Below are 56,451 nucleotides of genomic sequence, written 5' to 3' on the forward strand. Positions count from 1 at the left end.
GTTTCGTCGGGGATAACTGCGCGTTTCGGCGCTCCGGCACGCAACTGTCGCAAGGGTGCGACACTTATGTCCCCACGCTGCACGCCGCATTCCCGGATCGTTCAGGAGCGCGCGGGCAGTTTCCAATCAGAAGGCCGGATACGGCTCTTGAGAAGAAGGAGAATACTGGTGCGCAAGTTCTTCATGATTGCCCTGGCTGCCGGTGTAGCCCTGCCGACCGTCGCGGTCCCGACCATGGCCTCGGCCCAGAGCGCCCGCGAAGTCCGTGACAGCGCCCGCGAGGTCCGCCGCGACGAGCGCGACTTGCGCCAGGCCCAGCGCTACGGTGACCGCCGCGACGTCCGCGATGCCCGCCGCGATGTGCGCGACTCCCGCCAGGAACTGCGCGAGGACTGGCGCGACTATCGCCAGTCGCATCGCAACGACTTCCGCCGTCCGGCTTACGTCGGCCCGCGCGGCTATCGCTATCGCCCGGTGGCGGTCGGCTACCGCTTCCAGCCCGCCTACTACGGCGACCGCTACTGGGTGCGTGACTATGCCCGCTACCGCCTGCCCGCCCCGCGCGCCGGCCATCGCTGGGTCCGCTACAACAACGACGTGGTCATGGTGAACACCCGCACCGGCCGCGTGGTCACCGCGCACAACGGCTTCTTCTGGTAAGAAGCACACCCCCTTGCAGGAAGAGCCCCGGAGCGCGAGTTCCGGGGCTTTTTCGTGGATGCCCGCCTTTCGTCATTGCGAGCGCAGCGAAGCAATCCAAGGCGGTTTGCGCTGCCCTGGATTGCTTCGCTGCGCTCGCAATGACGAACCTGTGTGATCTTGACTCGCCGTTGGCGGACAGGCTCGACTACGCCGAAAGCCACTCACGCAGTGCCGCGTTCACCGCTTCCGGCCGCTCCATCGGCGCCATGTGGCCGCATTCGGGGATCGTCACCAAGGTCGCACCCGGCACGGCCTGCGCGATCGTGCGCGAATAGTGCGGCGGCGTGGTGCGGTCATCCTCGCCGACCAGCACCAGCGTCGGCACCGCGATCGCACCGAGGCCCGGCAGCGGATCGGCGCGGGCGATGATCGCGCCTTGCTGCCGTTCGAACGCCTCGATCCCGACGCGCATGGCCATCGCCACCACCGCATCGCCGATCGCCGGATCGGCCTGCGGATGGACCAGCAGGCCAAGGCTGCCGCGCAGAACTTTCTCGAAGCCGCGTTCCCGCGCGGTCCTGACGGCAGCGCGGCGGACGGCGGCATAGTCGGGCGCATCGGCCGTGGCGCTGGTGTCGAGCAGGGCGAGCCGCGTGACTCGCTCCGGCGCGCGGGCGATCACTTCCATCGCGACGTAGCCACCCATCGAGAACCCCGCGAGCGCGAAGGTATCGGGCGCATCGTCGAGCAGCCGCTCAGCCATGGCGGCGATCGAGCCGTCGCTGAGCGTATCGGCGACGGTCATGTCCGCCACGTCCGCCAGCGCGGCAGTCTGGGCGCGGAAGACCTCCGCGTCGCAAGTCAGGCCGGGGATGAGGACGAGTGGCTGGCGGCCCGAATTTACAGCGTTCACGCCACCTCTGCGGTCAGCGGCACCGCACCGAGGCTGTTCGGCCCGGCGCTGGTGATTGCGACGCGCACGATCTGGCCGACCTCTGCCTCTCCGGTGAAGTGGACCGACTGCAGCCACGGCGACTTGCCGAGCCACTGGCCGGCATGCTTGCCCTTGCGCTCCACCAGCACGTCGCAGGTCTTGCCGACCGTCGCGGCGTTGAACGCCAGCTGGTCACGGTTGAGTGCCGACTGCAGGCGCTGCAGCCGCTCGTCCATCACGGCGGCGGAGACCTGGTCGCCCATCGTCGCGGCAGGCGTACCGGGGCGGGGCGAATACTTGAAGCTGAAGCACTGCGCATAGCCGACCGCGTCGACCAGCCCCAGCGTATCCTCGAATTCGGCATCGGTCTCGCCGGGGAAGCCGACGATGAAGTCGCCCGACAGCGCGATGTCCGGCCGCACCGCGCGCACCCGGTCGAGAATCTTGAGGTAGCTCTCGACCGTGTGGCTGCGATTCATCGCCTTGAGCACGCGGTCGTTACCCGCCTGCACCGGCAGGTGGAGGAACGGCATCAGCTTGGCGTTCTCGCCGTGGGCGTCGATCAGGCCCTGCGTCATGTCGTTTGGGTGGCTGGTGGTGTAGCGGATGCGCGCCAGTTCCGGGATCGCCGCCAGTTCGCGCGCCAGCCCGTCGAGGCCGACTGTCTGCCCCTTGGCGTTCTCGCCGGTCCAGGCATTGACGTTCTGGCCGAGCAGCGTGATCTCGCGCGCGCCGGCCTCGACCAGCAGCTTCGCCTCGTCGATCAGCGCGGCATAAGGGCGCGAGACTTCGGCGCCGCGGGTATAGGGCACCACGCAATAGGTGCAGAACTTGTCGCAGCCTTCCTGCACGGTCAGGAACGCCGTGGGGCCGGACCGCTTGCGCCGGGGCAGGGCGTCGAACTTGGTCTCGGCGGGCATGTCGGTGTCGGTGACGCGCTCGCCCGCGCTGGCGGCGCGGACCATCTCGGGCAGGCGGTGATAGGCCTGCGGGCCGACAACCATCGTCACGGCGGGCGCGCGGGCCATGATCTCCTCGCCCTCGGCCTGCGCGACGCAGCCGGCGACGGCGATCATGGGTGACGATCCGTCCTCGCGGTCCCAGTTCTTCACGAGGCGGCCGATGTCGGAATAGACCTTCTCCGCCGCCTTCTCGCGGATGTGGCAGGTGTTGAGCACGACAAGGTCCGCCTCCTCGCCTTCCGGCGCGGCGGTGATGCCCTGTTCGGCGAGCAGTTCGGCCATGCGGTCGCCGTCATAGACGTTCATCTGGCAGCCGAAGCTCTTGACGCGGTAGGTCCGGGGAGTCGCAGTCGTTTGCATCGCGCGCCGTTAGCGCAAAAGGGTGGGTTTGGACAGGGGGACTGCCTTTTATCCTCCCTGTCGCGCAGCGATGGGGAGGTGGCAGCCCGCAGGGCTGACGGAGGGGTTCCTCCCCTCCACCACTCGCTACGCGAGCGGTCCCCCTCCCCATTGCTTCGCAACAGGGAGGATACACAAGATGTGCAACGGCGCGCTTACGGCTCGCCCGCTTTCCTACAGACCGCCCGCTCCGATAGATTACTCCCATGCCCCGCCCGAACCTCCACGGCCGCACAAGGTTACACCGCAAGGTGACACATCCCCCTCACAAGGTGACACATTCCCCGCAAAATGTGTCACCTTACCCCCGCAAGGTGACACTTTCCGGCCCAAGGTGACACCTTTCCCCTCTGGACCGTGTCAACGGTGTAAACCTGTCACCTTGCAGCGCCCTGTTTCCCTTCTTCCATACTTGGGCTATCCGCGCGCGTCATGAGCACTACGCAGACCCTTTACGCCGCCTTCGCAGGCCACCTTTCCGCCGCGCTCGATGCGCTGGAAGCAGCGGGCACGCTGCCGGGCGGCCTCAAGCGAGGCGCGATCACGGTCGAGCCGCCGCGCGATCCTCGCACGGCGACCTCTCGACCAACGCCGCGATGGTGCTGGCCAAGCCCGCCGGCCTGAAGCCGCGCGATCTGGCCGAGGCGCTGGTGGCGGAGCTGTCGAAGCTCGATTCGGTGACGTCTGCCGAGATCGCAGGGCCGGGCTTCATCAACCTGCGCCTCTCTTCCGCCACGTGGCTGGCCGAACTGCGCGCGATCGCCGATCTCGGCGTGGATTACGGTCGCTCGACGATGGGCGGCGGGACCACGGTGAACGTCGAATACGTCTCGGCCAACCCGACCGGGCCGATGCACATGGGCCACTGCCGCGGCGCGGTCGTCGGCGATGCGCTGGCGACGCTGCTGGAGTTCGCGGGCCACAAGGTCACCAAGGAATACTACGTCAACGATGCCGGCGGACAGGTGCAGGTGCTCGCCCGCTCGGCGCACGTGCGCTACCGCGAGGCGCTCGGGCACGACGTCGGCGCGATCCCCGAGGGGCTCTATCCGGGCGAATACCTGGTGCCGGTAGGCCAGCAGCTCGCCGCCGAGTTCGGCGAGACGTACGCTGCCGCACCCGAGTCGGAATGGCTGGCGCTGTTCCAGAAGAAGGCCGTCGCCGCGATGCTGGTGATGATCAAGGACGACCTCGCGCTCCTCGGCATCCACCACGACCTGTTCTCTTCGGAGGCCGAACTGCAGGCATCGGGCAAGCCCGACGAGGCCGAAGCCTGGCTGCGCGCCAAGGGCCTCGTCTACGACGGCGTGCTCGAAGCGCCCAAGGGCAAGACGCTGGAGGACTGGGAAGCGGTCGAACTGCCGCTGTTCAAGTCCACCGCGTTCGGCGACGATCAGGACCGCCCTATCAAGAAGTCGGACGGCACCTGGACGTACTTCGGTGCCGACCTCGCCTATCACTTCCAGAAGGCCCAGAGCGCTGACGCCCTCGTCGATATCTGGGGTGCGGACCACGCGGGCACCGTCAAGCGCATCAAGGCCGCGGTGGCCGCCATGACCGGCGCCGATGGCGAGCCGACCCCGTTCGAGATCAAGCTGGTCCAGATGGTCCAGCTGCTTCGCGACGGCGAGCCGGTGAAGATGTCCAAGCGTTCGGGCAACTTCGTCACGCTGGCCGAAGTCGTCACCGAAGTGGGCAAGGACGTGGTGCGCTTCACCATGCTGACCCGCAAGCCCGAGGCGCAGATGGACTTCGACTTCGCCAAGGTCGTCGAGGCCAGCAAGGACAACCCCGTCTTCTACGTCCAGTACGCCAATGCCCGCGTCCACTCGACGCTGCGCAAGGGACTGGCCGAGGGTGGCTTCACTCCTCGGGCGAGCACGTCGAACTGCTGGGCGACGAGGAACTGGAACTGGTCAAGCTGGCCGCGCAGTTCCCCCGCATCGTCGAGGCGGCCGCTGCCGCCCGCGAGCCGCACCGCATCGCCTTCTACCTCGGCGACGTCGCAGCAGCGTTCCATGGCTACTGGAACCTCGGCAACGACAGGGTGGAAAAGCGGTTTGTTAACGCGCAGGATGCAAAGCTGACGGGTGCGCGGCTTTTCCTGGCGGCGCAGATCGGGCAACTTGTCCGCAACGGCCTGGCTCTGCTCGGGGTCGAGGCGGTGGAGGAAATGTGATCCATGGCAGGCGCTGACGACGGCTATTTCCCGAAACCGGAGAAGAAGAACCCGGTGTTCGGTTCGGGCAAACAGGGCAGCCCCTACTTCGAGGAGGACGGCGATGCCTCCGCCTCGGCCGCGTTCGGCGCCACCGCGCAGCAGTTGCAGCTGGAGGAGGACGTGCGCCTCCCCTGGCTGGAAGGCGACGACGAGGGTTATGAGGAAGAGCGCTCCGGCATCGGGCAGGGCGTGCTGCTGGGCGCGCTCGGCCTCGTCGCGCTGGTGGTCATCGGCGGCGGCGTGGTCTGGGCGATCAAGAGCCGTCCCGAGCAACCGCTGGTCGCAGACGGCGGCGTGATCGCCGCGCCCAAGGCCCCCTACAAGGTCAAGCCCGACAATCCCGGCGGCGAAGTCGTCGAGGGCACCGGCGACACCAGCTTCGCGGTGGCCGAGGGTCAGTCACGCCCGGTCCAGATCGACAAGAGCGACGATACGCCCGCGCCGGGCTTCCGCACGACTGCCGAGCCTGCCGAAGCCAAGCCGACCGACAAAGCTTCCGCGGCCGCTCCGGTGGTCAGCGGTGTCGGTGTGCAGGTCGGCGCCTATGCCTCTAAGGAGGCGGCGGAGGCCGGGTGGAACACGCTCAAGACGCAGTACGAACCGCTCGGCAGCATGAGTCACCGCGTGGTTCAGGGCAAGGCGGACATCGGCACCGTCTATCGCCTACAGGCCGTCTCCGGCGACGGCGCGGCGGCACGGGCCTTGTGCTCGGGCATGAAGGCCGCAGGGATGAGCTGCCAGGTCAAGAACTGATTGCTCGTCGTCCCGGCGCAGGCCGGGACCGCTGGCCGGGACCAACCCACCTTGCGGCGCGCGCAGCGAGTTCGCGCCTAAAGACCGCCACCGGTCCCGGATCAGGTCCGGGACGACGGATGGTTTTTACGCCCCCTCCGAAGCCTCCGGCGCCGGTTCCTCAGCCGGCGCGGTCGGCGCGAGCGGGCTCGGCTGATCGACCGAGTGGCCGGTCGAGATCCTGCAGCCGGTTCGGCTCCAGCATCGCCGTCGTCTCGAGCAGGTCGAGCGCCTTCTGCGCGGCTTCGTAGCGGCGCGCATCGGCGATCCAGTTATCGGCCGCTTCGGCGCCGGGAAGCCGCTCGACCTCGCCGATGGCCGAATCGATGCGCTTGGCGGTTAGCATCAGGCGGGCGCGTTCGATGCGGGCGGTTGGATTGGCGAGCGCGGCCGAATCGCGGCGTACCACGAAGAGCGAGGTGATCTCCTGCCGCGTCCGCTCCCACAGGCTGCGGTTGGCGGTGCTGACCGTCAGTTCCGGCGACAGCGCTTCCAGCCGGGCGCTCAGCGCGTCGATGGTGACCGGGTTGGCGGCGAAGTCCACCAGCGTCTGCACCGCGCGCGGCTGGGCGTTCATGAAGCGCAGGCGCAGCTGGTCCGCAAGATAGCCGAGCGGCTCGCCGCGATCGACCATGCGGCGGGCGGCGAAGGCGATCAGCAGGCCCTCGGCGCGCCCGGCGTTGCCGGCGGCGGCGCTGGTCTGAAGGTCGATGCGCGACATGCGATCCTCGATCATCGCAAGGCGCCCCTCGACGGTGGCGATCTGCGACATCTGGGCGGCGGGCGGCGCAGGCCTGGGGCCGGGTTCGGGTGCCGCCGTCAGCGTCGCGGTGTTCGCGGCGTCGAGCAGGGTCGGCAGGTAGCCGCGCGTCGCCAGCCAGGCGACGAGCCCGGCGCCGATCACGAAGGCGATGAGCGCGACGAACAGCGTCATGCCCGCCGAGCGGCGCTGCGGAGGAACGCCGGGAGGGGCGGAAGGGATGTCCTGCATCAAGTCCTTGTCGTCGCGGTTGCTGTCCGTGGGCCGGTGTCTTGGCACATCTGCTGCGCCAAGGCCAGCAATGCGGCGTCGTCAGGCCGGGCGGCGCTGCGCACTTGCGCCCAGCCTTCCCCGGCGCGCGCGGCGACCCTCGGGCCGATCGCGGCGAGGCGGATGCGCGAGCGCGGGATAGCGGCCTCGTCGCAGACCTGTGCGAAGCGCGCGGCCGCCTCGCCCGAGTGGAACAGGGCGAGCACGGGGTCGGCCAATGCCTCGATCAGCGCGGGCGGGGTGGGCAGGGCCTCGCTGGCGTAGACCTCGCGCGTGAAGATCGTGACGTCCTCGGGCACGTCGAGCGTGGTGCGCTCCCGCCCGGCGAGGCGCAGCAGGCGGTGGTGTCCGGGCTGGAGCACGCCGAGCAGGTTCTGCAGTCCGCCATGGCCGGTGGCGGCGACCTCCATTCCGGCTTCACGCGCGGCCTGTGCGGTGGTTTCGCCGACGCAGTAGGCGGGCAGGCCGCGATAGGCCGCAATCTGAGGTCCACCATGGCGCAGGGCATTGGCGCTGCCGAGCAGGAGCGCGTCGACGGCGTCACGTGGGGCGGGCTCCCATACGAGGGGCGCACTGCGAACAGCGGGAAGGCCAGTGCCTCCAGCCCGCGTTCACGCGCTGCTGCCAGCGTGGCCAAGGCACCGGGCTCGGGGCGGAGGATCAGGATCATCGCCTTCGTCGTCCCGGACTTGATCCGGGACCGCTGGCAGTCTTTAGCCGCGAACTCGCCGCGCGCGCTGCAAGGTGGGCGGGTCCCGGCCACCGGTCCCGGATCAAGTCCGGGACGACGAAAGGCTCACGCTCCGGCAAAATGCACCGTGATGGCGGGAACCGCGCGGGCGAGCAGGTCGGCGGCGAGGCGCCCCGGACCTTCCGCGTCGTCGGCGGGAAAGCGGGCCTCACCCGTAACGTGCTCGGCGCCATCGGGGCTGTAGAGCGCAGCGCGCATGACGAGGTGCGCGTCCTCATTGCGGGTCAGCACCGCGATCGGGCTGTGGCAGTTGCCGCCGAGGCCCGCCAGCAGCGCCCGTTCGGCGAGCACTTGCGCGCGGCTGGGCGCGTCGTCCACGGCAGCGAGGAAGGCGCGGGTGCGTTCGTCGTCGGCGCGGCACTCGATCATGATCGCGGCCTGCGCCGGGGCGGGCAGCCAGTCCTCGGCGTCGAGGGGTGGCCGGTGCCGGTCTCGCCCAGCCGCACGAGGCCCGCCCGCGCCAGGAACGTCGCGTCGGCCTCCCCCGCCGCCAGCTTGGCGAGGCGGGTGGCGACGTTGCCGCGGAAGGTCACCACCTTGCAGTCCGGCCGGGCGTGGAGCAGCTGCGCGGCGCGGCGCGGCGCGCTGGTGCCGACGACGGCCCCCGGTGGCAGCGCGGCGATGCTCTCCGCGCCGACCAGCACATCGCGCACGTCCTCACGCGGGAGGATGGCGCCGATCGTGAAGGCCCCGGGGCGGATCGTCTCGACGTCCTTGGCCGAGTGGACCGCGAAGTCGATCTCGCCGCTCGCCAGCCAGGCGTCGAGTTCCTTGGTCCACAGCGCCTTGCCGCCGATTTCGGCGAGCGCGCGGTCCTGGATGCGATCGCCGCTGGCGGTAACGGCCACGATCTCTATATGCGCCGGATCGATTCCGTGCGCCTGGGCGAGCCGGTCTCGCGCCTCATGGGCCTGCGCCATCGCCAGCGGCGAACGGCGTGTGCCCAATTTGTAACGCTCAGGGCGGAAGGTCTGGTCTTGTTTATCGTTGGTCATCGGCGGCTTGTGCTACCGGGCATTGTCGTTCAGGGGAAGGCCGGATGAGCATAGTTCTCGGCATTGAATCCTCGTGCGACGAGACGGCGGCGGCGCTGGTCACCGACGACAGGGTGATCCTCGCCCAGCGCATCGCCTCGCAGGACGAAGAGCACCGCCCTTTCGGCGGCGTCGTGCCCGAGATCGCCGCGCGCGCCCATGCCGAGCGGCTTGCCCCGCTGATCGAGGCGACGCTGGCCGATGCCGGGATGACGCTCGATCAGGTGGACGCGATCGCCGCGACCGCCGGGCCGGGGCTGATCGGCGGGGTCATGGTCGGTCTCGTCACCGCCAAGGCGCTGGCGATGGCCACCGACAAGCCGCTGATCGCGGTCAACCATCTCGAAGGGCATGCCCTGTCGCCGCGCCTCGCCGATGCCAGCCTCGCCTATCCCTACCTGCTGCTGCTCGTCTCGGGCGGGCACTGCCAGATTCTGCTGGTCGAGGACGTGGGCCAGTTCCGCCGCCTCGGCACAACCATCGACGACGCGCTGGGCGAGGCTTTCGACAAGTCCGCCAAGGTCCTCGGCCTCGGCTATCCCGGCGGCCCGGCGCTGGAGCGGCTTGCGCTTCAGGGCGATGCGAAGAAAGTGCCGCTGCCGCGCCCGCTCAAGGGTTCGGCCGAGCCGCACTTCTCCTTCGCCGGGCTCAAGAGCGCGGTGCTGCGGGCGAAGCAGTCGGGCGAGTACACCGATGCCGACATCGCCGCCTCGTTCCAGCAGGCCGCGATCGACTGCCTGATCGACCGCACCCGCCGGGCGCTCGCCAAGTGCGGGCCGGTGAACGCGCTCGTCGTCGCGGGCGGCGTCGCGGCGAACAAGGCGATCCGCAGTGCGCTGGAAGCGCTGGCGGCAAGCCATTTGCTGCCTTTCATCGCACCGCCGCTTAGCCTGTGTACGGACAATGCGGCGATGATCGCCTGGGCCGGTGTGGAGCGGTTCGAACGCGGGCAGTCCGACCCGCTCGACGTGGCGGCGCGCCCGCGCTGGCCGCTCGATCCGGAGGCCGAGGCGGTACGCGGTGCGGGAGTGAAGGCATGAGCGCGAAGATCGGCGTCATTGGTGCAGGCGCATGGGGCACGGCGCTGGCGCAGGCATTCGCCAGCGATGGCAGCGACGTGCTGCTCTGGGCGCGCGAGACCGAACTGGTCGAGGAGATCAACCGCGACCGCCGCAACGGCCTCTACCTGCCGAGCGCCGCGCTGGCGTCCACCATCCGCGCCACCAGCGACCTGGGCGAATTCGCCGCACTTCCGGCGCTGCTGGTGGTCGTGCCCGCTCAGTTCGTCGCCTCGGTGATTGCGGGCCTACCTGCAGGCGACCGGGATCTCGTGCTCTGCGCCAAGGGTATCGAGGCCGGAACCGGCCGCCTGATGGCCGACGTCGCCGCGAGCGCCTGCGCGCCCGAGCGACTGGCGGTGCTCTCCGGGCCCACGTTTGCGCACGAAGTCGCCGCCGGGCTGCCGACCGCCGTGACGCTCGCCTGCGGTGGCGGGCGTGCGCAGTGGGACCGGCTGGCGCCGCTGCTCGCCCGCCCGGCGCTGCGGCCTTATTATTCCGATGACGTCGTCGGCGCCGAGATCGGCGGTGCGGTCAAGAACGTGCTCGCCATTGCCTGCGGTGTGGTCGAGGGTTTGAACCTCGGCCAGAACGCCCGCGCGGCGCTGATCGCGCGCGGCTATGCCGAAATGCTGCGCTTCGGGCTGGCGAGAGGCGCCCGCGCGGAGACGCTGTCGGGCCTGTGCGGTCTTGGCGATCTGGTGCTGACCTGCTCCTCCACCTCCAGCCGCAACTTCTCGCTCGGTCTCGCGCTGGGCAAGGGGCTGACCGCCGCCGAGGCGCTGTCAGGCAAGAACAGCGTGGCCGAAGGCGCGGCGACCGCGCCGGTGCTCGCCGACCTCGCCCGCCGTGACGGCATCCAGATGCCCATCGTCGAAGCGGTCGAGCGGCTGCTGAAGGGCGAGGCTCCGGCGAGCGCGGTCGTGAGCGATCTCCTGTCGCGCCCGCTGCGCGACGAGCAGGAGCCTGCTTCTTGAGTACGCCCTACGGCGATCCCGCCCACGCACCGCAAGGCGACAAGGAGCGCGACGACATCGCCGCTCTCGCCAAGGGCGGGCGCACCAACCTGTTCGGATTCTTCCTGCGGCTCGCCGCGCGCATCCCGTTCCTGTTCATCGCCGGGCGCGCCGCGTCCTACGGACCGGCCGCGCTGGGCCGCTTCGCCTCGGCGCTGGTGCTGATCGAGCTGACCTCGATGCTCTGCACGATGGGCGAGAAGCGCGGGCTGGCGCAGCGGCTGTCAGAGACGGAGGGGCAGGTGCGGCCTGCCAACGTGATCGCCGACGGTTCGATCCTCGCGATCATCGCCAGTTGCACAGCCGCCCTGCTTTTCTGGTTCGTGCCGGGCGTGCTGTTCCCGGGTGGCCATTACACGCAGATCGACCGCTTGATGGTGATCGCGCTGCCGCCCTTCACGATGACCGAGATCTGGCTGGCCGCGCTCGCCTATCGTCTGCGGGTGACGCCGACGGTGTGGTCGCGCGCGATCGTGGAGCCGTGGACGATCTCGATCATGGCGGGCGCGATGATCTGGCTGGCGCCCGAGAGCGGGCTGTCCATCGCCTATATCGCCTCGATCTATGCCGCCGCGCTGACGGCGGCGATCCCGTTCTTCCGCGAATACGGCCTGCCGCGCGGGTGGAAGCCCCGGCCCGGTGCAATGCGCAAGCTGGCCTTGCGCTCGCTGCCGATCGCATTGGCCGACGCGATCGAGTGGGGCACCCGGCGCGTCGACATCTTCCTGCTTGGCTTTCTTGCCCCGGCTTCGGCGGTCGGCGTCTATTACGCGGCGCAGCAGGTCGCGAGCCTGCCGCAGAAGCTCAAGACCAGCTTCGAGCCGGTGCTCGGCCCGGTGATCACGCGCAACCTGAAGGAAAAGGACTATGCCGCGATCGCCCGGCAGGTCTGTCAGGTGGGCTTCTGGATCACCGCCTCGCAAGCCGGGATCGCACTGGCGCTGGGCATTCCCGGCAACGGCGTGATGGGCCTCGTCGGACGCGAGTTCGTCGGCGGCACCGGGGCGCTGGCCTTTCTGCTCGCAGCCGAGGTCGTCGCCGCCACCGCCGTGGTGAGCGAGGCGGCGCTGATCTACGTCGCGCGGCTGCGCAACTTGTGGGTCTCGATCGGGACCATCGCGCTGCAGGCGGCGCTGACGCTCTTCGGCATCCTGCTGATGCAGCGGCTCGGCTTCAATCCGCTGTTCCAGGCCGCCGCTGCCGCCTGCGCGCTGATGCTGGCGCTGGGGCTGTCCTCGATCGTCAAGTCGGTGATGCTGGCGCGCATCCTGAAGGAACCGATCAACAACTGGCGCTGGGCGCTGGTCTGGGCGGCTTTGCCGGCCGTCGTCATCGGTTTCCTCGCGGTGCGCTTCCTGCCCGAGTGGGCGGCGCTGGCCTTCAGGATCCCGGCGATCCTGGGTTCCTACTTCCTCGTTATCTGGAAGAAGGCGTTCGGGCCTGAGGACCGGCGGCTGTTCCAGAAGGCGAAGAAGGTCGAAACTCCGCTTGGCGAGCAACTGCCCGGCTGACAGCCCGGCTTCGGTTCTCTAGGTTGCCCCTCCATGACGCCGAACCACTTTCGTCATTGCGAGCGTAGCGAAGCAATCCAGAGCGGCTCAGAACGGCCTTGGATTGCTTCGCTACGCTCGCAATGACGATTCAATTTCAAGCCATCTTGCTCTAGGCTGCCCTCATGAATCCCCGCCGCGCATCGCTGATCGTCGCCGGAGCCGCGCTGTGCCTGGTCATGTCCTTCGCCGTCACCCGGGCGCGGGGGCTTGCGTTCATCGGCGACCTCGACCGGCAGGCTTCGGCCGCGCGCGATGCTGTGGGCGGGAAGGGCGTGACGCTGAATTTCCGCGACCGCTACGGCTGGCTGACCCGCCACCCGGTGCTCTCCGGCGGCAGGGACCTTTCGCCCGAGACGCGCAAGGCTGTCGCCGCCGCCATCGCTGCGGTGCCGGGGATCGCGGGGGTGAGTTGGGCGCGGGACGGCGACGATCGCAGCGTCTTGGCCCACTGCCAGGACGACGTCGAGCGCATCCTCGAAACCCGTACCATCCGTTTCGGCGAGGCCAGCACGCGCCTCGAACCGTCGAGCGAGCGGCTGCTGGGCGAAGTGGCGCGCTCGCTGCGGCCTTGCGTGGGCAGCATCATCGCGGTGACCGGGCATACCGACGCCTCGGGCAACCAGAAGGTCAATGTCGCGCTCTCGCAGGCGCGGGCGGAGGCGGTGCGCTCGGCCCTCATCGCGCGGGGGATTCCGGCGACAGATCTGCGCGCGGCAGGCCTCGGCTCGGCGCGGCCGGTGGAAGGGCTGGACCCGCTCGACCCGGCCAATCGGCGCATCGAGTTCTCGGTGCTCTATACCGCGCCGGTCAAGCCGACGCCGATCGATACGCCGGGGCCTGAATGATGGACTTGAGGGACTAGGAAAGGACGCTGCCTTGCCGCTATGGCTGGAAATGGCCGTCTCGGTGCTGCTGTCCTACGGGATCGGTTTCGGCATCGGCGCCGCAATATGGAATCGCAGGAAGGTGAACTGACGTGCTGGAAATGGTTCAGGCGAACTGGCTGGTCTTCATCGTCGCGCTGCTCGTGGGCATCGTGGTGGCCTACTGGGTCTTCATCCACGGCTCGAAGCCGGCGCGGCGCGAGCATCGCCCCGACGTGCTCGACGAGGGCGCGGCGCCCGCGCAGCGCAACCAGGCGCTGATAGACGACGCGCCGCCCGCCTCGCAGTACCACATCGACCCGCCGGCGATGGCCGGGACGATGGCGGGCATCGGCGAGGTCATCGCCGTCGCCGCGCAGGAAGAGGCCGACGAGGCGCGCCACAACGATGCGGCGCACGAGCCCCCGCAGACCATCGCCGCCGAGCCCGATCCGACGCCCGCTCCTCCGGCCCCGCCGGTCGTGGAGACGGCTGAGGGTGAAGTCGCGGCGGACGACCTGCGCAAGATCAAGGGCCTCGGCCCCAAGATGCTGACATTGCTCCATGCGCTGGGCGTAACGAGCTATGCGCAGATCGCGGCATGGAGCGATGCGGACCTCGACGAACTCGACACCAAACTGGGCGCCTTCGCGGGCCGCCCGCGCCGCGACAGCTGGGTAGAGCAGGCACGGCTGCTGTCGAGCGGCGATACCGGCGCTTACGAGGCGCAGTTCGGGAAGCTCTGAGTATTTTCTGCAAATCCGCCACAGGCGGATTTGGCGGCACCGGCCCACGCCCCCACCCGACCTCCCACGAGTGTACCATAGATGGGAGGTCGGGTGGGGCGTGGGCCGGTGCCGCAGCGAAAATGCCCGTCAGGGCATTTTCCAGACAGAGTCTCTAACGGCTCCCCATCTCGATCACGGCGCGGGCGATCGAGACGAGTTCGGCCTCACGGTTGACGCCGGCCTTCTGGAAGATCGTGCGCAACTGGCTCGACACCGTCTGTACGCTGACGCTGCGCATCCGGGCGATCTCCTGCCGCGAATGGCCCTGCGCCAGCAGGGCGACGATCTCGCCTTCTGCCCGCGTCAGGTCGAGCGCGGCGGAGAGGCGGGCGCCCTGATCGCTGGCGAGGCCCAGCGGGGCCTTGAGCGTGACGATCACGCTGGGCGCGAAGCCGAAGTTCCAGTCCTGCCGGGGCAGGGGGCAGACCTCGACCAGCAGCGGCCCGCGCACCGACTGCATCCACAGCTCCGAAGGCATCGCCTGCCGGTTGGCGAGGGCCACGCCGATCCGCATCTGCAGCACGCGGTCGAGGTCCGGCCGCACCGCCCGCAATGCCCCGCCGCGCACCTGCAGCGTGTCGGGCGCGAGCAGCCTCTCCGCCGCTCCCGTCACCGAGCGCACCCGGCCGACAACGTCGAGCAGGATTGCGGCCGTACGCAGCGCGTCGAGCGAACCCAGCAGCAGTTCGGCGCCCTGATGCTCGATGGCGCTTTGCAGGCGGATTGCGGCCATCACGTGCGGTGCGGCGCCGCTCAGCGCCGCGCGTTGCGCCTCGGTTGTACGTCCGTCACTGGCACCGTGAAGGGCGGCAAGGCCGAAGAACGCGGACGGTCCGCTGTCGAGCACGATCTGGGCGCCGTGTTCGGCATCGAGACGCCGCACGTGCTCCATGTAGGCTTCGTTGGTGGAGACGGCCCGCACCTCGTCGTAATGCTTTTCCCAGACGATTTCATAAGGCGCGCGCGAGGCCGCGATGCGGTAGTTCACCTCCGGCCTATGGCCCTCGATGGCCTCGAATTCTGCGGTGTAACCTTCCCAGGTATCGGTGACGCGGTTGAAGAACGTGTGGTGTTCGCCGATCGCGACCAGTTGCGCGCGCATCGATCCGGTCGCACTGGCCAGAGCCTTCAGCGCGCCTTCCCAGCCAGATTCTTCAAACGGGGCGCGCGCGAAGAGCGCCCCCAGTTCCTCGATTCGTATGGTCCTGCCCCCGACTGCGACCGGAGGGCAATGTGAACCCGGCGTCAACTTTACGCAAGCCTATGTAAAACGGGGCGGATCGAGGGGGCATACCACGATCATGGTATGCGCCGAATCACCATTTCGGGCATCTGCGTAGATGCGACCCGAAGGATCGGTAATTCCAATGCGATCCTTTACCAAACTACCGGGGCCTGCTTGCAGGCCCGGGCTTTCTTTGTGGGGGTGGCGGCACTTTGACGTGATTCGCGGGAACCCGGAAACCCACCTTGCGACATTGCGTGTCAGGTGGCCGTCGGATCGAACCATCCGTCGTCATTGCGAGTGCAGCGAAGCAATCCAGGGCAGTTGAACGCCGCCCTGGATTGCTTCGCTGCGCTCGCAATGACGGGAGGGGAAGTCATGGTGCTTTAACGGCGCGGCTCTTCATCAGCGGCTGGATGCGGGTGCCGAAGTTTTCGACCCCTTCCACGAAGTCGTCGAACGTCAGCAGGACGCCGCCGGTTCCGGGCACCTCCGCCATCTCGTCGAGCATCCGCGCCACGGTCTCGTAGCTGCCGACGAGGGTGCCCATGTTGATGTTCACGGCCCCTTCCGGCGCCGCCAGCTGGCGTACGTTGGTGTCGGTGTTGACAGTGTCCTTGGCGCCCTGGTCTGCCAGCCACGAAATCGCGTCGATGTCGACGCCTTCGTTGTAGAGCTTCCACTTCGCCTGTGCTTCCTCGTCGGTCTCGGCGGCGATGACCATGACGAGGACGAAGACCTGCACGTCGCGCCCGGTTTCGGCGGTGAACTTCGCAAGGCGCTCGTTGTTGAAGGCGAAGGCGGTCGGCGTGTTGACGCCCTTGCCAAGACAGAAGGCATAGTCCGCCCACTTGGCCGAGAAGGCCAGCCCCGCGTCCGAGGAGCCCGCGCAGATGATCTTCATGTCACCCTGCGGGGTCGGCCGCACGAGGCAGTCGTCCATCGTGTAGTGCTTGCCCTTGAAGTCGGAGCGGCCGGTCTCCCATAACTCGCGCAGGATGTGGGCATATTCGTCCAGCACCTGATAGCGGTTGCGGAAGTGCTCCTCTCCCGGCCACAGGCCCATCTGCGTGTACTCGGGCGGCTGCCAGCCGGTGATCAGGTTGAGGCCGAAGCGGCCGTGGCTGATCGAATCGATAGTGTTGCACATCCGCGCCGCGAAGGCGGGCGGGATGATCAGCGTCGGGCAGGTGGCGAAGATCTTGATCTTCTCGGTCACGGCGGCGAGGCCGGACATGAGGGTGAAGCTCTCCAGCCCGTATTCCCAGAACTCCGACTTGCCGCCGAAGCCGCGCAGCTTGATCATCGAGAGCAGGAAGTCGAGCCCGTGCTTCTCGGCCCGGATCGCGATCTACTTGTTGAGATCGAAGCTGGGCATGTACTGCGGCGAAGTCGTGCTGATCAGCCAGCCGTTGTTGTTGATGGGCACGAAGACGCCGACTTGCATGGACTAGCTCTCCAGAAACTTGACGACGAGGCGGTTGAAACCCGCAGGATCGGTGACGTTGCAGGCATGGCCGCCCCATCCGAACGTGGCGACGTCGGCCCCGGGGATCGGTCCGGCAAGGTCCAGTGAGGCCGCGCAAGGAACAAGGAAATCGTCGCGCGTGGCGATGACGAGGGTTTCGCCCAGCCTGGCCAGCCGCTCGGCCGCAGGGGCATAGGCGGCGACGGCGGCGATGCGCTTTTCCATCGTCTCCGCACCGGGGAAGCCTGCGATGTGGTGCGCCAGTTCGGCCTCGAGCAGCGCGTCGTTGGCGGCGATCCAGTCGGGCGGGTAGAGGAACAGCGGCTGCGCGCGCAGGAACGGTTCGTTCCCCGCATGACGCAGCAGGGCGAGGCGGGCCTCGAAGCAGCGGCGGGTGTGCGGGGAGAGGGTGCGCCAGCCGTTGATCACCACCAGCTTGTCGATCCGGCCGGAGGCGAGGGCGGTCTCGATCCCGATCATCCCGCCCAGCGCGTGGCCGATGAAGTGCGCCCGCGCGATGCAAAGCGTATCCATCAGCGCGATGACTTCTGCGGCCATGTCCTCGATCGAGGTCGTTTCCGGCAGCGCGCGATCGCTGCGGCCGGTGCCGCGCTGGTCGTAGGTCAGGACGCGGTGGTTCGCGGAAAGTGCGGCAAGGTTCGGCTGCCAGTAGGCGCCGCTGCCGCCGAGCCCGCTCGACAGGATCAGCGTGGGCGCGTCTTTGGGACCGTGGAACTCGTAGTGGAGGCCGGCAGCAGTGCTCATTCGCGATGGAGCTTCGATGCTTCGACAGGCTCAGCACTCAGCCTGAGCGGGGTTGGGGGCGATGCCATTGACCCGAACCGCTCCTCGTCATTGCGAGCGCAGCGAAGCAATCCAGGGCAGTCTTGCGCCGCTCTGGATTGCTTCGCTACGCTCGCAATGACGATTCAAGGTACAGTCGTCAGGCTGTGGTAGCCTGCGCTGTTCCCGCTCACCCTGAGCTTGTCGAAGGGTCATGCCAGATGCGCCACCGACGCGATCTCGACCAGGCAGTCGGGCTTCACGAGCTCGGTCTTGATGCAATAGCGCGCGGGTTTGTCGCCGGGAAAGTACTCGGCATAGACGGCGTTGAACGCGGCGTAATCGGCCATGTCCTTGAGGAAGATGTGGTTCATGGCGACGTCGGCCATGGTGCCGCCCGCGGCTTCCACGGTGATCCGGATCGCCTCCAGCACGTGGCGGGTCTGCGCCGCCGCGTCGCCGACATGCAGCACGGTGCCGCCTTCGCCCAGCGCCAGCATGCCCGAGACGTAGAGCACGTTGCCCGCTTTCGCCCCGGCCGAGTAGGGCGCGATCGGGGTGGGGAATTCGGACGGGTTCACGGCTTCGAAGGGCATCGTCATTCCTTTGGTGGCAGCTGGCTCACGGCAGTGCGGAAATCGGCGACCGTGCTGACCCAGCCGAAGAACTTCTCGACGTTGTAGACGGTGGCCTCCTTGATGAAGTCGGGGCCGAGGTGATGCGTCGCATCCTCCAGCAGCACGCCGAAGTATTCGAGGTGGAAGCCGTCGCGCAGGGTCGATTCGACGCAGACGTTCGTGGCGATGCCGGTGAACACCAGCGTGCGGATGCCGCGCGCGCGCAGGACGGAATCGAGCTGCGAGTTGAAGAAGGCCGAATAGCGCGGCTTGTGGACGCGAAGGTCACCTTCCTTCGGTGTCAGCGCATCGACCAGTTCGTAGTCCCAGCCGCCGCGCGCTAGGAACTTGCCCGAGAGTTCGGGGCGCCTGCGCATGGTCTTGAGCGCGTTGGACTTGTGGAAGTTGGGCGAGAGCGGCGTGCCTGCCTCGACATAGTCGGCGTCCCAGCCGTTCTGCAGGAACACCACCGTCATCCCGGCCGCGCGGGCGGTGCCCAGCACATCGGCGATGTGGCCGATGGTAACGGCGGCAGGCCCGACGTCGAAGCCCGCCTCGTCCACGTAGCCGCCTTTGGAGGCATAGGCGTTCTGCATGTCGACGACGATGACGGCGGTTGTCGCCGGATCGAGCCGGATGGCCTCGGGCCGCGCAGGAAGCACTGCGGAGGAGTGGGAACCGGGGGACGGGTCGACGATGATCTCGCTCACCCCGATACTATCGAGCACAGGTCCGGGGTGGTCAAGGTGGCTGTTTGGGATCGTGATTTCGGATCGCTCGCCCTGTTCGATCGAAACAATTTCGTCATTCCCGCGAAGGCGGGAACCCATCTGATGACGGTTCCGGCTGCACGGGCATCAGATGGGTCCCCGCCTGCGCGGGGATGACTGGGGTGAGCGGGCAATGTTCAGGCGGCCCTCACACAGCCGAGGGACGCGGCTCCTGCGGCCTGACGCCCAGCAAGCGCTCCAGCGCCGCTGCGAAACCGGCGTTGCGCTGGCGGTTGGAGGACTGGATGCGATCGAGGTCGAGCCCGCTGCCGCCAGTCAGCAGCACGCCGAACTCGCCCTTGCCGACCCAGCGCACTTGCGCCTGCAGGTCCGCCTGTCCGGGCAGCGAGACGCGCAGCATCTCGCCGGTGCTCGGCTGCAAGGTGCGCGAGGCGATGCACATGCCGCCGGGCGAAACGTTGCGCACGATGACGTCCTCGCCTGCGCGCCCCTCGCCGCCGATGACGGCCTTGATCAGCGTCCGCACACGCGGCGCGCGCTGCTGTTGCGCGCCTTGGCCGGCGGCAGCTTCCGACGAGACGGAAGCACGCCGCGCCAGCGCTTTCAGCCACTCGGGTCGCTCGCTGCTCGCGAAATCATCGATGTCCGCCATGGGATCGGCTACCTCTTCGCATTCGTGTCCCCGGTGCATGGTCCGGCCCGTTGCAAGATCAGGCGCGGTCGAACCGGCGGCGCTGCGGTGGGGGGTGAGAACGATGCGCCAGCCGGTTCGCGTTTATTGTGCGGCCGCACAGTTCCCGGATGGTTAACAAATCCCTTACGTAACTTGCCCTGTGAAAACGATTGAATTGCCTTTTGTGGACGCTTTGGGTGCCGTTATGGTATCTTTAGGTGCCGGTCTGTTCCGGGTTCTCCCGTTGCAAAATCTGCATTTTGGTCGCCGCCCTCTTGTCGCGGTGCAATAAAACCTGACATGACAGGCCAGCATGCTCCGCCAGTACGAACTCGTCGAACGCGTCAAGGAATACGCCCCGGAGGCCGATGAGGCCCTCCTGAACCGTGCCTACGTCTATACCGTGCAGAAGCACGGCACCCAGAAACGCGCCAGTGGCGACCCCTATTTCAGCCATCCGGTCGAAGTGGCGGGTCTGATGACCGAGCTGAAGCTCGATCAGCAGACCATCATCACCGCGCTGCTCCACGACACGGTGGAAGACACGCTGGCGACGATCGAGGAGATCGACAAGCTGTTCGGCCCGGATGTGGCGCGGCTGGTAGACGGCGTCACCAAGCTCTCCAAGATCGAGGTGATGACCGAGAGCGAACGCGCGGCGGAAAACCTGCGCAAGTTCCTGCTGGCGATGAGCGAGGACTTGCGCGTGCTCCTTGTCAAGCTGGCCGATCGCCTGCACAACATGCGCACCCTCCACTACATCAAGAAGGAGGACAAGCGCCGCCGCATCGCCCGCGAAACCATGGATATCTACGCCCCGCTCGCCGAGCGCGTGGGCATGTACGAATACATGCGCGAGATGCAATTGCTCGCCTTCGAACAGCTGGAACCCGAAGGTTACGCGACGATCACCGGCCGCCTTGCGCAGATCCGCAGCGAAGAGGGCGGGCAGGTCGACGAACTGGCGCTGTCGATCAAGCAGGTGCTGGCCGAGGCGGGCCTCAACGTCGAGGTTTCCGGCCGCGAGAAGCACCCCTATTCGATCTGGCGCAAGATGGCGGAGCGCCATGTCAACTTCGAGCAGATCACCGACATCATGGCCTTCCGCGTCCTGACGGACAGCGTGGACGACTGTTACCGCGCGCTCGGCGTGCTGCATCAGGCCTGGCAGATGATCCCGGGCCGTTTCAAGGACTACATCTCGACGCCCAAGTCGAACGGCTACCAGTCGCTGCACACGGCGCTGATATTCCAGCGTTCCATGCGCATCGAGGTGCAGATCCGCACGCGCGAGATGCACCGCCTCAACGAATTCGGCCTCGCCGCGCACTGGGCCTACAAGCAGGGCGGCGCGCGGCCCGATGGGCAGGTCGGGTGGCTGCGCGATCTGATCGAGATCGTCGACGCCAGCCACGACGCCGAGGAACTGCTCGAGAATACCAAGATGGCGATCTATCAGGATCGCATCTTTGCCTTCACCCCCAAGGGCGCGCTGTTCCAGCTGCCCAAGGGTTCGACGGCGGTGGATTTCGCGTATGCGGTGCACACCAATCTCGGCAATGCGGCTGTCGGCGTGAAGATCAACAACCGGCACGTGCCGATGCGCACGCAGCTGGCGAACGGCGACGTGGTGGAGATCATCAAGAGCACCACCTCGGAGCCGCAGCTTTCGTGGCTGGGCTTCGTCGTCACCGGCAAGGCCCGCGCCGCCATCCGCCGCGCCGTCCGCGCCAAGGAACGCGCCGAAGTAGCCGAGATCGGCGGCAAGCTCTACGACGAGATCGCCGGCCGCCTGCCGCAGCGGCTCGGCAAGAAGGCGCTTGCCCACGCGGTCGAGCGCCTGGACCTCCGCGACGAGGAAGACCTGATGTTCGCGATCGGCTCGGGCCGCCTATCGGACCGTCAGGTCATGGAGGCATTGGTCCCCGGCAGCACGGCGGAACTGCCCGAGGACCCCGAATGGACCCGCACCGAACGCGCGATCTCGATCCGTGGTCTCACGGCGGGGGTCGGCTTCGAGCTGGCGGAATGCTGCCACCCGGTCCCCGGCGACCGCATCGTCGGCCTGCGTCGCCCGGACCACAAGGTCGAAGTCCACGCGATCGACTGCATGACGCTGGCGAGCGGCGTCGATGCCGACTGGCTCGACCTGTCATGGGGCGAGCGGACCACCGGCGCCGTCGGGCGCCTGCAGCTGATCCTCTACAACCGCCCGGGTACGCTCGCCGAAGTGACGCAGATCCTTGCGAGCAACCGCGCCAATGTTACCAACCTGCAGATGACCCAGCGCGACGAGCCCTTCGGTACCTATGAGGTGGACCTGGAGGTTTCCGACCTCGCGCACCTCACCCGCATCGTCGGCGCCCTGCGTGCCAGCGAGGCGGTGGCCGACGCTGAACGCATCTAGTTCCTCCCCGAGCTTGCTCGGGGAGGGGACCGCCCGCGTAGCGGGTGGTGGAGGGGCTACTCCCTCAGAACGTCAGCGAAACCTCGACGTCATCGCCTTCTCCGATCCCTTCGGCCTTGCGCACGGCGGCCTTGACCGGCAGCAGCCAGCCGCCGTCGGACTTGCTCGGGAACACCGAGGTTGCGAACTCCGTCGCTCCGATCCGCGCCTTGACCTTGAGCGAGCCGAACCCGCGCGCGGTGCCTTCCAGCTTGCGCATGATCGCGGTGCCGGACAGCGCCTCGCCCGCCGCGCCGTCGATGGTGAGGAAGTGCCAGGTGCCGTTGTTCGCCCCTCCGGTCCAGCGCCACAGACGGCCGGTGTGCTGAAGGTGCTCGCCGTGTGCGCTCATGGCTTCGCCGCGTCCTGCTTCACGGGCCGGATCGGCACGGGTGCATTGCAGATGTCCACTCCGCCTGCGGGCTGGATGTAGAAGCTGTCCTTCCGGTTCGCGCGCTTGTCGATGTAGGCGGCGAAGCTGGCGCTTTCGGTGGAGAGGTATTCGTAGGCAGGCAGGTCCGCCACGTCGCTGCCCATCCGCACGGAGACGATCGGCGTGCGCTCTTCAGGCGTTTCATAGAAGCCCAGCGCACCCGTCCCGCGCGGTAGCGACGACAGGTGCTCCATCCCCGCGATAATCCGCCCGACGAGCGCGATGTTGCGGTCCAGCTGGCGCGGCGCTTGTCCGATCACGGTGTAGAGTTCGGCGCCGGTGCCGGTATCGGGTGAGAGATTGCGGCCAACGCCGACCATGCCGTAGCAGTGGACGGGCCAGCCTGTGCGGCCATCTGCCGCGATGGGCCAGCCATGATCGAACAGCGTCAGGCCGTTGCGCAGATAGGAATCCGGATTGGTTGGGATCGTCGCAGTTTGTCCGGCCTCTTGCGCGCTGCGCTGCATGAAGCTCGATCGCAACCTTTCGTCGAGCGGCGTTACGTAGCCCTTCTCGGTTGGCTTCGCCAATCCCGCAGGCAAAGCCTTTGCGTTGCCCGGCGTCTCGCCATCGGGATCGCCCCACTGCACGACATAGTTGTCCTGCACTCGCACGACTGCGATCCCGTCGAACCAGTGCGCGGCCACCAGCTTGCGGATGTTCCCGACCCACCCTTGCGAGAACGGCGCGGGCATCAGTTGAATCACCACGCGGCGCGGCTTGCCCTTGGCGCCGGGCGTCAGGTCCATGACCAGCAGGTCGCCGGGGGCGATGCGCTGCCAGTCGGAAGCGGGAGCGGCATCGACGACGTCATTGGGCGTGATCGGCTTGTCCCCGGCCGCCAGCGAAGGCGTGGCGAGGGCGGCAAGTGCGATGACGGAAAAGAAAGTGCGCATGAAGGCTTCATGCCATCACCACACCGCTTGCGAAACCCCGCGCGACTCGCTAGTGGCCGCCTCCTTACCAGTGCATGCGGAGCGGTGGCCGAGTGGTCGAAGGCGCTCGCCTGGAAAGTGAGTATACGCCAAAAGCGTATCGAGGGTTCGAATCCCTCCCGCTCCGCCAAGCCTATCCAGATCAGTCCGGAAATGTCCTCAAGGGGCTGATTTCGTGCGCTCTGTCCGCTACAGGTTGCCTGATAAAGTCCCATTTTTGTTCCTTTCCAGCTGGGGCTGGCATGAGATACCATGTGAGCTGTCACGGGTATGGGGAGAACGGATACGCGGAGCAGTAAGCTTACAGGCAAGGGAGCTCCCATGGTGCTCAAGGCGCTCCAGCGGATTAAGAAGCCTGGCAGGCAGCCGCCATGGACCGGCACTGACAACGCGCGCGCGGTATGTCGCCGCGACTAACAGTGCGCGTCTCGCAAAGGGCGCGATCCACAAGGTTACACAGGGGAAATGTCTAATCTTGATTTGAGGCTGGACGCCAAAATCGCCTAAACGACGAAAAACACACGATTATCCATATGGTAATGGAGGCCCGAGCCGGAATCGAACCGGCGTGCAAGGATTTGCAGTCCTCTGCGTCACCACTCCGCCATCGGGCCATCCGTGTGGAGGAGTGCGCGCCTACCAATCGATTGGAGGTAGTGCAACGGGATTCGCGCAAGTTTCCGCATTTTCTTTGCGTTTGCCGGCGAGAAGGAGTCGAGGCAGGGAGTTTCTCTGCTTGCTGTATGGATTGATGGCGCGCTTTAGTAGCCTTTCGTCACAGGAAAGGGCTCGGTATGATTCTAGGAGCGGTCCTGGCGGGAGGTCTCTCCAGCCGCTTCGGCAGCGACAAGGCGCTGGCGCAGATCGGAGGCCGCACGCTGATTTCGCTGACGGTCGACGCATTGTCGGGCTGGTGCGAGCATGTCGTTGTCACGGGAAGGAAAGTCGCTCCGGCACCCACGCTCCCCGATTGGCCGAGGGCAGGCATGGGGCCGCTCGGCGGTCTGGCGGCCGCCTTGCATTATGCCCAGGACGAGGGCTACGAGGTCGTACTGAGTTGCGGTGTCGATGCCGGGCTGTTGCCCGAGGACTTACATCAGGCGTTGGAGCCGGCGCCGTCCTATCTTGCTTCTCAGCCGGTCATTGGTTTGTGGCCGGCCGCCGCCGCTGCGCAACTCGACGCCCTGCTGGAGAGCGACGAGCGCCATTCGATGCGCCGCTTTGCGGAACTTCTCGGCGCGAGACCGGTCAAGATCGCCGTGCCGATACCCAACATCAACACGCCAGCTGACCTCGCTGAAGCTGCCGGTCAATCGTCGCCCTAAAACAAGTCTAAACCTGGCACGCGACGGCTTGGTTCGGATTGGCGTGCGTCGTGCTTGTCGGCAGAAAAGCTGGTTTTAGTTGCTCCTCGCTTTGTGGCATGAGGCAGTACCCACCGGCGGAAGCTGTGGCGATGATGCCGGACATGCCGACAAACCCCAGCTTACGACGCAGCCGGGACATGTGGACGGCGATGCTGTTGGTTTCTGGTACGAAACCCATGCGCCAAACGTCCTGGATAAGATCCTGCTTGCTCACGGGCTCGCCAGGCGTGTCCGCAAGGCGCCAGATCAGTGCGAATTCGCGCGGATTGAGGTTGAGCGATTTTCCTTGACCAAACGCTTCTCGGGCCAAGAGATCCAACTCAAGGTCACCGAGACGGCGATGCCGTGGAAGCCAGTAGGTAAGTTCTGCCAGCCGGGATGCCCTAGCTTCGAATTCCCCAGGTTCGATCGTGTCGGACACGGCTTCGCCGAAACCGACCTGCAGAAGTTCAGCACGTTCTGCGGCGCTGGCGGCACCGATCACCAGGACGAAGCGGCGAACCTCGTTGCGGACCGCCAACAATCTATCCCAATCTGCGCTGTTCAGGTTCCCTGCATGCACTACCCCTATGCAGTCGCACGAAGGCTCTCCACCGAAATCCAGCGCCCAGCCGCAAACTCTGAGATCGAACCCAATAGGAATCCTGTCGGAGCTCAGCCATCGAAAATGATACGGCGACTCCCGCCGTGAAAGAAAAACCGCCATCTGCCCCCCAAATAGCCTACTGTTCCAATCAGATGGGTGGCGAGATGGCGCATTTTTGCCATACGGGACAACACGTATTTTATTACAGTATGGAGCAATCATTAACTTTAAAACCCCGCAGAATTCCTAGGATTCTGCGGGGTTTTTGTGTCACGATGAAGGAGTATTAACGCCCATCGAAGTCAGGTAGCGCTTTACGTTGCGAGCGGCTTGGCGAAGGCGTTGTTCGTTTTCGACCATGGCGATTCTGACGAAGCCTTCGCCATCCTCGCCGTAACCAACGCCGGGGGCGACTGCGACTTCGGCATGAGTCAGAAGCTGTTTGGAGAACTCCAGGCTTCCCATCTCTTTGAGGGCCGGCGGTAGGGGTGCCCAAGCGAACATGGAGGCCTTGGGGGCAGGGATTTCCCACCCGGCTCGGCCGAATGCTTCGACCATCACGTCTCGGCGCTTCTGGTAAAGATCGCGGTTGCGCTGGACGATGTCCTGCGGGCCGTTGAGCGCGGCGCAGGCAGCAGCCTGAATCGGCGTGAAGGCGCCGTAGTCAAGGTAGGACTTCACGCGAGTAAGCGCGGAGATCAGCTTTTGGTTGCCCACCGCGAAGCCGATGCGCCAGCCAGCCATCGAGTAGGTCTTGCTCATTGAGGTGAACTCGACCGCGACGTCCTTGGCTCCCGGTACCTCGAGGATCGAGCGGGTTGGATTGCCGTCGTAATAGAGCTCGGAATAGGCGAGGTCGGACAGAATCCAGACCTTGTTCTCTTTTGCCCAGGCGACGAGGCGCTCGTAGAATGCAAGGTCCACCGTTTCGGCGGTCGGGTTCGACGGGTAGTTGACGATCAGGATCGACGGGCGCGGCACCGTGAAGGCCATCGCGCGGTCGAGCGAGCGCCAGTAGTTCTCGTCAGGCGTCGTCGGCACCGAGCGGATCGTCGCGCCGGCGATGATAAAGCCGAAGGTGTGGATCGGGTAGCTGGGGTTGGGGGCCAGCACCACGTCGCCGGGCGTCGTGATTGCGGTGGCGAGGCTGGCGAGGCCCTCCTTCGAGCCCATCGTGACGACGACCTCGCGCTCGGGGTCCAGTTCCACGTCGAAGCGGTTGGCGTAATAGTTCGCCTGAGCGCGGCGCAGGCCGGGGATACCCTTCGATTGCGAATAACCGTGGGCGTCGGGCTTTTGCGCCACTTCGCACAGCTTATCGAGTACGTGCTGCGGCGGAGGCAGGTCGGGGTTACCCATGCCGAGGTCGATGATGTCCTTACCGGCCTGGCGGGCTGCGTGCCTCATCGCGTTCACTTCGGCGATGACATAGGGCGGCAGTCGCTTGATGCGGTAGAACTCGTCTTCCATGACCTCTGGTATCCAGTAGCGTTGGCGGCAGGATCGCCGCTCGGCCCCTGTAGGGGATTCGCAAGCCTGCGCAAATGGGGACTCGTGAAAGATAATTGCAGGAAATGTCACGCCGAAGCGTGAGAAGGGGGCTCGACAGGAGTCCGCGACGCGGCCAACCTGCATGCAGAATCCCAAGGAGAGCGATTGCCGATGGCTACCGACGCCGACCTCATCAGCGACGTCATGAAGTCCCAGGTCCAGAGCCTTACGACACTGTTCGGCCAGATAATCCCTGCCGAGGGGACGCCCGAGGCTGAGGCCACGGTGCAATGGGCCGAGGTGGCAGGGCGGCTGCATTCGATCTGGACCGAATTCCAGGTCGAGCAACTGAACAAGGCATCGGCCGAAAAGCCGCCTCACTATGCCGATCCCATGAAGTGGATTGCCACGGCTGAGGGCGTGTTCCGGCAACTTCCGTTCGCCAACCCCGAAGTCCAGCAGAAGTTCTGGAACGAGGGATTGGCGCTGGTGAACGCGGTATTCGGGCAGTACGGCCTCGGCCCACGCGGCGAGCAGGCTCAACCGGAGGCCGAGTTGCCGCGTCGTGACCATCGTTTCTCCGATCCGGAATGGCGCCGCCAACCGTTCTTCGCGGTGCTGCATCAGCTCTATCTGCTGATGAGCGAGCAGGTCACCGGTCTTGCGGAGGCAGTCGAAGGCATGGAGCCTGCGCGAAAGGCGCAGCTGCTTTTCGCGACGCGCACCATAGTGGATGCCCTGAGCCCGGCGAATTTCCCGCTGACCAACCCTGTCGCCTTGGCGAAAGCTACCGAAACCCGTGGTGAGAGCCTCGTGCGCGGTTTCGAGAATTTGCTTGATGACATGCGCAAGGGCCAGCTCACGCATACGCGACCTGGCGCCTTCGTGCTAGGCGAGAACATCGCCGTGACGCCAGGAAAAGTCGTCTTCGAGACGCCGCTTTACCAGCTCATCCAGTATACCCCGACGACCGACAGGGTCCTGAAAACTCCCTTGGTGATCTTCCCGCCATGGATCAACCGTTTCTACATCCTCGACCTCAACGCTCGGAAGAGCTTCGTGCGTTGGGCGGTCGAGCAAGGCGTGACGGTGTTCATGGTTTCGTGGAAGTCGGCCGACGCCTCGATGGCGGACCTTCTTTGGGACGACTACATCGCCGCGCAGATCGAGGCGGTGGACTTCGCCCGCAATCGTCTCGGCGTGCCTTCGGTGCACACGATCGGCTATTGCGTGGCCGGCACGACGCTGGCCGCCACGCTGGCTGTGCTCGCGCGGAAAGGTGAAGCGGACAAAGTCGCCAGCGCCACCTTCTTCACCGCGCAGGTGGATTTCGAGGATGCGGGCGATCTCAAGAACTTCATCGACGACCAGCAGATCGAGACGGTAGGCCGCTTGTCGCCCGAGGGTTATCTCGATGGACGCTATCTTGCCGCGACCTTCAACATTCTGCGTGGCAATGATCTTATCTGGAACTACGTCGAACGCAATTATCTCAAGGGCGAGGATTACCCTGCGTTCGACTTGTTGCACTGGAACGGTGACGTCACCAACCTCCCGGCGCGCTGGCACCGCAATTACTTGCGCGACCTCTATCGCGACAACCGGCTGGCCGTAGCCGATTCGCTGTCCGCCTGCGGAGCGCCGATAGACCTGCACCGCATCGCGACGCCCTGTTATATCCAGGCTGGGCGCGAAGATCACATTGCTCCCGCCACCAGCGTCTGGAAGCTGACCCGCTATCTTGCGGGGGACTGGACGTTCCTGCTCGCCGGCTCCGGCCACATCGCGGGGGTCGTCAATCCGCCGTCCACCGGCAAGTATCAGTACTGGACGAACGGCGGCTCACCCGAGACTCTGGCAGAATTTGTCGAGGGGGCGGCCGAGCATCCCGGGTCCTGGTGGCCGCATTGGGCCGAATGGCTACGCGATCTCGACCCTGCCGAAATTCCCTCGCGAGGAAAACGCAAGCCAGGTGTACGCGGTGACAAGGTCATCGAAGACGCGCCAGGACGCTACGTCTCCGCGCGCTGAACAAGGTCCATTTCGGCATCTTAATCGCGTGACCCGAGCCTGCAGGCGTGCTGACACACGCCTGTAATCTACGCCGGACACTTTGCGCAGACCTGAAAAGCAAGGTAAATTTGTGCGATGCAGCATAAATTGTGCATCGCAACATAGATGTGTTGACTTCGCGCCTGCAAAAACCTATTTTGCAACGCAGCAACGGTTTGTGCGACTCGTTGATCACACGGATTTCACCGGGGTGACGCCCGGCTCTTAATCGAAGTTTTCAAAAAAGGCTGGATGCTCAAATGGCCGATAGTGAAGACCCGAAGACCAATGTCGCTCCGGTAGCGCCTCCCAAGCCCGTAGAGGCCGAAGTGGCTGCGCCGGTCAAATCCGTTTCAAGCGTACCGGAAACGCCTAAGGTGGGAGAGCCCAAGCTCGTTTCGGCTGCGCCGAAGGTGCCTGAGCCAGTGCGGTCTACCGCACCAGTCTCTGCTAAGCCGGAAACCTCGGCGAAGGTTGATGCTTCCGTCAAGAAGCCGGTCGTAAAGGCGGCGCCAATCAAGGCGCCTGTAGCAAAGGCACCTCTTGCCGAGAAGGCGGAGGTCAAGGCTGCAAGGCCCAAGCCGAAGATCAAAACTGCGCCGGCCGCTACCGCGAAGCTGAAGCCGGTCGTACCAGTTGTTCCGGCCAAGGTCGTCGAGACCAAGCCGGCCACTACGGTTGCCAAGGACGTGAAGGAAACGGTCGCTGCCGTTCCGGTTCCGAAGGCGGCCACAAAAACGGCGGCGCCAAAGACCGCACCGAAGCCCATTTCGGGCAAGCCCGTCTTCGCAGGACTGTTCTCCAATTTCATGCTCGAGGAAACAACTATGGACATGAGCGCTAACTTCACCGGCTTCCAGGATGCCATCACCGAGGCGCAGGCCAAGGCCAAGGCCGCTTTCGAAAAGAGCACCAGCGTGCTCGGCGAAGTCAGCGACTTCGCAAAGGGCAACGTCGAAGCTGCCGTCGAATCTGGCAAGATCTACGCCGAGGGCGTGCAGACCCTTGGTTCGGAATTCGTGTCGGAGAGCCGCGCTGCGTTCGAGAAGATGTCGGGTGACATCAAGGAACTCGCCGCTGCCAAGTCGCCGACCGACTTCTTCAAGCTGCAGAGCGACCTTGTCCGCAAGAACTTCGACACAGCCGTGGCCTACAGCTCGAAGAACAGCGAAGCCATGCTCAAGCTGTTCAGCGACACTTTCGCGCCAATTTCCGGCCGCGTGAGCATCGCCGTCGAAAAGGCGCGCTCGGCCGCTCCGTTCTGATTTCAGGCAGGTTCGACCGGCCGGGTGACGCTGTTATCCGGCCGATTGAGCCTCCTGACCGAGAATATGGGCCGGGGCATCTTGTTATCGGACGCCTCGGTACGATATTCTGGGCACCATGATTCCCCTGATCGCTGATTCTGACCTGTCGCTTTTTCCGCTCGTGCCTTTTCGGGGCACGATGGCGGACGGTGACAATTCCGATCATGGTACTGGCGATGATCATCAGGTCGGCATCGCCACCAAGACCCGTGCCAAGCCGAAGAAGCCTAGCCAGTTCAAGGTGCTGATGCTCAATGACGACTACACCCCGATGGAATTCGTGGTGCTGGTCCTCAAGCGCTTCTTCCACATGGACCTCGAACAGGCCACGCGTGTGATGCTTCATGTTCACCAGAAGGGCGTGGGCGTCTGTGGCATCTTCCCTTACGAGATCGCCGAGACCAAGGTGAACCAGGTGATGGACTTCGCCAGGCAGAACCAGCACCCTCTCCAGTGCACGCTGGAAAAGGCCTGATCACATTCTCTTCCGGACGGGAAACCTTAAGGCTTCGGTGACGTTGATCGGCTGGGCCGGCGCGTTGATGACGTTGCCGGAGCGAGAAGGTTTCCGGCCTGCTACAAATCGCTTTGCCCTTCCGGCGCGAGCGGTTAAGGGCGGGGGAGAACGGTTGAGTGACGACGCCTAAGTGAAGTTCATCAGCGCCCTGGACCGCTACATCTTTCGCCTCGTGCTGATGCCGATGCTGGGCATATTTCTGCTCGCTGCCTCGTTGCTCGTGCTCGACAAGATGCTCCGGCTTTTTGATTTCGTCGCGACGGAAGGCGGGCCGATTGGCGTCGTCTTCAAGATGCTGGCGAACATGATGCCGGAATATGCAAGCCTCGCCATTCCGCTTGGCCTGATGCTCGGCATCCTGCTGGCATTCCGCAAGCTGGCGACGAGCAGCGAACTCGACGTCATGCGTGCCGTGGGCCTTAGCTACACCCGCATGCTTCGCGTGCCTTACATGATCACGATCGTGCTGGTCATCGCCAACTTCGCGATCGTCGGCTACCTCCAGCCCTTGTCGCGCTATTATTACGAAGAGCTCAATTACGAACTCAAGTCGGGTGCGCTGGGCGCCTCGATCAAGGTAGGTGAGTTCACGGCGCTCAAGGATCGTATCGCCCTGCGCATCGACGAGAGCCGGGACGACGGGCGCAAGCTGATCGGCATCTTCGCGCGACTGTCGAACGACAAGGGGCAGGTGCTTTCCATTTCTGCGCGCGAGGGGCGTTTCCTCGCGCTCAAGGATAATCCCGACACGATCATCTTCCGGCTCGAACAGGGCCAGATCATCCAGGATGAACCAGGCCAGCCTTCGCGAGTGCTGACCTTTACCCGCCATGACCTGCCGATCGAACTCCCCGCGATCGAGAAGTTCCGTCAGCGCGGCGGGCAGGAGCGCGAATACTTGCTACCCGAACTGCTTAAGCTGGGTTGGGACAAGGATGCGCCGAGCGAGGAGCGCGTCTCCAGCCAGGCGAACTTCAACTATCGCATGGTCGAAGTCGTGATGATGCTGCTGCTGCCGCTTCTCGGCGTGGCGCTGGCGATCCCGCCCAAGCGCTCGACTTCGGCCCTCGGCCTGTTCGTTTCGATCGTGATGGTGGTGGCCTATCACAAGGTCAACCAGTATGCGAATGACGTGGCCTCGCTTGGCAAGATCAGCCCGATCCTCGGGCTATGGGGGCCGTTCTTCGTCTTCGCCGCAATCATCCTGTGGATGTACTGGCGCGTGGCTTACGTGCCTGGCGGGCAGGCGATCGGCTGGCTCGAGACAGCGTCCGACAAGGTGGTCAAGCGCCTCAAGTCGCTGCTGCGCCGTAACCGGCGCGGGCCTATCCTGCCGATGCCAGCGGATCAGAGCTGACCCATGAACCTCGAATTTTTCCCGTCGCGTACTCTGACGCTCTATCTCTCGCGGCTGTTCCTGACGCGCATCGTTGCCGTGCTGATCATGCTGGTGCTGGTGCTGCAGGTGCTCGACCTGCTGGGTGAGAGCGGTGACATTCTTGCCTATAAAGGCAACGGGCAGGTGCAACTGCTCTACTACGTTTCACTGCGTGTCCCTCAGTTGGTCGCACGGTTTCTGCCTTATTCGGTGCTCCTTGCCACGATCATCACGCTCGCCACGCTGAACCAGAACAGCGAGGTCATCTCTATGAAGGCGGCGGGCCTGTCGGCGCATCAGGTGCTTGCACCGCTGATTCTGACTGCGCTGGTGATTTCCGGGTTCAGTTTTGCCTTCAACGAGCGCGTCGTCACCCGCGCGGCTCGTACGCTGGATGCATGGCAGGCGGTCGATTACGGGCCTGTCCCGAAGGATGCGAGCCCCAAAGCCAACCTTTATCTCGCTGATGGCAGCGACCTGCTGTTGGCGCAGTCGCTCTCGGGCGAGGGTAATGCGATGACCTTGCATGGGGTCACGTACTATCGCCGCGATACCAACGACATGATCGTCGAGATGATGCGTGCCGGGACCGCGACTTACGCAAATCCAGGCTGGAAGCTCGACAAGCCGACCCGATTCCATGTCGCTAACACCACCACAACGAAGCTGGTTACCGCCACCGTCGCGCCGGGGATCACCCCGGCCAAGATTTTCGTGTCAAAGGTCGATGCGGATGCGGAGGATATCTTCACGCTTACCGATTCGATCCAGGCAGTGCGCGAGGCGGGGCGGCGTACCAGCGAGCTCGACGCCGCATGGTGGCACAAGCTGTCGGGGCCTTTGTCCTCGGCGCTGATGCCGCTGCTGGGCGCCGTGGCGGCGTTCGGACTTGCCCGCTCTGGCGCACTGCTGATCCGCGCGGTTACTGGTATGGCGCTGGGCTTCGCCTACTTCGTGTTCGACAATGCAGCGCTGGCGATGGGCAATTTCGGTGGCTACCCGCCGCTGATTGCGGCTTGGGCGCCTTTCCTGCTCTTCGCGCTCATCGGCGAGACCGTGCTGATCCGCACCGAGGAATAAGGGCGAGAAGCCTTCTTTACCTGACCTTCATCGTGCTGCGCGCGAGCCTTCCGAGCAGCGGGGCAAGGCCGGAATAGCTGGCCTTGCCGTAAGTCGAACCGTCTTCCAGATGAGTGGTCAGGCGGCGGTGCGCCTCTGCCAGCGAGTGGTAGGGCATCGAAGGCAGCAGGTGGTGCAGCGCATGATAGCGCAGGCCCACCGGTGCCCACATCGCCGCGACGAAGCCGGGCGGTGGCACGTTCACCGAGATCGAGATACTGCGCGGTGACGGTCATCGCTTCGCCGTCGTTCTCCCACAGGTGTGCGACGAGGGTGCGGACCTGGTTGAGCAGCGCGGTGAACGAGACGATGCACAGCGCGATCAGAAGCGGCCTCCAGCCCCAGACGAAGCTCGCGGCGACGAGGCCGATCGCCCAGACCGAACAGGCGAGTTCCTGCCAGAACACCATGCGGGCGAAGTCGCCCTCCGGCTTGCGGCGCTTGTACTGCGGGTTGATGGCGAGCGCCGAGACACGTTCCCACACCAGCGTACGTAGCGGCGGCACGATTGCGCCCAGCGGCACGAGCACCGCCGAGCGGATCAGCAGCGCGGGCGGCAGCAGTATCGCGGTGAGCGCGAAGACCGGCAGGCTCCACGGCTTCATCAGCGCCAGCGGCAGGTATTCCGGGTCCTCGACCGTGCCGTAGCGGGTGCGGGCGTGGTGCTGGGTGTGCACGCCCTCGTACATGAAAGAGGGGATCAGCATCGGCACGCCGACCAGCAGGTTCCAGCCGAAGCGGAAGCCGGGCAGGGCGTCCTTGTGGATGTGCGTCAGTTCATGGATGAACAGCAGCGCGCGGTAGAGCGCCAGCGACGCGACCACGCCCAGCAGCACTGCGACCACCGGATTGCCTGCCAGAATCGCGCCTGCAAGCGCGGCATAGCCGAGCGCGGCGCTCCCCAGCATGTCGGGCCAGTAGATGCCGGGGCGGGCCGCCGCGATGTCGCGCGTCAGTTCGACGGCGGCGCGCAGCATCGCCTTGTCGTCGGGCATCTGCGAGTGCCACGTCGATCCCTGCGCGGAATTACGCGCATCGGCGGGGGCAGGTCGATCGCATTCTGGGCATTCATCGTGCAAGATTTCCAAAGTGTTTCCGGGCATAAGGCCGCCCGGTCCGCGCTCCACCGCAATTCGCCGTGCGGTCCGACTTGACAACCTGCCGCCATCGGCAGCACGTCGCGCTCATATTCCGTTACGCCAGAACAAAGGCAGCATCGTGGCCGAACTAGTCATCACTCCGATCTCCAGCAAGGCCGACATCGCCGCTTTTGTCGATCTCGCTTATCGACTCAATGCGTCAGATCAAAACTGGGTGCCGAATCTGCGCTCGGAGGAAATCTCCAAGTTCACCCCCGGCAAGAACCCGTTCTTCGAGCATGCCCGCTGCCAGTTGTTCCTGGCGAAGCGCGACGGCAGGATCGTTGGGCGCATATCGGCGCACATCGATGAACTGGCGCTGAAACAGCCGGTCAAGCAAGGGATGGGGCCGGGCACCGGTAACTGGGGCGCGATCGAGGCGGAGGACGCCGAGGTCGCTCACGCCCTCATCGCCCGCGCCGAGCAGTGGCTGCGCGAGCAGGGCATGACTCGCGTGCTGGCGCCGATGAACCTGTCGGTCTGGGAAGAGCCGGGCATCCAGACGGTCGGGCACGATCATCCGCCGATGGTGATGATGGCGCATCACAATGCGGCTTATCAGGGCTGGATCGAGAGCCAGGGCTACGCAGTCGTCAAGACCGTCAAGACCTACGAACTCGACGTCACGAAGCAGTTTCCGCCACTGATCCAGCGCATCGTCTCGTCGGGCGAGAAGAACGCCAAGATCGTCGTGCGCAAGGCCAGCCTCAAGCATTTTGACCGCGAAGCCGCGATCATCTGCGAAATCCTGAACGATGCCTGGTCGGACAACTGGGGCTTCGTCCCCTTCACCGACAAGGAAATCGAGTACGCGGGCAAGGCGTTCAAGCCGCTGGTGCATCCCGAACTGATCATGATCGCCGAGTACGAGGGCGAGCCGGTGGCGTTCATGATGACGCTGCCGGACCTCAATGGCATCCAGATGAAGGTCAACAAGCGTACCGGCAAGCCGTCCATCCTCGGCCTGCTCAAGCTGCTGCTGTGGCTGAGGAAACCCAAGCCCGCCGACATGCGCGTTCCGCTGATGGGTGTGCGCAAGAAGCTGCAGTCCTCGCGGCTCGCCAGCCAGCTGGCCTTCATGATGATCGAGTACATCCGCCGCGCCGCCGTCGCCAAATTCGGGGCCAAGCGCGGTGAGATCGGCTGGGTTCTCGAGGACAATCAGGGGATGGTCGCCATCGCCGATGCCATCGAGAGCACCGTGAACCGCGAGTACGCGATCTACGACAAGGCGCTCTGAGCGCCGGAGGTTTACACGGTTTACACGGTCCAGGGGGAACTGCCGGGCCGTCGCTTGCGGGCGTGAATGGCGGATTTCCGGGGTTTTCTGGCCGAGGCGCCTGTCACAAGGTGACACCTTTCCATGGGAGAGTGTCACCTTGGGGCGCCATGTGTCACTTTGCGCGCGGAAAGTGTCACCTTGTGCGTGAAAAGTGTAACCTTGCGCGATGAACCGGCTGGACATCGTGCACGGAGAAGGCGGGGCAGGGGGCGCATCGGGCGAGAATACCGCCGTGCTGACGCTGTAGGAAAACGGTTTCGAGCTTCACCTTGAATCGTCATTGCGAGCGTAGCGAAGCAATCCAGGGCGGTTTGCGCGGCCCTGGACTGCTTCGCTGCGCTCGCAATGACGAAGGGAGGGGCGATCCATTGTCTTTACTGCTCAGAGTTGCGGATTCGATCGCTTACCGCCCTGCCTGTTCGAACACCGCCAACTGCGCGGCGAAGGCGCGCTGGAAGGCGGGGCGGGCCTCGCCGCGTGCGACGTAGGCGCGGATCGTTGGGAAGTCCTCCAGCAGCCCCGAGCTAGCGAGGCGGCGCAGTACCGAGATCGTCATCAGGTCGCCCGCGCTGAAGGCGCCGTCCAGCCATTCCGTATCGCCCAGCCGCGCGGCGAGGTCTCCGAGGCGCGTGTGCACACGGGCGTCGAGCATGGTCAGGCGCTCCTCGTGCCAGGGCTTGTCGCTCTCGAACAGGGCGGCCATCGAGCGTTCGACGATCGGCGGCTCCAGCGTGGAGAGCGCGGCGAACATCCATGTGACCGCGCGGGTGCGAGCTTCCGGGTTTTCCGGCAGCAGCCCGGTATGGCTCTGCGCGAGGTGCAGCACGATGGCGCCCGATTCGAACAGCACGAGGTCGTCTTCCTCATACGTCGGGATCTGGCCGAAAGGGTTGCGGGCGCGGTGTGCGGCCTCCTTCATCGCCGTGAACGAGACGAGGCGTACGGTGTAAGGCTGTGCCACTTCCTCCAGCGCCCAGCGAACCGGCATGTCCCGCGCAAGGCCGCGGCCGCGGTCGGGCGAGGTTTCGAAGACGGTGAGGGTGGGCAGCATCGCGGGTGGCTCCGGTTTGGGAGCGATGATGCGCCTGATGGGGATTGGGGCGCAAGGGGGCATCCTCCCCGTCGCGAAGCGATGGGGAGGGGACCGCTCGCGGAGCGAGTGGTGGAGGGGGCGAAACCCCTCCGTCAGCCCTGCGGGCTGCCACCTCCCCATTGCTTTGCAACAGGGAGGATTTTGCCTAAGGCTGTGTCGGCGTCGCGGAAGGTGCCGGAGGCGGCGGGGCTTCGATCACCGTCGCGGGCTCGTCGCCCTCGACCACATCATCCGCCACTTCCGATGGCGGAACCGCAGGGCCGCCCGCGCGCGGGAGGCCGAGCCCGGCGTTCGGGTCGGTAAGCGAGGCCTGCGACTTCACCGTATCGTAAGGCAGCATGTCGTCGCTGACCGAGCGCGGCAGCAGTTCGCCGCCCGCCGCCGCCTTGGGCTGGTCGTCCGCCTTCTTGCTGCAGCCGCCGAGCGCCAGCGCCGTCAGGGCAACGGGCAGGATCAGGTGCGCGGACTTCATTTACGCGGTCTCCGGTGCGGAAGGCGGGCAGGGGCTTTCCAGTGAGGCGAGGAAAGCCGGGGCGCGTGCGATCAGCGCGGCGTCGAAGGCGGCGAGGTCCACGTCCTTGCCGAGCCGCTTGAGGCTGGTGACGCCGAATTCCTCGATGCCGCAAGGCACGATGCCGGTGAAATGCGAAAGGTCGGGCGCGACGTTCACCGAGAAGCCGTGCATCGTCACCCACTTGCGGATGCGAACGCCGATCGCGCCGATCTTCGCCTCGCGCCCATCGACGTCGGTGGTCCAGATGCCGATGCGACCTTCGGAGCGGAAGGTCTCGACGCCGAAGTCGCGCAAGGTCTCGATCACCCAGCCTTCGAGGCCGTGAACGAAGCCGCGCGCGTCGCGGGCGCGCTTCTTGAGGTCGAGCAGCACATAGCCGATGCGCTGGCCGGGGCCGTGGTAGGTATAGCGCCCGCCGCGTCCGGCCTCGACCACCTCGAAGCGAGGGTCAAGCAGTTCGGCGACGGCGGCGCTGGTGCCGGCGGTGTAGACCGGCGGATGCTCCAGCAGCCAGACCAGTTCGCGCGCCTCTCCGGCGGCGATGGCTGCGTTGCGGGCGGTCATCTCTTCCAGTGCCTCGCGGTAGGGCACCGGATCGGCGGAGATGCGCAGTTCAATATCACCGGGTAGCGAAGTCATGCCGCGTTGCGTGGCGTCATTCCATGCGGTTATCAAGTGCAAACGCGCCAACCGGCGTCTATGGCGAGATCATGGAACCCTTGATGAAGTTCGACAGCAGCCGGGCCTGGAGCCAGGCATCCCAGGCCGTTTCCGCCAACCGCGAGGTCGTGCTGGCGCTGGCCGGGGTGTTCTTTCTCCTGCCGCAGCTGATGTTCTCGATCTTTTTCCCGCCGCCGGAGACGGGCGCGGGGATGAACGAGACGCAGATGATGACCATGCTGCGGACCTACTATCTCTCGGCGGCGCCGGTATTGATTCCGATGGCGCTGTTCCAGGCGTTGGGCTCGCTTTCGTTGCTGTGCCTGCTCGACAGCGACCGGCGACCGACCGTGGGCGGGGCGATCCGCGACGGGCTGAAGGGCGTGGTGCCTTATCTGCTCGCGCAGATCCTCACCGGCATGGCGCTGGCGCTGATCGCGCTCGTGGTTGCGGGGCTGCTGGGCGTCGTCGGAGGCGTCGTCGGCGGGGTGATCGGGCTGGCCATCGTGCTGCTCTTCGCCATCGTCGTGGGCGTGCGCCTGTCGGTGGCGGCGCCGGTGATCGCGGTGGAGAACGTGTTCAACCCGGTCGCGGCACTGGTGCGCTCGTGGAAGCTGACCAAGGGCAATACCGCGCGGCTGCTGGGCTTCTACGCGCTGCTCGCGGCGGCCATGATCGTGCTGCTGATCTTCGGCAACGTTCTGACGATACCGATCACGCTGCTCGCTCCGGCCGAAGTCGCACGCTTCGTCGCGGCGGCGGTGGAGGCGGTGCTGGCGACGGTAATGGCGGTGTATTTCGTGGCGGTGATCGCGCAGGTCCATCGCCAGCTGGCAGGGCCTTCGGCGGAAGCGCAGGCGGACCTCTTCGGGTAAGCGCCTTATCCTCCCTGTCGCGCAGCGATGGGGAGGTGGCAGCCCGTCAGGGCTGACGGATGGGGCTTCTCCTCCACCACCGACTGCGTCGGCGGTCCCCCTCCCCATCGCTGCGCGACAGGGAGGATTTTCAGGTCAGTCCTCGTCCTTCCAGCCCCACCACATGAAGCAGGGCGGGACGTTGATCGGTTCGATCGCGTCGTCGATGCGCTTGAAGTGCGGGGCCATGTAGCTGCGCGCCTTGGGGCGGAACTGGTAGACCAGGAACGCGCCGCCCTTGCGGATCACGCGGTAGGTGGCAGAGGCGATGGCGGGCGCCACGCCCTTGGGCAGGGTGGAGAACGGCAGGCCCGAGAGGACGTAATCCGCCTTTTCGTGCCCGTGCGCGCGCACGATCTCCTCGACGTCCGCCGCCGAGCCGTTGACCGCGACGAAGCGGCTGTCGCTGATCGTGCGGCGCAGGTAGTCGATGAACATCGGGTTGGTGTCGATGACGATCAGCATGCCGTCGCGCGGCAGGCGGTCGAGCACCGGCTGGCAGAAAGTGCCGACGCCGGGGCCGTACTCGACGAATAGCTTCGTGTTCGCCCAGTCCACCTTCGACAGCATGCGGTTGATGGTGAAGCGCGAGGACGGGACGATCGAGCCGACCATCACCGGGTTGCGGATGAAACCTTCGAGGAACACGCCCCAAGGCCCCATGCCCTGCTTGATCTTCTGCCTGATCCGGTGGGCCAAAGGCTGTCGGGCAAGCTCGGTGCTGGTCATGCTGAGGAAGGCTCTCGCAATATTGTCATGTCACGGATTTGCCATGCGGTGGCAGATTGTCCCTGCCAATGCAAGGCGATGGCGCGTTGCCGGAACGCGCCGGATGGGGAAACCGGGTCAGAAGAATCTGGTGAACCGTTTCCTGTGGGCGACAAAGCCGCACGCCCTTGTCGGTCTCGACCAGCGGGCGCTCGATCAGGATCGGGTCGGCGGCCATCGCGGCGAGGACGGCGGCGTCGTCGGCTTGCGGCAGCCCGCGCTCCTCGGCATCGGTGCCGCGGATGCGCAGGCCCTGCTGCGGGCTGATCCCGGCGTCGCGGTAGAGCTGGGCGAGCTTTTCGGCGCTCGGCGGGGTCTTGAGGTATTCGATCACCGTAACCTCGACGCCCGGCGTTTCCTCGAGGATCGCCAGCGTCTTGCGCGAGGTGCCGCACTTGGGGTTGTGCCAGATGGTGGCTCTCATGGGGTCTGTCCTTTCGTGTCCGGGACCATCGCCGGAATTCTGCCGGAGCCGCCGGGGACCGGCGCGGCGTCGATCTTCTCTTCGCGGCGGGCGACGGCGGCGGCGCGCTGGATGGCGCGCACGAGCCGGGGCTGGACGCCGCAGCGGCACAAGTTCGGGATAGCCGCCTTGACCTCGGCCTCGCTCGGATTGGCGTTGCGCGCGAGGAGGGCGGCGGCGCTCATCACGATACCGGGCGTGCAGAACCCGCACTGAACCGCCTGCTCGGCCACCATCGCCTGCTGCACCGGATGCGAGCGGTCGCGCGACAGGCCCTCGACGGTGACGACGAAGCGGCCCTCGCACTCGGCAAGCGTGATGAGGCACGATCGCAGCGCGGCGCCATCGACCATGACGGTGCAGGCATGGCAATCGCCCACGCCGCAGCCGTACTTGGTGCCGGTAAGGTTGGCCGCATCGCGCAGCGCCCACAGCAGCGGCGTGCGCGGGTCCATCTCGAACTGGACGGGGCGGTCGTTGACGGTGAAGCGGGTCATCTCAGGCGTATCCCGTGGCCAGCGCGCGCGCCCAGTCCTCGCGCCCGCCCTCGGCAGCGCGGAGGGCGGCGGCGGTCCAGTCGTAAGCGACGGCGAGCAGCTCCGCTTCCCAGCCATCCGGCCCGCGCTCGACCACGGCGTAGCGCGCTTCGGGCGAACCCGATTCGATGACGTGGGGATGCGGTTGGTCGTCGGCGAAGGCGGGCAGGCCGACCGAACCGGGGTTCACCACCAGCCGCCCGTCATCGAGGCGCACCGCCCGCTGCCTGTGCGAGTGGCCGCAGAGCACCAGCGGGGCGTCGATCCCGCCCAGCCGCTCGGCGATCTCGTTTGGAGTGGCGGCGCGGCAGCCGGTGGGCTCGACCGTTTCCAGCAGAAATTCCAGATCGCCGCGCGGGGAGCCGTGGCAGGCGTAGAGGTCGCTCTCCAGCCACATGTCCACCGGCAGCGAGGCCAGCCATTCGCGGTGGCGCGGCTGCAGCACGGCATCGGTGGCGGCGTCGGAAAGGCTCATCTCGGCGCGCGATTGTTCGAGCAGCTGGCGCTCGTGGTTGCCCCGGATCGTCTCAAGCCCGAGTGCCATCAGCCGATCCGCCGTGCCCACGCTGTCGAGCGGGCCGCTGAGGATGTCGCCGAGGTTGACGACCCGGCGCACCCCGCGCGCGGCGGCATCCGCCAGCACCGCGTCGAGCGCGCCGAGGTTGCCGTGAATGTCGGAGATCACCGCGATGGCCATGCCCTCGCGATGCCCCGCCTTGCCGATCAGCGCAACCCCAGTCAGTTCAGGCCCAGTCAGTTCAGGCCCAGCTTGAACCCCGCCCACAAGGTGCGCGGCTGGCCCAGATCCATCGAGCCGGCCGCATTGCGCGTCACGATCGTCTCGTCGGTCAGGTTCTCGGCGCGCAGGACCAGTGAGGCGAAGCGGGTGATCGGCACTTGCGCATAGAGGTCCAGCGTCGTCGCGGCGGGCAGGGTGTCGACCTGAAGGTCGTCCTCGTACTGCGCACCGGTGCGGCGCAGGGTGGCGGCCAGGCGCCAGCCGTCGGCGGGTGCCCATGCCACCGTCCCGCTGGCCGCGAGCTTGGGCACCTGCGCCGGGCGCATGCCGTCGAGCGCGATCTGCGCGGCGGTCGCCTTCACCTTGGCATCGGTCCACGACAGCGAGCCGGACAGATCGACCTTGCCCAGCTTGAGGTCGGCGCTTGCCTCGATCCCGCGCGCGTGGATCGAGATCGACGTTCTGCCGCTCGCGCACGGTGGAGGACAAAGTGACGTTGGCGATGGCGTCCTTGAGGTAGTTGTCGAAGGCCGTGAGCGACAGGTTCAGCGTCTCGGAGGGGTGGAAGTCCACGCCCGCCTCGTAGCCGCGCAGGCGCTCGGGCTTGAGGCCGGGATTGGCATTAGTGGTGATCGGGAACACCACGAAGGGCCGGTACAGCTCGTTCAGCGTCGGCAGGCGCAGTCCGGTATAGGCGGCGGCGCGCAGCGACACGGCGGTGGTGGCGTTCCACACAATGCCGCCGCGTCCGTTGGCGTTCCAGCCGTCGCGGTCGGCGTAGCGGGTGTCCTGCGTCACCACGCCCGCGGGGTTCACCTGATGGTAGTAGCCGTCGGTGATGGTCCAGCGGTCGAGGCGGCCGCCAGCGGTCAGCACGAACTGGCCGATGGTCCAGTCGTCCTCGATATAGAAGCCGAGGTCGGACTGCCGCCCGCCCGCCTTGCGGAACGCGGTGGCGAGGCCGGTGACGGCGCTATAGGGCGCTTCCACGAGGTTCCCGCGCGAAAGCTTCACGTCGGTGCCGATGCGCAGCACGTGGCTTTCGCCCACCGGCGGGCGCAGTTCGGCCTTGCCGCCGACCGCCAGCGTCGGGGTCTTGGCCTGATCGAGCGTCTTCTTGTAGCTCGTCGAGCTGATGACGATGTTCGAGAAATCCTGCGCCTGCACGAAGCCCAGCACGTCGAACTGCCAGTCGCCCCGGCCCACGAAACGCAGCGAGCCCTGCTGGCCCGAAGACGTCGAATCCGCGCCCTTGAAGCGCAGCGTGCGCGCATCGTCATAGACGAGGCCCGATGCCTGAACCTCGATGGTGTCGGTCAGCGGCGCGACGGCGCGCAGCGAGCCCGACAGGCTTTCATACTTCGCGCGCGCGGTGGCGGCGACGCGCTGGTCCTTCGGCGTGGTCCAGAAGCCCTGGCCGCGATCCCACTGCACGCCCGCCACGACGAAGCCTTCGCCAAGGCGCGGCGCCACCGTGAGCGAGCCTTGCGTCTCGCCCCGGTTGTTGACCAGCGCCTCCGCGCTTACCGGGCCGAGTTCGTCAGGGCTCGCGCTTTCCATCTCGATCGTGCCGGAGACCGCGCCCGTGCCGAACGCGCCCATACCGCCGCCGCGCGTCACCCGCACGGAGCCGAGGCGGTCGGGGGTGAGCGCGCTCAGCGGAATATAGCCGAAGAACGGGTTCGCCACCGGCACGCCGTCCAGCAGCACTTGCGCGCGGCTCGATGCATTGCCGCCCAGTGCACGCAGGGTCACGCCCTGGTTCGAGGGGTTGGACGATCGGCTGTCGGAGCGGCGGAACTGCTGGAATCCGGCGACAGAGGCCAGCACATCCTCGATCCGGCCCGAGGCGCTGGAAACCAGCTTGTCGCGGGCGATCGTCTGGACGTCGTAGGCGGGCGTCGCCGGACCTTCCGAAAGCCCGCGCCCGGTGACGACGATGGGCTCGCGCGGGGCGGCGTCATCGTCCTCGGCCAGCGCGGGATGCGCGAGCGCGACGAGGGGCAGGGCGAGCAGGGCACAGGTGGTACGGCGTCGAATGGTGGTCATTGTTTTCCAGCTTTGAGGCATCGTTCTCCGCCGCTGTGTGTCCTGCAAAGCATTGTGGCTGACAAGGCGGACAAAGGCGAGGCGACCCAAGGGATGATACGCCAGTTCCTCCCCGAGCTTGCTCGGGGAGGGGGACCGCCCGCGAAGCGGGTGGTGGAGGGGGACGGGCAATTCCCCTCCGTCAGCCCTGACGGGCTGCCACCTCCCCGAGACAAGCTCGGGGAGGAATGTCATTCCGCTGCGCCGATTTCCAGTCGCAGCGGGGTGAGGCCCTCGATCGTGCCTTCCAGCACGTCGCCCACCGCGACCGGGCCGACGCCCGCCGGGGTGCCGGTATAAATCAGGTCGCCGGGTGCGAGGTGGTAGAGGCCCGAGAGGTCGGCGATCAGCTCGGGGATCGACCAGATCATGTCCGAGAGCACGCCGTCCTGCTTCACCGCGTCGTTCTGCGTTAGCGCGATGCGCTGGGCCTCAGGCGCGAAGACGGCGGCGGGCGTGATCGGCGCGATGACTGCGCCGTTCTCGAAGTCCTTGCCGGTGTCCCAGGGATAACCCTTGGCCTTGGACGCGTTCTGCAGGTCGCGCCGGGTCATGTCGAGGCCGCAGGCATAGCCGTAGACCACCTCCATTGCCGCCTCGGGGGCGATCCGGAACGCGGGGGCGCCGATGGCGACGACCAGTTCCATTTCGTAGTGGCAGTTTTCGGTGCCCGGCGGATAGGGGATCGCCCCGCCGTCGAGGCACAGCGCTGCGGGCGCCTTGTTGAACCAGATCGGCGCCTCGCGGTCGACCGCGTTGCCCAGTTCCAGCGCGTGCGCGGCGTAATTGCGCCCGACGCAGAAGATGCGGCGCACCGGATAGGCGGCCGCTTCGCCGACGACGGGCACGGCGGGGGCGACGGGAAGGTCGAAAAGCAGGGTCACGGGGCTGGGTTCTCCTTTGTGCCGGGGCATAGGCCGCTCCGTCGCATCGGGAAAGCGCTCTCTCGGATACGGGGGTTGTAGTCGGCGCAAGGGGGCATAGAGTGGACGGGTGACGACGCAGCAGTATCTTGCAGGCCGCATCCTATTGGCAATGCCGGGGATGTTCGACCCGCGCTTCGAGCGCTCGGTCAACGTGTTATGCGTGCATGACGAGGACGGCGCGCTCGGCGTCGGCATCGGCCACGTGCGCGAAGGCGTGCGTTTCCACGATGTGCTGGAGGAACTGGGCCTCGACCCGGGCGTCTCGCCCAACCGCGAGATCATGCACGGCGGCCCGGTCGAACCGGGGCGCGGCTTCATTCTGCACTCGACCGACTGGGGCGGCAGCGACACTATCGAGGTCGCGCCGCTTTGCGGGCTGTCCGCCTCGATGGACGTGCTGCGCGCGATCGCGGCGGGGCAGGGGCCGTCGCAGTGGATCATGGCGCTGGGCTACGCCGGATGGGGCGCGGGTCAACTGGAGGGCGAGATGCGCCACCACGGATGGTACGCCGCCGAAGGCCACCGCGAAGTCCTGTTCGAAACGCCGCCGGAGGGGCGCTGGTCGGCGACATGGCGGGCGGAAGGGATCGATCCCGCGCTGCTTTCGAACGAGACGGGGCGGGCTTAAGTTCACCCTCCCTTCGTCATTGCGAGCGTAGCGAAGCAATCCAGGGCAGTCTTGGGCCGCCCTGGATTGCTTCGCTACGCTCGCAATGACGATGTCATGGGAGATTTTCGAGGTCGCCCGGGCGGTCCACGTCGAAGTGGATCGCGGGCGAGGAGACCTCGACTCTCACCACGTCATCGCGGCTGCGCAGCAGGCGTCCCGCGCCCTCGTCGCCGGTGAGCGCGGCGATCGCGGGCAAGGCCGCGGCGGACAGCAGGACCGGATGGCCGGGCTTGCCCCCGTGACAGGGCATAGCGGCATAGGCATCGCCGATCGCGGCGGCGAGTGTCGGTGCGACCTCGGCAGGAATGCGCGGCATGTCGCCGAGGAAAACGAAGGCGGCCTTTGCCTCTCCGGCCGCCGCGATGCCGGCCTTCAGTGTCTCGGACAAGGCATAGCTCTCCAGCCGCAGTGTCTCCACCGCAGGCGTGCCGGGCCATTCGCCCGTATCGAGGCCGGGCCGCGCGACGACGATCACCCGCTCTACCGGCGCGGCGCGGGCGGTGCGGATCGCGTGATGGAGCAGAGGCTCGCCATCGAGCCGGGCGGAGAGCTTGTCGCTGCCGAGATCGGGTCGAGTGCCCGGCTGCGAGCACCAGTGCGACCGCGCTCAAGCCCGTTCCCGCGCCGGGTTCAGCGCCTGCATGATTTCGGCGATGATGCCGGTGGCGACTTCCCAGGGCGACTTGCCCAGCCCGGGGACGCCCGGCGAAAGCTGCAGCCGCGCCAGTTCCTCCGCGCTCGCGCCCGCCGCTTCCAGCGCGCCGAGGCGTTGGGCGGCGCGCGATCTGGCGCCGATCATGCCGACATAGCCCGCCCCGCCCCGCAAGGCGGCAAGGCAGCCGCCGAGGTCGTGGTGATCCTCATGCGTGGCGCCAAGGTAGGCGGTCCAGCGATCGACTTTCAGGTGGGCGAGGGCGTCCGCAGGCTCCTCGCGCAAGTAGCGCGAGACGGGGAAGGGCGGCGGCGCATGCGGGCCGCCGGGGCGCAGCAGGATCGTCTCGAACTGCGCCATCGCCCCGAGCTTCGCGGCGGCGAGCGCGCCGGGATCGCCGCCCGAGACGATCAGGCGGCGCGGCGGATCGTACCGGCGGGCGATGCGGAACGGGTCCTCGCGAAAGTCCAGCAACGGGCCGTCCTCCTCGCGCGCCTCTTGCGTTTCGCCGTCGCTCGCCCAGAGGCAGGTGCGGCGCTCGGCGGCGTGGTGCAGCAGCGCGGCGGCGGCGGGCGAATCCGGCGCGATCCGCTCCAGCAGCACATGCAGCGCGCCGCCGCAGCGCAGGCGAAGGTCGATCCAGGGGCTGCCCATGCCGTAATGCAACCGCTTCGGCTTGCCGTCGGCGAGCACTTGCGCGGCGTGGTTGGCGACGTCGCCCTCGATGCAGTCGCCCGAGAAATAGCCGCTCGCGGCGATCTGGCCGTCGGACCCTGCGGCGAACAGCATTTGCGCGCCGGGACCGCGCGGCGCGCTGCCCGCGACCTTGTAGAGTGTCGCCAGCGCCGCCGGACGGCCTGCCGTGAGGGCCGCGCGCAAGGCGGGGCGCACGTCGTCGATCCAGCCGAACTCGGGCCAGTCCGCGTCCTCGATCATGCCGCCAAGAACGGGGGCGTCGGTCAGCGTCATCACGCGCGCGCCGCTTGGCGCTCCATCGTGTCGCCGACCAGTGGGGCGATGACCAGACGGTGCAGGATCGTCGCCACTTCCTCGGGGCTGCGGGTGGAGGCGGGCTTGTCCCCGCCCTGCGCCAACCACCATGCAAGGATGTCGATGGTCGCGCCGGTGCCGTGGATGGTGCCGAGATCCGAAGGCAACCACGAATGGCGCGACTGCGCGCTTTCCGCGAGGCCGAGCGCCTGGCGGATGAACTCCTCGCGCACGATGCCCGCTGCGCCGCCGGTCAGCAGCGCCGACCACAGCATCGCGTGCTCGTGGACATGGCGGCAGACTTCCAGCGTCGATTCGTAGCTGTTGGCGGCGTAGAGGATGGGGATCGTGCGGCCGAGCAGATCCTCGATCTCATGCGCGGCGACGTCGGCCAGCAGCGCTTCCTTGGTCGGGTAGTGCCGGAAGAAAGTGGCGTACCCGGTTCCGGCGCGCGCGCTGATCTCGCGGATCGTCAGTTGGTCGAACGGCTTGATTTCAAGCAGCGCCAGCAGCGCCGAGGTCAGCGCCTGCCGCGAGCGGACCTGTCGTGCATCGGTGGGAGCCTCGCGCTTGAGGCCGTTCAGGCTGGTGTCCATGATACGATGCGTATCATTGCGACGGAGGCGTGTCTAACCGCAGCAGCCGTGAACCGGCCGCAACGCGGCGTTGAATATCACCCTTCGCCGATGCGATCCGCGAACAGCAGGCGACCGCCGGAAAGGTGCCAGAGCGCTTCGTTGAAATCGTTGTCGCTCATGGCGAAGCAGCCCTCGCTGCGACCGAGCTTGCCCCACTTGTCGATCATCGAGGAGCCGACGTACCAGGCCGGATGCATGACGATCGCGCGCGGCAGCGCCATCGAATTGTCGTTGTCCAGACCCATCAGGCGGATCGAGGTGCCGTACTTGCCCTTGTACCACTCGGCGGTGAGGTAAGCCCCGCGCGAGGTCGCTTCCGAGCCGGGAACGTTGGAAAAGCTCTGCAGCCAGCCGCTGTGCGCCGGGTCGGAACCGCGCCCGTGCGCGACGAGGAACGAGCGCATCGTCCCGTTTTCCAGATTGGCGAAGTGGAGGCGCGGTTTCCACGAAGGCTGCGCAAAATCGACGATTCCGACCACGTCGGCGCGCCACAGATGATTGCGCACGCGCCCGGCCTGCTTCGACGCGACGTCGAGTACACGGCGCTCGTAAAGCGATAGTCCAGTGGGCGATGCGGGAACCGATGTCAGGCTGCTTGGAAAGGCACCGGCGAGCGGCGCAAGAGCCTCACCGGGCGCGGTCGAGATCGGGAAGGACACCTTCGGAGGCGAAAGCCCGCGCGGGCAAAGCCAGACCGATGCCGGCGACAAGCCCGCCCTTCAGTATTTTCCTTCGACTATGTGCGCGATCCATAGTGGCGGTAATACCACAATCGGTCCCGGTGATCCACCATCTCGTCGCGCGATCGGCGCTGGGCGGGAGCGTTCCGCCGCAAAAAACGTTTGGCGGGGCCGCGACTTAGGCGCGACCCCGCCACAAACATCAGGCTACCACCTTGAGCGGCTTGCGCTGGTGCTGGGCGATCCAGTCCTCCAGCACCGGGGCGATCTGCGTCCGCCACTTGCTGCCGTTGAAGATGCCGTAGTGGCCCACCTCGGCGGCGAGGTAGTACTTCTTGCGCTTCTCGGGCAGGTGGCTGGCAAGGTGCAGCGCGGCGCGGGTCTGGCCGATGCCGGAGATATCGTCCCTCTCGCCCTCGATCGCCAGCAGCGCCGTGTCGCGGATGCCGGACAGGTCGATCCGCTCGCCGCGATGGACGAACTCGCCCTTGGGCAGAGAGTGGTTCTGGAACACGTGTTCGATCGTCTGCAGGTAGAATTCCGAGGTCATGTCGCAGACCGCGCGATATTCGTCGTAGAAGGCCTTGGTGGCATCGGCGCTGTCACCGTCGCCCGCGACCATGTGCTTGAACATGCCGTAGTGGCTCATCATGTGGCTGCCGAGGTTCATCGCCATGAACCCGGCAAGCTGCAGGAAGCCCGGATAGACGCGGCGGCCGCCGCCCGGATAGGTCGCCGGAACGGTGGCGATGACGTTCTGCTGGAACCACGAAAGCGGCTGCTGCATCGCCACGTCATTGACGCTGGTGGGCGCCTCGCGCGTGTCGATCGGGCCGCCCATCATGGTGAGAGTGGCGGGACGGCAGGGGTGCTCCTTGGCGCCCATGATCGCGGCGGCGGCGTAGGCCGGAACCGAGGGCTGGCACACCGCGAGGACGTGGGTGCCGGGGCCGATGTGTTCGAGGAAAGAAATGACGTAATCGATGTAGTCGTCGAGATCGAAGCGCCCGGCGCTCATCGGCACCAGCTTCGCGTCGGCCCAGTCGGTGATGTAGACTTCGGCGCTTTCCACCATGCGCGCGACGGTGCCGCGCAGCAGGGTGGCATAGTGGCCGCTCATCGGTGCGACGATAAGGAGCTTGGGCGCGTCCTTGCCGAATCCAGGATGCTCGAGATCGCAGCAGGTTGCCGAACGGCTTGTGCAGCACGATCGATTCGGTGACCGGCTGGATCTTGCCGTCGACGGTCACGGTCTCGATGTCAAACGAGGGCTTTCCGCGGGGGAAGCGGCGTGCGCGAAGACGTCCAGTGCCGAGGCCATGACCGGGCCGAGACCCGAATAACCGAATGGAAGCGAGGGGTTGGTCAGCAGTTCGGCGCCAACCGACGCCCATGCGGCAGCGCTGCTCATCATGGCGCGCTGCAACTCGTAGGCATTGTAGAGCAAGTCGATTCTCCTGGCCGTTTCGGGGCCGAAACAGCCGTTGTGAGGGGTTCTTACTCCCCAACTAGGGAACTAGAGGTTACCGTTGCAACGCGGCAATTCCGATTTCAGGCAGGTGATCTTCGCAAGAGAGGCACGTTTCGCCGCGAATCGGACAGTATGTCCATGGCTAGAAGGAAGCCTTTTCCTCCGCTTCGCGACGCTGTAAGGCGCGGCGCCATGGATGGGACGCAAGGCAATGCCCCGGGGCAAGAGACCATGACTGAAGAGCCGAAGCGGCCACGCCGCAGTCTCGGCCCGCTGCGCATGGTCTGGCGCGAGATGCTCAAGTATCCGGGGCGCATGGCCACGGCAGGCGCGGCGCTGATTACGACGGCGACCTCGACGCTGGCGATCCCTTATGGCTTCCGGCAGATCATCGACAAGGGCTTCGCGCAAGGCGCCGACCCGAATGCGATCCGCTCGTGGTTCCTGATGCTGATGGGCGTGGTCGTGGTGCTCGCCATTGCAACGGCGATCCGGTTCTACTCGGTCTCGTGGCTGGGCGAGCGCGTCGTCGGCGACATTCGCCTGCGCGTGCAGCGCCACCTGCTGACTTTGGCGCCGAGCTTCTTCGAGGAGAACAGCCCCAAGGAAATCTCCTCGCGCATGACCGCCGACACCGCGATCATCGAGCAGATCGTGGGCACCACCGTCTCGGTCGCGCTGCGTAACGCGATCATGGCGCTGGGCGGGGTGATCTATCTCTTCGCGCTGGAGCCGGGGCTGACGGCGTGGCTGGTCATCGCCATTCCGGTGGTGATCCTGCCGATCGCCGCTTTCGGTCGCAAGCTGCGCGCCGTCTCGCGATCCAGCCAGGACCGCGTGGCAGACATCGGCGCGCTGACTGCCGAAGTGCTGGGCGCATTGAAGGTCGTGCAGGCGTTCAACCAGGAAGGCCGCGAGCAGGGCCGCTTCGCCGCCGCTGTGGAGCGCACGTTCGATACCGGCCGTCACCGCATCATGATCCGCGCGATCATGACCGCGGTGATCATGTTCCTGATCTTCGGCTCGATCACCATGATCATGTGGCGCGGCGCGATCGGCGTGGCCGAGGGCTCCATCACCGGCGGCACCATCGCCGCCTTCGTGGTAACGGCGGGCATCGTCGCAGGCGCGTTCGGCTCGCTCACCGAGGTCTACGGCGATCTCGTGCGCGGCGCGGGCGCGGCCAGCCGCCTCGCCGAGCTGCTGAGCGAGCATCCCACCATCGCCCCTCCGGCGCGCGCTCTGGTGCTGCCGAGCCCGGCGCGCGGCAAACTGGCGTTCGAGCGCGTGACCTTCCGCTATCCTTCGCGGCCCGAACTTCCGGCGCTGCACGACTTCAATCTGACCATCGAGCCGGGCGAGACCGTCGCTATCGTCGGCCCCTCGGGCGCGGGCAAGTCGACGCTGTTCCAGCTGGCCGAGCGGTTCTACGACCCGCAGGGCGGCGCCATCAAGATCGACGGTGTCCCGCTCGCCTCCGCCGATCCAGCCGAGATCCGCCAGCGCATCGCCCTGGTTCCGCAGGAAGGCGTGCTGTTCGCCGCCTCCGCGCGCGACAATCTGCGCTACGGCAACTGGAATGCCGACGACGAGGCGATCTGGCAGGCGGCCCGCGCGGCCAACGCCGAAGGTTTCCTGCGCGCGCTGCCGCAGGGCCTCGACACGTTCCTCGGCGAAGACGGTGCGCGCCTTTCGGGCGGCCAGCGCCAGCGCATCGCCATCGCCCGCGCGCTGCTGCGCGACGCGCCGATCCTGCTGCTCGACGAAGCCACCAGCGCGCTCGATGCCGAGAGCGAACGGCTGGTGCAGGACGCGGTCGAGACGCTGATGGCGCAGCGCACCACGCTGGTCATCGCTCACCGCCTCGCCACCGTGCGCAAGGCGGACCGCATCGTCGTGATGGATGGCGGCCGTATCGTCGAGCAGGGCACGCATGAAAGCCTGAGCGGGCAGGGCGGCCTCTATGCGCGGCTGGCGTCGCTGCAGTTCGACACTGTCGTCTCGGGGCAGCCGATCGCGCCGCTGGGCTGAGGCGCCCCTTTCGTCATTGCGAGCGCAGCGAAGCAATCCAGGGCAGCGTTACACCGCCTTGGATTGCTTCGCTGCGCTCGCAATGACGAAGCGAGATTGGCCTCGCCTTCGCAACCAGCGGCACGGCCTTCAATTTACCTCCATCACTGCTCCTTTTTCACTGGCGTTGCGCGCGCGTGTAACTAAGTTACGCGCCATCGCCGGTCGTCCTGATCCGGCCGAAATATCCTGTCGCCCCCGTCCGAAAGGTCACGACATGCTTCGTTATGCCGGCAAGGCGCTCCTTGCGAGCGCCGCGCTTTCCGTTCTCGCCTTCTCCGCTCCCGTCTTCGCGCAGGACGCTGCGCCCGCAGCCAAGCCCGCGCTCGCGCCCTCGGCCGACTGGGGCAAGTTCGGCGTCCAGACCCAGTGGATCGACACTGGGGCCAAGCCGGGCGACGACTTCGACGCCTACGTCAACGGCGTGTGGAACAAGACGGCGGTGCTTCCCGCCGACCGCACCCGCTGGGGCTCGTTCATCGAACTGAGCGACCTTTCGGAAAACCGCGTCCATGGCATCCTCGACGATCTGCTTGCCGCCAACCCGGCGCCCGGCTCGGACGCCGCGCGCATCGCCGCCGCCTGGAAGGCGTTCATGGACGTCGATGCAATCAACAAGGCGGGCCTCGCCCCGGCGCAGCCCTACCTCGCCGCGATCAAGGCGGCGAAGACCCCCACCGACATCGCCACGCTGTTCGGCAAGCCCGGCTATGCCTCGCCGATCGGCCTCTATGTCGGCGCCGACGACAAGCAGAGCGACATCTACGCGCTCAATGCCAATATCTCCGGCATGGGCCTGCCCGACCGCGACTACTACCTGAAGACCGACGCACGCTCGATCGAACTGCGCGACAAGTACAAGGCCTACCTGACGTTCGTGCTCGGCAAGGCGGGCTACGCCGATGCCCCGGCCGCCGCCGCTTCGGTGCTGGCGCTGGAAACGCAGCTCGCCAAGGCCGACTGGGACCGTGCCGCCGCCCGCAACCCGGACCTCACGTACAACAAGGTGCCGCTCGCCGAATTCGAAGCAATGGGCTCGCCCGGCGTCGTCAAGGCGTTCCTGTCGGCCGTGGGCGCGGACAAGGCCAGCTACGTGCTGATCGGCGAGATGCCGCCGACGGCCGAGGAGTTCAAGGCCGCCGGGATCGACCCGGCCAAGGCGGGCGACCAGTTCGGCCCCGGCATGCCGGCCGTCGTCAAGCTGATCGAGACCACCCCCATCGCCACCTGGCAGGCCTACCTCGCCGCGCACTTCCTGCGCGACAACGCCTCGGTCCTGCCCAGCGACATCGATGCCGCCACCTTCGATTTCTACGGCAAGACCCTGAGCGGCCAGCCCGAGCAGCGTCCCCGCTGGAAGCGCGGTATCGCGGCGGTCGAGGGCATGGCGGGCGAACTCGTCGGCAAGCTCTACGCGGCGAAGTACTTCCCGCCCGCGCAGAAGGCGGCGATGGCCGACCTCGTCGCCAACTTGCGCAAGGCGATGGCCGCCAACCTCAAGGATCTCAAGTGGATGAGCCCGGTCACGCGGGTAAAGGCCGAGGAGAAGCTCGACGCCTTCACCCCCAAGATCGGCCAGCCGGACGTGTTCAAGACCTATGAGGGCCTGACCTTCTCGCCCACCGACCCGCTGGGCAACACCATGGCGGCGGGCAAGTGGCAGACCGCCTTCGACATGAACCGCATCGGCGGTCCGGTCGATCGCACTGAATGGGGCATGCTGCCCGAGACGGTGAACGCCTACTACAACCCGGCGATGAACGAGATCGTATTCCCGGCGGCGATCCTGCAGCCGCCGTTCTTCAACCTCTCGGCCGATCCGGCGGTCAATTACGGCGGCATCGGCGCGGTCATCGGCCACGAGATGAGCCACGGCTTCGACGACCAGGGCGCCAAGTACGACGGCACCGGCAACTTGCGCGACTGGTGGACGCCGCAGGATCTCGCTGCGTTCCAGAAGCTGCAGGCGGCGCTGGCGGCGCAGTACGATGCCTTCTGCCCGTTCGACGACGGCAAGGATGGCAAGGCCTGCGTCAACGGCAAGCTGACGATGGGCGAGAACATCGGCGATCTCGGCGGCCTCAGTCTCGCCTACCGCGCCTACAAGCTCTCGCTGAACGGCAAGGAAGCGCCGGTGATCGACGGCGTCACCGGCGACCAGCGCTTCTTCATGGGCTGGGCGCAGGTCTGGCGTTCGAAGGTGCGCGAGGCGCAGGCGCGCCAGTTCCTCGTCACCGACCCGCACTCGCCGCCGCAGTACCGGGTCAACGGCATCGTGCGCAACTTCGACGAATGGTACAAGGCGTTCGGCGTGAAGCCGGGCGACAAGCTGTACCTCGCGCCCAAGGACCGCGTGCGGATCTGGTGAGCTAAGCAAGGCCCCAATTCTGCCGCCTGAAAGGGCAGCAGAATTGGGGCTTTCACCCACCCTTCGTCATTGCGAGCGAAGCGAAGCAATCCAGGGCAGCACCACGCCGCCCCTGGATTGCTTCGCTTCGCTCGCAATGACGAACAGGGTCTTCCACCTCACATTTCTGCAATGCAGCACGTCCCCGGTTGACTTGCCCGCCCGGTGCGGCATGACCTCCAGCTTATGGACCTGACCCTAACCGCGATCCTCCTCGGCATTGTCGAGGGCCTCACCGAGTTCCTGCCCGTCTCCTCGACTGGCCATCTCATCCTTGCCACCCGCCTGTTCGGCTATGATTCGAGCCAGTGGGCGACCTTCAACATCGTCATCCAGCTGGGCGCGATCCTGGCCGTGATCGTGCAGTTCTGGCGCACGTTCTGGGCCGTGGGCATGGGGCTGCTCAAGCTCAACCCCACCTCGATCCGCTTCGTGCGCAACGTGCTGCTGGCCTTCATCCCTTCGGCGGTGCTGGGCCTGCTGTTCAACAATTATATCGAGGGCCTGTTGGGTGAGCCCGCGGTGGTCGCCTGGGCGCTCATCATCGGTGGCATCGCGATCCTCGGCATCGAGAAGGTCGCCAAGCCCGGCCCGCTTACCGGCGTTTCGGAACTGCCCGCAGTCAAGTGTATCGGCGTCGGTTTCGCGCAGTGCCTCGCCATGGTGCCGGGCGTCAGCCGCTCGGGCGCGACGATCATGGGCGCGCTGTCGATGGGGATCGAGCGCCGGACGGCGGCCGAGTTCAGCTTCTTCCTCGCCGTGCCCACCATGGTCGGTGCCACGACTCTGGAACTTCTCAAGCACCACAAGGAACTGATGGCGGGCGCGGGGCCAGTGGGCTGGAACGAGATCGCGGTCGGCTTCGTCGTCTCGTTCATCGTCGCGCTGGTGGTGATCAAGGCGTTCATGGCCTTCGTCAGCAAATCCGGCTTCGCACCCTTCGCGTGGTATCGTATCGTCGCTGGCGCACTGGCGCTGTTCCTGCTGTCGAGGATCTGAAGACATGAGCAAAGAGGAGAAACTCGGCCGCAAGGATTACGAGAAGCTCCTCGAGCCGATGGAGGAGGAACTCGTCGGCATGGCGCGCTGGGCGCAGAAGAAGGGCGCGCGCATCGTCATCCTGTTCGAAGGGCGCGATACGGCGGGCAAGGGCGGCGCGATCAAGGCCGTCTCCGGCCAACTCAACCCCCGCCAGTGTCGCACCGTGGCGCTGGCCGCGCCGAGCGAGCGCGAGCAGGGCCAGTGGTACTTCCAGCGCTACGTCGACCATCTGCCGGCGAAGGGCGAGATCGTCCTGTTCGACCGCTCGTGGTACAACCGCGCCGGGGTCGAGAAGGTGATGGGCTATGCCACCGGGGACGAGGTCGATGCGTTCCTGCGCCACGCGCCCACCTTCGAGAAGATGCTGATCGACGACGGTATCCTGCTGTTCAAATACTGGCTCTCCTGCGATCAGGACAAGCAGGAGGAGCGCCTCCACGAACGGCTGGACGACCCGCTCAAGCGCTGGAAGCTGTCGCCGGTCGATATCGCCGCGCGCGACAAGTACGGCGAATATACCAAGGCGCGCGAGGCGATGCTCAAGGCCACGCATACCGATCATGCGCCGTGGACGCTGGTGGACTTCAACGACCAGCGGCTCGGCCGTCTGACCCTGATTCGCGATCTGCTGGCGCGGCTGCCCGATACGAAAGTGGAAGCGCCCGAACTCGACCTGCCGCCACTCGATGCCGAACCGAAGCGCGAGAAATTCGGCGTCCTGGAGCCGATAAAGCCGTTTCCGCTCTCCTGAGCATCACGCAGATCGGTGCCGCGCCCTTGACTTTGCGAGGCCAATCCAGCAAGGGGCGCAACCTTGAAGGGCGGCGCCTCGGTGTCGCCCCTTTATAGTTTTTCGTAACGCCGGCCTGCCAGGGCGGCTGCAACTTAGAAAGTACAGGATACCGCCATGGCGAAGCCCGCAACCGTCAAGATCCGTCTTGTCTCGACCGCCGACACCGGCTTTTTCTACGTGACCAAGAAGAATCCGCGGAACACGACCGAGAAGTTCAGCTTCAAGAAGTACGATCCCGTCGTGCGCAAGCACGTCGAGTTCAAGGAAGCCAAGATCAAGTAAGGTTCACGGTCGGTTCAAGGCTGTGGACCCAACGGGAAAGCCATGAACCACGTGACAAAAACCTTTCGATCCTGTGTGAGCGCGGCCGCTTTGGCCGCGCTTTCCGTGTCCGCCGCTCTCGTCCCCGCGCAGGCTGTCGCAGCCGCGCCCGATGACGCGAAACAAGTCGAGCAGGCCGTCGCGGCCTTGCGCGGCATCGGCACGTTGAAGGCGGACTTCGTCCAGACCGACCGCTCGGGGCAGACCGTCAGCGGCGTGCTGACGATGAAGAGCCCCGGCAAGATCCGCTTCCAGTATCAGCCGAGCGCCAAGATGCTGATCGTCGGCGACGGCAGGGCGCTGAACTTCATCGACTATGAAGTGCGCCAGGTGCAGCGCTGGCCGATCAAGAACAGCCCGCTCGGCGCGCTGCTCGATCCCAGCCGCGACGTCGCGAAGTTCGGCAAGCTGATCCAGACCGGCAA

At 66.3% G+C, this 56,451-nt stretch carries 47 protein-coding genes, 2 tRNA genes and 7 pseudogenes (1 of these 56 only partly in view); 25 read left to right on the forward strand and 31 right to left on the reverse strand.

All coding sequences use genetic code 11. The annotated features are described in order from the left end of the window. Window positions 1–168 precede the first annotated feature (168 nt). Window positions 169–660 (forward strand): RcnB family protein, encoded by a 492-nt coding sequence (locus tag KZO24_RS00895; protein ID WP_370424920.1) that lies wholly within the window; start codon window positions 169–171, stop codon window positions 658–660. A 187-nt stretch (window positions 661–847) separates the two neighbouring features. Here the strand turns inward: KZO24_RS00895 and KZO24_RS00900 are convergent, their stop codons facing one another. Both KZO24_RS00900 and miaB read right to left on the reverse strand, forming a co-directional pair. Further along, window positions 848–1,555: an alpha/beta fold hydrolase gene (locus KZO24_RS00900; protein ID WP_271180962.1), complete on the reverse strand. Its 708-nt coding sequence runs from the start codon at window positions 1,553–1,555 to the stop codon at window positions 848–850. Next, window positions 1,552–2,898: a tRNA (N6-isopentenyl adenosine(37)-C2)-methylthiotransferase MiaB gene (miaB, locus tag KZO24_RS00905; protein WP_271180963.1), complete on the reverse strand. Its 1,347-nt coding sequence runs from the start codon at window positions 2,896–2,898 to the stop codon at window positions 1,552–1,554. The genes KZO24_RS00900 and miaB overlap by 4 nt, the downstream gene beginning before the upstream one ends. Before the next feature lie 471 nt (window positions 2,899–3,369). On the opposite strand from miaB, the pseudogene argS reads away from it, so the two are divergent. Then, window positions 3,370–5,116: pseudogene (gene argS / locus KZO24_RS00910) on the forward strand (arginine--tRNA ligase). Between the two features lie 3 nt (window positions 5,117–5,119). Further along, window positions 5,120–5,911, forward strand: coding sequence for an SPOR domain-containing protein (locus KZO24_RS00915; protein ID WP_271180965.1), 792 nt, complete (start codon window positions 5,120–5,122; stop codon window positions 5,909–5,911). Window positions 5,912–6,071: 160 nt separating this feature from the next. On the opposite strand, the gene KZO24_RS00920 is transcribed toward KZO24_RS00915, so the two are convergent. The 3 genes and pseudogenes from KZO24_RS00920 to hemC form a co-directional block, all read right to left on the reverse strand. Beyond that, window positions 6,072–6,941, reverse strand: coding sequence for a hypothetical protein (locus KZO24_RS00920; protein WP_486486734.1), 870 nt, complete (start codon window positions 6,939–6,941; stop codon window positions 6,072–6,074). Beyond that, window positions 6,941–7,504 (reverse strand): uroporphyrinogen-III synthase, encoded by a 564-nt coding sequence (locus tag KZO24_RS00925; RefSeq protein WP_486487199.1) that lies wholly within the window; start codon window positions 7,502–7,504, stop codon window positions 6,941–6,943. The genes KZO24_RS00920 and KZO24_RS00925 overlap by 1 nt, the downstream gene beginning before the upstream one ends. A gap of 272 nt (window positions 7,505–7,776) precedes the next feature. Continuing rightward, a pseudogene (gene hemC / locus KZO24_RS00930) lies at window positions 7,777–8,651 on the reverse strand (hydroxymethylbilane synthase). A 119-nt stretch (window positions 8,652–8,770) separates the two neighbouring features. Between hemC and tsaD the strand changes: the two are divergent. The 5 genes from tsaD to KZO24_RS00955 all read left to right on the forward strand — a co-directional run bounded on the left by tsaD (window position 8,771) and on the right by KZO24_RS00955 (window position 14,001). Next, entirely contained in the window at window positions 8,771–9,805 is a 1,035-nt protein-coding gene (gene tsaD / locus KZO24_RS00935) for a tRNA (adenosine(37)-N6)-threonylcarbamoyltransferase complex transferase subunit TsaD (RefSeq protein WP_271180967.1), read from the forward strand. Further along, complete coding sequence (locus KZO24_RS00940; RefSeq protein ID WP_271180968.1) at window positions 9,802–10,800, forward strand: NAD(P)H-dependent glycerol-3-phosphate dehydrogenase; 999 nt, start codon at window positions 9,802–9,804, stop codon at window positions 10,798–10,800. The genes tsaD and KZO24_RS00940 overlap by 4 nt, the downstream gene beginning before the upstream one ends. Beyond that, window positions 10,797–12,350: a lipopolysaccharide biosynthesis protein gene (locus KZO24_RS00945; protein ID WP_486486735.1), complete on the forward strand. Its 1,554-nt coding sequence runs from the start codon at window positions 10,797–10,799 to the stop codon at window positions 12,348–12,350. Before KZO24_RS00940 ends, KZO24_RS00945 begins: the two co-directional genes overlap by 4 nt. A 164-nt stretch (window positions 12,351–12,514) precedes the next feature. Next, entirely contained in the window at window positions 12,515–13,237 is a 723-nt protein-coding gene (locus KZO24_RS00950; RefSeq protein ID WP_486486736.1) for an OmpA family protein, read from the forward strand. A gap of 140 nt (window positions 13,238–13,377) precedes the next feature. Next, entirely contained in the window at window positions 13,378–14,001 is a 624-nt protein-coding gene (locus tag KZO24_RS00955; RefSeq protein WP_271180981.1) for a hypothetical protein, read from the forward strand. 154 nt (window positions 14,002–14,155) lie between these two features. Here KZO24_RS00955 and KZO24_RS00960 read toward each other — a convergent pair whose 3' ends face one another. The 6 genes and pseudogenes from KZO24_RS00960 to KZO24_RS00985 all read right to left on the reverse strand — a co-directional run bounded on the left by KZO24_RS00960 (window position 14,156) and on the right by KZO24_RS00985 (window position 19,519). Further along, on the reverse strand, window positions 14,156–15,145 hold the full coding sequence (locus KZO24_RS00960) for a helix-turn-helix transcriptional regulator (protein ID WP_271184486.1): 990 nt from the start codon (window positions 15,143–15,145) through the stop codon (window positions 14,156–14,158). 499 nt (window positions 15,146–15,644) lie between these two features. Beyond that, window positions 15,645–16,715, reverse strand: a pseudogene (gene rutA, locus KZO24_RS00965) (pyrimidine utilization protein A). A gap of 3 nt (window positions 16,716–16,718) precedes the next feature. Continuing rightward, window positions 16,719–17,501 carry a pyrimidine utilization protein D gene (gene rutD, locus KZO24_RS00970; RefSeq protein ID WP_271184488.1) on the reverse strand — a complete coding sequence of 261 codons (783 nt, stop codon included), beginning with the start codon at window positions 17,499–17,501 and terminating at the stop codon, window positions 16,719–16,721. A 230-nt stretch (window positions 17,502–17,731) separates the two neighbouring features. After that, window positions 17,732–18,115, reverse strand: coding sequence for a pyrimidine utilization protein C (gene rutC, locus KZO24_RS00975; protein WP_271184489.1), 384 nt, complete (start codon window positions 18,113–18,115; stop codon window positions 17,732–17,734). A 2-nt stretch (window positions 18,116–18,117) separates the two neighbouring features. Beyond that, complete coding sequence (gene rutB / locus KZO24_RS00980) at window positions 18,118–18,846, reverse strand: pyrimidine utilization protein B (RefSeq protein WP_271184490.1); 729 nt, start codon at window positions 18,844–18,846, stop codon at window positions 18,118–18,120. Window positions 18,847–19,054: 208 nt separating this feature from the next. Beyond that, entirely contained in the window at window positions 19,055–19,519 is a 465-nt protein-coding gene (locus tag KZO24_RS00985) for a PilZ domain-containing protein (RefSeq protein WP_211149663.1), read from the reverse strand. A gap of 334 nt (window positions 19,520–19,853) precedes the next feature. Here KZO24_RS00985 and KZO24_RS00990 point away from each other — a divergent pair, with 334 nt between their 5' ends. Beyond that, window positions 19,854–21,947, forward strand: a complete 2,094-nt coding sequence (locus KZO24_RS00990; protein WP_036526026.1) for a RelA/SpoT family protein — start codon at window positions 19,854–19,856, stop codon at window positions 21,945–21,947. A 64-nt stretch (window positions 21,948–22,011) separates the two neighbouring features. Here the strand turns inward: KZO24_RS00990 and KZO24_RS00995 are convergent, their stop codons facing one another. Beyond that, the gene (locus KZO24_RS00995; protein WP_271184491.1) at window positions 22,012–22,338 is read right to left on the reverse strand and encodes a DUF1905 domain-containing protein; all 327 of its coding nucleotides are present in this window, start codon (window positions 22,336–22,338) and stop codon (window positions 22,012–22,014) included. Continuing rightward, a complete protein-coding gene (locus KZO24_RS01000; RefSeq protein WP_271184492.1) occupies window positions 22,335–23,315 on the reverse strand; it encodes a peptidylprolyl isomerase in 981 nt (326 codons plus the stop codon). Before KZO24_RS01000 ends, KZO24_RS00995 begins: the two co-directional genes overlap by 4 nt. Window positions 23,316–23,393: 78 nt before the next feature. On the opposite strand from KZO24_RS01000, the gene KZO24_RS01005 reads away from it, so the two are divergent. Then, window positions 23,394–23,484: transfer RNA gene (locus KZO24_RS01005), tRNA-Ser, on the forward strand. 410 nt (window positions 23,485–23,894) lie between these two features. On the opposite strand, the gene KZO24_RS01010 is transcribed toward KZO24_RS01005, so the two are convergent. Then, a tRNA-Cys gene (locus tag KZO24_RS01010) sits at window positions 23,895–23,968 on the reverse strand. 180 nt (window positions 23,969–24,148) lie between these two features. Here KZO24_RS01010 and mobA point away from each other — a divergent pair. Further along, entirely contained in the window at window positions 24,149–24,679 is a 531-nt protein-coding gene (gene mobA / locus KZO24_RS01015; RefSeq protein ID WP_271184493.1) for a molybdenum cofactor guanylyltransferase, read from the forward strand. Window positions 24,680–24,686: 7 nt separating this feature from the next. Here the strand turns inward: mobA and KZO24_RS01020 are convergent, their stop codons facing one another. Beyond that, window positions 24,687–25,241 carry a winged helix-turn-helix domain-containing protein gene (locus KZO24_RS01020; protein ID WP_271184494.1) on the reverse strand — a complete coding sequence of 185 codons (555 nt, stop codon included), beginning with the start codon at window positions 25,239–25,241 and terminating at the stop codon, window positions 24,687–24,689. Between the two features lie 336 nt (window positions 25,242–25,577). Beyond that, window positions 25,578–26,777, reverse strand: coding sequence for an LL-diaminopimelate aminotransferase (locus tag KZO24_RS01025; protein WP_271184495.1), 1,200 nt, complete (start codon window positions 26,775–26,777; stop codon window positions 25,578–25,580). A gap of 192 nt (window positions 26,778–26,969) precedes the next feature. Between KZO24_RS01025 and KZO24_RS01030 the strand changes: the two genes are divergently transcribed. The 5 genes from KZO24_RS01030 (at window position 26,970) to lptG (ending at window position 33,132) form a co-directional block, all read left to right on the forward strand. Continuing rightward, entirely contained in the window at window positions 26,970–28,829 is a 1,860-nt protein-coding gene (locus tag KZO24_RS01030) for a PHA/PHB synthase family protein (protein ID WP_271184496.1), read from the forward strand. Window positions 28,830–29,110: 281 nt separating this feature from the next. Then, a complete protein-coding gene (locus tag KZO24_RS01035; protein ID WP_271184497.1) occupies window positions 29,111–30,115 on the forward strand; it encodes a phasin family protein in 1,005 nt (334 codons plus the stop codon). Between the two features lie 181 nt (window positions 30,116–30,296). Beyond that, window positions 30,297–30,632 (forward strand): ATP-dependent Clp protease adapter ClpS, encoded by a 336-nt coding sequence (clpS, locus tag KZO24_RS01040; RefSeq protein WP_271184498.1) that lies wholly within the window; start codon window positions 30,297–30,299, stop codon window positions 30,630–30,632. A 172-nt stretch (window positions 30,633–30,804) separates the two neighbouring features. Beyond that, on the forward strand, window positions 30,805–32,031 hold the full coding sequence (gene lptF, locus KZO24_RS01045) for an LPS export ABC transporter permease LptF (RefSeq protein ID WP_271184499.1): 1,227 nt from the start codon (window positions 30,805–30,807) through the stop codon (window positions 32,029–32,031). 3 nt (window positions 32,032–32,034) lie between these two features. Further along, entirely contained in the window at window positions 32,035–33,132 is a 1,098-nt protein-coding gene (gene lptG, locus KZO24_RS01050) for an LPS export ABC transporter permease LptG (RefSeq protein ID WP_271184500.1), read from the forward strand. A gap of 16 nt (window positions 33,133–33,148) precedes the next feature. Here the strand turns inward: lptG and KZO24_RS01055 are convergent. Then, window positions 33,149–34,166 (reverse strand): annotated as a pseudogene (locus KZO24_RS01055) (fatty acid desaturase family protein). Window positions 34,167–34,389: 223 nt separating this feature from the next. Between KZO24_RS01055 and KZO24_RS01060 the strand changes: the two are divergent. After that, complete coding sequence (locus tag KZO24_RS01060) at window positions 34,390–35,550, forward strand: GNAT family protein (RefSeq protein ID WP_271184502.1); 1,161 nt, start codon at window positions 34,390–34,392, stop codon at window positions 35,548–35,550. A 445-nt stretch (window positions 35,551–35,995) separates the two neighbouring features. Here the strand turns inward: KZO24_RS01060 and KZO24_RS01065 are convergent, their stop codons facing one another. The 3 genes from KZO24_RS01065 to lipB all read right to left on the reverse strand — a co-directional run bounded on the left by KZO24_RS01065 (window position 35,996) and on the right by lipB (window position 37,838). After that, the gene (locus KZO24_RS01065; protein ID WP_271184503.1) at window positions 35,996–36,643 is read right to left on the reverse strand and encodes a glutathione S-transferase family protein; all 648 of its coding nucleotides are present in this window, start codon (window positions 36,641–36,643) and stop codon (window positions 35,996–35,998) included. Window positions 36,644–36,830: 187 nt separating this feature from the next. Continuing rightward, window positions 36,831–37,157: a hypothetical protein gene (locus KZO24_RS01070; RefSeq protein ID WP_271184504.1), complete on the reverse strand. Its 327-nt coding sequence runs from the start codon at window positions 37,155–37,157 to the stop codon at window positions 36,831–36,833. Then, window positions 37,158–37,838: a lipoyl(octanoyl) transferase LipB gene (gene lipB / locus KZO24_RS01075; RefSeq protein WP_271184505.1), complete on the reverse strand. Its 681-nt coding sequence runs from the start codon at window positions 37,836–37,838 to the stop codon at window positions 37,158–37,160. 83 nt (window positions 37,839–37,921) lie between these two features. Between lipB and KZO24_RS01080 the strand changes: the two genes are divergently transcribed. Beyond that, window positions 37,922–38,734 carry a DUF7847 domain-containing protein gene (locus tag KZO24_RS01080; protein WP_486486737.1) on the forward strand — a complete coding sequence of 271 codons (813 nt, stop codon included), beginning with the start codon at window positions 37,922–37,924 and terminating at the stop codon, window positions 38,732–38,734. A 135-nt stretch (window positions 38,735–38,869) separates the two neighbouring features. Here KZO24_RS01080 and KZO24_RS01085 read toward each other — a convergent pair whose 3' ends face one another. The 6 genes and pseudogenes from KZO24_RS01085 to KZO24_RS01110 form a co-directional block, all read right to left on the reverse strand. Next, entirely contained in the window at window positions 38,870–39,502 is a 633-nt protein-coding gene (locus KZO24_RS01085) for a class I SAM-dependent methyltransferase (RefSeq protein ID WP_008832590.1), read from the reverse strand. Window positions 39,503–39,623: 121 nt separating this feature from the next. Continuing rightward, window positions 39,624–39,965 (reverse strand): annotated as a pseudogene (gene arsC, locus KZO24_RS01090) (arsenate reductase (glutaredoxin)); the annotation flags it as partial. Beyond that, a complete protein-coding gene (locus KZO24_RS01095) occupies window positions 39,962–40,501 on the reverse strand; it encodes a (2Fe-2S)-binding protein (RefSeq protein WP_008832592.1) in 540 nt (179 codons plus the stop codon). The pseudogene arsC and the gene KZO24_RS01095, both read right to left, overlap by 4 nt. A 1-nt stretch (window position 40,502) precedes the next feature. Beyond that, window positions 40,503–41,237 carry a metallophosphoesterase family protein gene (locus KZO24_RS01100; RefSeq protein ID WP_271184507.1) on the reverse strand — a complete coding sequence of 245 codons (735 nt, stop codon included), beginning with the start codon at window positions 41,235–41,237 and terminating at the stop codon, window positions 40,503–40,505. A 56-nt stretch (window positions 41,238–41,293) separates the two neighbouring features. Further along, window positions 41,294–43,328: pseudogene (locus tag KZO24_RS01105) on the reverse strand (TonB-dependent receptor). A 230-nt stretch (window positions 43,329–43,558) separates the two neighbouring features. Then, a complete protein-coding gene (locus KZO24_RS01110) occupies window positions 43,559–44,251 on the reverse strand; it encodes a fumarylacetoacetate hydrolase family protein (RefSeq protein ID WP_271184509.1) in 693 nt (230 codons plus the stop codon). Between the two features lie 160 nt (window positions 44,252–44,411). Between KZO24_RS01110 and KZO24_RS01115 the strand changes: the two genes are divergently transcribed. After that, window positions 44,412–44,921, forward strand: a complete 510-nt coding sequence (locus KZO24_RS01115) for a YqgE/AlgH family protein (RefSeq protein ID WP_008832596.1) — start codon at window positions 44,412–44,414, stop codon at window positions 44,919–44,921. A gap of 94 nt (window positions 44,922–45,015) precedes the next feature. Here the strand turns inward: KZO24_RS01115 and KZO24_RS01120 are convergent, their stop codons facing one another. The 5 genes and pseudogenes from KZO24_RS01120 to KZO24_RS01140 form a co-directional block, all read right to left on the reverse strand. Continuing rightward, a complete protein-coding gene (locus tag KZO24_RS01120) occupies window positions 45,016–45,486 on the reverse strand; it encodes an NTP transferase domain-containing protein (protein ID WP_486487200.1) in 471 nt (156 codons plus the stop codon). A gap of 84 nt (window positions 45,487–45,570) precedes the next feature. Then, window positions 45,571–46,584 carry an XdhC family protein gene (locus KZO24_RS01125; RefSeq protein ID WP_271184511.1) on the reverse strand — a complete coding sequence of 338 codons (1,014 nt, stop codon included), beginning with the start codon at window positions 46,582–46,584 and terminating at the stop codon, window positions 45,571–45,573. After that, window positions 46,584–47,201 (reverse strand): TetR/AcrR family transcriptional regulator, encoded by a 618-nt coding sequence (locus KZO24_RS01130; protein ID WP_271184512.1) that lies wholly within the window; start codon window positions 47,199–47,201, stop codon window positions 46,584–46,586. Before KZO24_RS01130 ends, KZO24_RS01125 begins: the two co-directional genes overlap by 1 nt. 77 nt (window positions 47,202–47,278) lie before the next feature. Then, complete coding sequence (locus KZO24_RS01135) at window positions 47,279–47,953, reverse strand: murein L,D-transpeptidase catalytic domain-containing protein (RefSeq protein ID WP_486486738.1); 675 nt, start codon at window positions 47,951–47,953, stop codon at window positions 47,279–47,281. 172 nt (window positions 47,954–48,125) lie between these two features. Beyond that, window positions 48,126–49,370: pseudogene (locus KZO24_RS01140) on the reverse strand (polyhydroxyalkanoate depolymerase). A 255-nt stretch (window positions 49,371–49,625) separates the two neighbouring features. On the opposite strand from KZO24_RS01140, the gene KZO24_RS01145 reads away from it, so the two are divergent. From KZO24_RS01145 to KZO24_RS01170, 6 genes are all read left to right on the forward strand, one after another. Next, window positions 49,626–51,425, forward strand: coding sequence for an ABC transporter transmembrane domain-containing protein (locus KZO24_RS01145; RefSeq protein ID WP_271184514.1), 1,800 nt, complete (start codon window positions 49,626–49,628; stop codon window positions 51,423–51,425). A gap of 256 nt (window positions 51,426–51,681) precedes the next feature. Beyond that, window positions 51,682–53,832: a M13 family metallopeptidase gene (locus KZO24_RS01150; protein ID WP_271184515.1), complete on the forward strand. Its 2,151-nt coding sequence runs from the start codon at window positions 51,682–51,684 to the stop codon at window positions 53,830–53,832. Window positions 53,833–54,057: 225 nt separating this feature from the next. Then, the gene (locus KZO24_RS01155; protein ID WP_008831597.1) at window positions 54,058–54,870 is read left to right on the forward strand and encodes an undecaprenyl-diphosphate phosphatase; all 813 of its coding nucleotides are present in this window, start codon (window positions 54,058–54,060) and stop codon (window positions 54,868–54,870) included. Window positions 54,871–54,874: 4 nt separating this feature from the next. Then, complete coding sequence (gene ppk2, locus KZO24_RS01160) at window positions 54,875–55,663, forward strand: polyphosphate kinase 2 (RefSeq protein WP_036526362.1); 789 nt, start codon at window positions 54,875–54,877, stop codon at window positions 55,661–55,663. Window positions 55,664–55,819: 156 nt separating this feature from the next. After that, on the forward strand, window positions 55,820–55,987 hold the full coding sequence (gene rpmG, locus KZO24_RS01165) for a 50S ribosomal protein L33 (protein ID WP_008831595.1): 168 nt from the start codon (window positions 55,820–55,822) through the stop codon (window positions 55,985–55,987). Window positions 55,988–56,029: 42 nt separating this feature from the next. Further along, window positions 56,030–56,451, forward strand: the 5' portion of a protein-coding gene (locus KZO24_RS01170) for a LolA family protein (protein ID WP_051586866.1). Its footprint extends 235 nt past the window's final position; the window shows 422 of its 657 coding nt (coding positions 1–422); it begins with the start codon at window positions 56,030–56,032; its stop codon lies beyond the right edge, outside the window.

Source organism: Novosphingobium sp. NFX11 (assembly GCF_057376415.1).

Excerpts from the sequence above, each read along its gene's own strand:
- miaB (WP_271180963.1), bottom strand. The coding sequence starts at position 2,898 with ATGCAAACGACTGCGACTCCCCGGACCTACCGCGTCAAGAGCTTCGGC.
- KZO24_RS00915 (WP_271180965.1), top strand. The coding sequence starts at position 5,120 with ATGGCAGGCGCTGACGACGGCTATTTCCCGAAACCGGAGAAGAAGAAC.
- KZO24_RS00920 (WP_486486734.1), bottom strand. The coding sequence starts at position 6,941 with ATGCAGGACATCCCTTCCGCCCCTCCCGGCGTTCCTCCGCAGCGCCGC.
- tsaD (WP_271180967.1), top strand. The coding sequence starts at position 8,771 with ATGAGCATAGTTCTCGGCATTGAATCCTCGTGCGACGAGACGGCGGCG.
- KZO24_RS00940 (WP_271180968.1), top strand. The coding sequence starts at position 9,802 with ATGAGCGCGAAGATCGGCGTCATTGGTGCAGGCGCATGGGGCACGGCG.
- KZO24_RS00950 (WP_486486736.1), top strand. The coding sequence starts at position 12,515 with ATGAATCCCCGCCGCGCATCGCTGATCGTCGCCGGAGCCGCGCTGTGC.
- KZO24_RS00955 (WP_271180981.1), top strand. The coding sequence starts at position 13,378 with ATGGTTCAGGCGAACTGGCTGGTCTTCATCGTCGCGCTGCTCGTGGGC.
- KZO24_RS00960 (WP_271184486.1), bottom strand. The coding sequence starts at position 15,145 with ATGCGCGCGCAACTGGTCGCGATCGGCGAACACCACACGTTCTTCAAC.
- rutD (WP_271184488.1), bottom strand. The coding sequence starts at position 17,501 with ATGAGCACTGCTGCCGGCCTCCACTACGAGTTCCACGGTCCCAAAGAC.
- rutC (WP_271184489.1), bottom strand. The coding sequence starts at position 18,115 with ATGCCCTTCGAAGCCGTGAACCCGTCCGAATTCCCCACCCCGATCGCG.
- KZO24_RS00985 (WP_211149663.1), bottom strand. The coding sequence starts at position 19,519 with ATGGCGGACATCGATGATTTCGCGAGCAGCGAGCGACCCGAGTGGCTG.
- KZO24_RS00990 (WP_036526026.1), top strand. The coding sequence starts at position 19,854 with ATGCTCCGCCAGTACGAACTCGTCGAACGCGTCAAGGAATACGCCCCG.
- KZO24_RS00995 (WP_271184491.1), bottom strand. The coding sequence starts at position 22,338 with ATGAGCGCACACGGCGAGCACCTTCAGCACACCGGCCGTCTGTGGCGC.
- KZO24_RS01000 (WP_271184492.1), bottom strand. The coding sequence starts at position 23,315 with ATGCGCACTTTCTTTTCCGTCATCGCACTTGCCGCCCTCGCCACGCCT.
- mobA (WP_271184493.1), top strand. The coding sequence starts at position 24,149 with ATGATTCTAGGAGCGGTCCTGGCGGGAGGTCTCTCCAGCCGCTTCGGC.
- KZO24_RS01025 (WP_271184495.1), bottom strand. The coding sequence starts at position 26,777 with ATGGAAGACGAGTTCTACCGCATCAAGCGACTGCCGCCCTATGTCATC.
- KZO24_RS01030 (WP_271184496.1), top strand. The coding sequence starts at position 26,970 with ATGGCTACCGACGCCGACCTCATCAGCGACGTCATGAAGTCCCAGGTC.
- KZO24_RS01035 (WP_271184497.1), top strand. The coding sequence starts at position 29,111 with ATGGCCGATAGTGAAGACCCGAAGACCAATGTCGCTCCGGTAGCGCCT.
- clpS (WP_271184498.1), top strand. The coding sequence starts at position 30,297 with ATGGCGGACGGTGACAATTCCGATCATGGTACTGGCGATGATCATCAG.
- lptG (WP_271184500.1), top strand. The coding sequence starts at position 32,035 with ATGAACCTCGAATTTTTCCCGTCGCGTACTCTGACGCTCTATCTCTCG.
- KZO24_RS01065 (WP_271184503.1), bottom strand. The coding sequence starts at position 36,643 with ATGCTGCCCACCCTCACCGTCTTCGAAACCTCGCCCGACCGCGGCCGC.
- KZO24_RS01070 (WP_271184504.1), bottom strand. The coding sequence starts at position 37,157 with ATGAAGTCCGCGCACCTGATCCTGCCCGTTGCCCTGACGGCGCTGGCG.
- lipB (WP_271184505.1), bottom strand. The coding sequence starts at position 37,838 with ATGACTTCGCTACCCGGTGATATTGAACTGCGCATCTCCGCCGATCCG.
- KZO24_RS01080 (WP_486486737.1), top strand. The coding sequence starts at position 37,922 with ATGAAGTTCGACAGCAGCCGGGCCTGGAGCCAGGCATCCCAGGCCGTT.
- KZO24_RS01085 (WP_008832590.1), bottom strand. The coding sequence starts at position 39,502 with ATGACCAGCACCGAGCTTGCCCGACAGCCTTTGGCCCACCGGATCAGG.
- KZO24_RS01095 (WP_008832592.1), bottom strand. The coding sequence starts at position 40,501 with ATGACCCGCTTCACCGTCAACGACCGCCCCGTCCAGTTCGAGATGGAC.
- KZO24_RS01100 (WP_271184507.1), bottom strand. The coding sequence starts at position 41,237 with ATGGCCATCGCGGTGATCTCCGACATTCACGGCAACCTCGGCGCGCTC.
- KZO24_RS01115 (WP_008832596.1), top strand. The coding sequence starts at position 44,412 with ATGTTCGACCCGCGCTTCGAGCGCTCGGTCAACGTGTTATGCGTGCAT.
- KZO24_RS01125 (WP_271184511.1), bottom strand. The coding sequence starts at position 46,584 with ATGACGCTGACCGACGCCCCCGTTCTTGGCGGCATGATCGAGGACGCG.
- KZO24_RS01130 (WP_271184512.1), bottom strand. The coding sequence starts at position 47,201 with ATGGACACCAGCCTGAACGGCCTCAAGCGCGAGGCTCCCACCGATGCA.
- KZO24_RS01145 (WP_271184514.1), top strand. The coding sequence starts at position 49,626 with ATGACTGAAGAGCCGAAGCGGCCACGCCGCAGTCTCGGCCCGCTGCGC.
- KZO24_RS01150 (WP_271184515.1), top strand. The coding sequence starts at position 51,682 with ATGCTTCGTTATGCCGGCAAGGCGCTCCTTGCGAGCGCCGCGCTTTCC.
- KZO24_RS01155 (WP_008831597.1), top strand. The coding sequence starts at position 54,058 with ATGGACCTGACCCTAACCGCGATCCTCCTCGGCATTGTCGAGGGCCTC.
- ppk2 (WP_036526362.1), top strand. The coding sequence starts at position 54,875 with ATGAGCAAAGAGGAGAAACTCGGCCGCAAGGATTACGAGAAGCTCCTC.
- rpmG (WP_008831595.1), top strand. The coding sequence starts at position 55,820 with ATGGCGAAGCCCGCAACCGTCAAGATCCGTCTTGTCTCGACCGCCGAC.